Raw genomic sequence first — 57,671 nt, 5'->3', positions numbered from 1 at the left:
GCTTGCGGTAGCAGATGATGTCCACCACGATGTCCTTGGAGAATTCCATACGGAAGTCCAAAGCCATCTGCATGGCCAGTGCCACCGCTTCGGGATCGTCACCGTTGACGTGCAGCACGGGCGAATCGATCATCTTGACGATGTCCGTGCAATACGTGGTCGAGCGCAGATCGCGAGGATCGGAGGTCGTGAAACCAATCTGGTTGTTGATGATGATGTGCACCGTGCCGCCCGTGGTGTAGCCACGGGTTTCGGACAGCGCCAGCGTTTCCTGGTTCACGCCCTGGCCGGCAAAGGCCGCGTCACCGTGCACCAGCACCGGCAGCACTTGCTTGCCCTGCGGGTCGTTGCGGCGGTCCATGCGCGAGCGCACCGAGCCTTCAACCACGGGGTTGACGATTTCCAGGTGCGAGGGATTGAAGGCCAGCGACAGGTGCACCGGGCCGCCAGTGGTCGACACATCGGAGCTAAAGCCCTGGTGGTACTTCACGTCACCGGCGGTCAGCTCTTCAGGGGCGGTGTGGTCGAACTCGGCAAACAGGTCCTTGGGCATCTTGCCGAGGGTGTTGACCAGCACGTTCAGACGGCCACGGTGGGCCATGCCGATCACGATTTCCTGCACGCCGGTCACGCCAGCGGCATTGATCAGCTGGTCCATCGCGACGATAAAGGACTCGCCGCCTTCGAGCGAGAAGCGCTTCTGACCCACATACTTGGTGTGCAGGAAACGCTCCAGGCCTTCGGCCGCGGTCAGGCGGTCAAGAATGCGCTTTTTCTGGTCGGCGTTGAAGGCGGGCTTGCTGCGAATGCTCTCGAGCTTTTGCTGCCACCAACGCTTCTGGTTTTGCTCGGCGGTGTACATGTACTCCGCGCCCAACGTGCCGCAATAGGTCTCGCGCAGTGCATTGAGCAGCTCGCGCAAGGTCATCGATTCCTTGCCGAAGAACGTGTTGCTGATGTTGAACACGGTTTCCTGGTCCGCATCGGTAAAGCCGTAGAAGGCTGGATCGAGCTCAGGAATTTCGGGGCGTTCTTGGCGCTTCAGCGGGTCCAGATCGGCCCAGCGTGCGCCCACATTGCGGTAAGCGGCAATCAGCTGCTGCACGGCAGTGCGCTTGCGGCCCAGTTCCGAATCAGCACCAGACGCTACCACCACCTTGGTCACGCCTTGTTTGGCGCGCTCGGCAAAGGCGTTGACGACGGGAAGATGAGGGACGTCCTTGGCGTTGCTGCCGTCCAATGCGGGGACGTTTTGCAGTGCATCAAAGTAAGCGCGCCAGGTGTCTGGTACGCTGCCTGGGTTATCCAGATAGTTCTCATACATCTCTTCGACATACGGGGCATTGCCGCCGAAGAGATAGGTGTTGCCTTGGTAGGCTTGATACACAGAATTCGTATCGCTCATTTTCTCCGCTGACCTCCGCTTTCCTCTGGAAAGCATTAGCTGGTGCATATAAACAACCTTCCGCGACACGGCTGAACCGATTGGCGGATGCGACTGTGGCTGGGAAGGGCCGAACAACGGGTATTGTGCCACTTCCGCCTGGGCTTGTCCTTCGATGGCCTTGGCCCCAGCAGATGGGTGCCCGAAATAGCGTAGGTTTATGCCGGAAGCAGATACATTTGCGCTATCCATTCACACCGATGCGCTTGATGTTCAACAACCACTCTCTTCACGACAAAGCATTCATCTTGCTGCTAATAGGCGTCACCATTGCCTTTTTTGCCGTGCTTTTCCCCTTTCAGGGGGCCGTTTTCTGGGCCGTGATCCTCGCTGTTGTGTTTACGCCTCTACACAAAAAAATCCTGGTCCGCCTCCCCAAATACCCGACTATTGCGGCCCTGATTACGCTGGTGCTGTGCCTGGTGCTGGTGATCCTGCCGCTGATCCTGCTGTCGATCTCGCTGGCCAAGGAGGCGGCCACCATCTACGAGAGCGTGCACTCGGGCGAGATGAATTTCGGCCAGTACTTCCAGCAGATCTACAACGCCATGCCCCAGTGGGTGCTGGACCTGCTGACCCGCTTCAACCTGAACGACCCCAAGGTGATCCAGGAGAAGATCTCCGGCATCTCGGTGCAGGCGAGCCAGTATGTGGCGACCAAGGTGCTGACCATCGGCCAGAACACCATGGGCTTTTTGGTGAGCTTTTGCATCATGCTCTACCTGCTGTTCTTCTTCCTGCGCGACGGCAAGACCTTGATCCGCAAGATCCTGGCCGCCACGCCGCTCGATGACGCGCACAAGAAAAAGCTGGGCGCCAAGTTCATCACCGTGGTGCGCGCCACGGTCAAGGGAAACCTGGCCGTGGCTGCCACCCAGGGCGCGCTGGGCGGCATCATCTTCTGGATTCTGGGCATCGAGGCCTCGCTGCTGTGGGGCGTGGTGATGGCCTTTTTGTCGCTGTTGCCGGCCGTGGGTGCAGCCATTGTCTGGGCGCCAGTTGCTATTTATTACATTGCCACCGGCTCCACCACCGAAGGCATTGTGCTGGCCGCCTATGGCGCCGCCATCATGGGCATGGTCGACAACGTGCTGCGCCCGCTCCTGGTGGGCAAGGACACCAAGATGCCCGACTACCTGATCCTCATCTCCACCCTGGGCGGGCTGTCGCTGTTCGGGCTTACCGGCTTTGTCATCGGGCCACTGATTGCCGCGCTGTTCATCGCGGTCTGGGATCTTTTTGCACCCCAGGCCCACATCAGCGACACCACAGAGGTAGACAATAGCGCCAAGTAACTTCTTCTTTTGGCGGGCGCGTGGCGCCTGCCCCTTCTTTGCTGCCCTGCCCCATGCCCGCTCGCGATTTTGAATCCCGCAAACAGGAATTCCTGGATTTCTACGCCGCCCAGTTGCCCACCCTTAAGGCTGCGGCGGCCTCGTTCAATGCGCTGATCCACGCCATCTTGAGCAACCTCGAGGGCGTCAACATCGCCAAGTTCGAGTGCCGGGTGAAGACCGCTGACGAATGCGTGCGCAAGTTCAAGCGCAAGTACCGCAACTTTGTCGAGGACCAGTCCGAGGACTATGCCATCGAGGACTACATCACCGACCTGATCGGCGTGCGCGTGGTCTGCCTCTATGAGGACGAGCCACCGGCCATCATGTCCCGGGTGCGCGAATATTTCGATGTGATCGAGATCACCGACAAGACCTCACCGATGGAAGACTCGGAGTCCGAGTTTGGCTACAAGGGCATCCATATGGACCTGCGGCTCAACCAGCAGCAGGCACAGCTGACCGAGCACCAGGCCTATGCCGACCAGGCCTTCGAGCTGCAGATCCGCACCATCATCCAGGACTCCTGGAGCGAGCTGGACCACAAGATCAAGTACAAGAAGTCCATCCCGACCAACCTCAAGCGCCGCATCAACATTCTGTCGGCGCTGTTTGAACTGGCCGACCGCGAGTTCTTGCAGATCCGCAATGAGACCAGCCAGGCGCTGGCGCTCTCGCGTGCCGAGGACGAGGTCGACGGCCCCCTGGGCGATGGCCTGGGCGACCACAACGAGCCGCTCGATGCCTTCAGCTTTGTCGCCTTTGGCTACAAGCACTTCCCCGGCTATGAGTTTGACCCGCAGAAGGTGGAGTTCTTCCTGGACGAGTTGCTGCATGACTTTGCCGTGCGCCACGCCGGCTGGCTGTTTGCCGTGGTGCAAAAGCATGTCACCACCGTGCGCCACTACAAAGCCGATTTCCAGCACCGCTACCCGTCCAGCAGCTTCAACCCCTTCACGGTGATGCGCCACTGCCTTTACCTGGAAGACAAGCAGCGCTTTCGCAAAACGCTGCGCAACTCCGCGCGTGAGGCCTTTGAGGAATGGTTGCAGCGCCAGCCCGCCAACAGCACCAGCGAAGACTGAGCGGCCAGAGCGTCCTGCCCTGATCTACAGGCCCTGTCTACCCAGGGCAAGCCCGGGCATGGGGCCAGAGCAATAGCCTAGCAAGACCCTCAGTCATTAGTTAAAATCAATCTTTGTAACTACGCCCATCCGAGTGGCTGCATTGCAGCGGCCATGCGGGTGGCAGGCCGGTGTAGCACACAGTGGGCAGCGGCGCAGAACCCAGCGCCAGCACCCTCCCCGTGTTTACGAGCATGGCTGGCCATGCTTTCTGACGCGCGCTGCTGCTATATTGCGATGCAACAATCACGGAGTTTTGATGCTGTACCAACTGTATGAAACCCAGCGGGCCCTGATGGAGCCCTTTGCAGAATACGCCCACGCCACCTCGAAGATGCTGAGCAATCCGCTGTGGCCGATCAGCCAGACGAACACCGCCCAGCGCGCCTCGGCGGGCTTTGATCTGTTCTACCGGCTGGGCAAGGACTATGAAAAGCCCGCCTTTGGCATCACCACCATCGAGGCCAACGGCCATGAGATCGCGATCCACGAGCGCGTGGAGCTGACCAAGCCTTTTTGCGAGCTGCGCCGCTTCAAGCGCTTCTCGGACGACCAGACCAGCCTGGCGGCGATGAAGCAGCAGCCCGTGGTGCTGGTGGTGGCGCCGCTCTCGGGCCACTACGCCACCCTGCTGCGCGAGACGGTGCGCACGATGCTGGCCGACCACAAGGTCTACATCACCGACTGGACCAATGCGCGCCTGGTGCCGCAGACCGAGGGCATCTTCCACCTCGATGACTATGTCAACTATGTGCAGGAGTTCATCCGCCACATCCAGGGCATCTACGGCAACTGCCATGTGGTGAGTGTCTGCCAGCCCACGGTGCCGGTGCTCGCCGCCGTCTCGCTGATGGCCAGCCGCGGCGAGAAGACCCCGCTGTCGATGACCATGATGGGTGGCCCCATCGATGCGCGCAAATCGCCCACCACGGTGAACAACCTGGCCACCACGCACGATCTGCAGTGGTTCGAGTCGAACGTGATCCATCCGGTGCCCGGCAACTTTCCCGGTGCCGGCCGCCTGGTCTACCCCGGCTTTTTGCAGCACATGGGCTTTGTCAGCATGAACCCTGACCGCCATGCGATGAGCCATTACGACTACTTCAAGGACCTGCTCAAGGGCAACGAAGACAGCGCCGAACACCACCGCAAGTTCTACGACGAGTACAACGCCGTGCTCGACATGGATGCGGCCTACTACCTGGAAACCATCAAGACCGTGTTCCAGGACTTTGCGCTGGTCAAGGGCACCTGGGAGGTGCGCTCGCCCGAAGGCAATCTGGAGCTGGTCAAGCCCCAGGACATCCGCCACAGCGCGCTGCTGACGGTCGAGGGCGAGCTTGATGACATCTCTGGCTCGGGCCAGACCCAGGCCGCGCATGACCTGTGCACCGGCCTCAAGGCGGTCGACACCCGGCACTTTGAAGTCAAGGGCGCGGGGCACTACGGCATCTTCAGCGGCAAGCGCTGGCGCACCATGGTCTACCCGATGCTCAAGGACTTCATCCTCGCCAACAACCGCATCGAGGATCGCCCTGCAGGCAGCGTAAAATCGGCCACTTCCAAGCAGAATACTTTGCACACGGTGTGATCGATATCCCCAAAACCAGCGACCAGCCAGCCTCAGCGCTGGCTGTTTTCATTGGCGCCATTGATGCGGCCCTGCCGCAGACCCAATGCACGCGCTGCGGCTACCCCGACTGCCGCCACTATGCCCAGGCCATTGCCCAGGGCGAGGCCGCGATCAACCAATGCCCGCCCGGCGGCCAGGAAGGCGTGGCGCGGCTGGCGGCCATCACCGGCCAGCCTGCGCTGCCGCTGAACCCGGACAACGGCCTCGAAGCCGTGCGCGTTGTCGCCCGCATCGATGAGAACTGGTGCATCGGCTGCACCTTGTGCATCAAGGCCTGCCCGACCGATGCCATCCTGGGCGCGAACAAGCGCATGCACACCGTCATTGCCGAGGCCTGCACCGGCTGCGAGCTGTGCCTGCCGGTCTGCCCGGTCGATTGCATTGAACTGGACAACGCCAGCGGCGAGGCCACCGGCTGGGCCGCCTGGAGCCCGGCGCAAGCCGATGAGGCCCGGGTGCGCTACCACAGGCACCAGCAGCGCCTGCACGGCACCAACCGCACGCAGGTGCCCAGTCCAACTGCCAGCCCAGCGGGCACGCCGCACGCTGCCCCCGCAGCCCTCAGCGCTCAGGCGGCCCAGGCTGCTGCCGTCAGCGCAGCAGCATCGCAAAATACCGCGGCCAGCAAGGCCAACCTGGCCGCGCCGGCCGCTGCCGACAAAAAGGCAATCCTGGCCGCCATTTTGGCCAAAGCCAAGCAGCAACAAGGCGGCAACCACTCGTCTTAATGGCTGCGCGGCGCTGGGTAGCCGACAAAGGCCGCCAAGCCCCTACCGGGCATGACAGAACGGCGCAAAAAAACAAGCGCCGCTGCACCATAATGGCTGGCTTATGAACCCCTTGCTCCAGAAACTGCAGCCCTACCCGTTTGAGCGCCTGCGCCAGTTGTTTGCCGGTGTCACGCCGCCCGCAGACCAGTCGCCCATCAGCCTGGGTATCGGTGAGCCCCGCCACCCCACGCCCGCCTTCATCGAGCAGGCGCTCTCGGACAACCTGGCCGGCCTGTCGGTCTACCCGGCCACCGCTGGCACGCCTGCACTGCGCGAAGCCTTTGCTGCCTGGCTGTCCACGCGCTACGGCCTGCAGGTGGATGGACACAAGCACACCTTGCCCGTCAATGGCAGCCGCGAGGCACTGTTTGCGTTCACGCAGACGGTGGTCGACAGCAGCAAGCCAGGCCCGGTCGTGCTCTGCCCCAACCCCTTCTACCAGATCTACGAAGGCGCGGCCCTGCTCGCGGGCGCCACGCCCTACTACGTGCCCAGCATCGCCAGCAAGAACTTTGCCGTCGACTGGGCCAGCGTGCCCGAGGACATCTGGCAGCGCACCCAGCTGATCTTTGTCTGCTCGCCGGGCAACCCCACCGGCGCCGTGATGCCGCTTGACGAGTGGAAAAAGCTGTTTGAGCTGTCCGACCGCTATGGCTTTGTCATTGCGTCTGACGAGTGTTACAGCGAAATCTACTTCCGCGACGAGCCACCACTGGGCGGCATGCAGGCAGCAGCGCAACTGGGCCGCAGCGATTTCCGCCGCCTGGTCTCGTTCACCAGCCTGTCCAAGCGCAGCAATGTGCCGGGCCTGCGCAGCGGTTTTGTCGCGGGCGACGCCGAGCTGATCAAGGCCTTCACGCTCTACCGCACCTACCAGGGCGGCGCGATGAGCCCGCCGGTGCAGGCGGCCAGCATTGCGGCCTGGGGTGATGAGCGCCATGTCGAAGACAACCGCGAGCAATACCGCCGCAAGTTTGCCGAAGTCACGCCCGTGCTGTCGGCCGTGATGGACGTGCAGTTGCCCGATGCCAGCTTCTACCTCTGGGCCGGCGTGCCCCCAGAGATGGGCTTGTCCGACACCGAGTTCGCACGCGAACTCTATGCCCAATACAATGTCACGGTTCTGCCAGGCAGCTATCTGGCCCGTGACTTCAACGGCAGCAACCCAGGCGCCGGCCGCATCCGCATGGCCCTGGTGGCCCAGACGGCCGAATGCCTGGAAGCCGCTCAGCGCATTGCCCAATTCATTCAATCCTGGAAAAAAGCCTAAACCATGACGCAACAACTGCAAACCATCATCGAATCCGCCTGGGAAGCCCGCACGACGCTCTCGCCTGCCTCGGCTCCCAAAGAAATCGTCGATGCGGTCGACCATGTGATCAACGCCCTGGACCAGGGCGAGCTGCGCGTGGCCACCCGTGAAGGCGTGGGCCAGTGGACCGTGCACCAGTGGATCAAGAAGGCCGTGTTGCTGTCGTTCCGCTTGAAGGACAACGCGCTGGTGCAAGCCGGCGACCTGAACTTCTACGACAAAGTGCCCACCAAGTACGCGGGCATGTCCGAAGCCGATATCGCCGCCACCGGCGTGCGCGTGGTGCCGCCCGCTGTGGCCCGCCGCGGCAGCTATGTGGCCAAGGGCGCCATCCTGATGCCTTCCTACGTGAACATTGGCGCCTATGTGGGCGAAGGCACCATGGTTGACACCTGGGCCACCGTGGGCTCCTGCGCACAAGTGGGCAAGAACGTCCACCTCTCGGGCGGCGTGGGCCTGGGCGGCGTGCTCGAACCGCTGCAAGCCAACCCCACCATCATTGAAGACAACTGCTTCATCGGCGCCCGCTCCGAAATCGTCGAAGGCGTGATCGTCGAAGAAAACTCGGTCATCTCGATGGGCGTGTACATCAGCCAGTCCACGAAGATCTATAACCGCATGACCGGCGAAGTCACTTATGGCCGCGTGCCTTCGGGTTCGGTGGTGGTCAGCGGCTCCATGCCTGCCAAGGACGGCAGCCACAGCCTGTACTGCGCGGTGATCGTCAAGCAAGTGACGCCCGAGACCCGCGCCAAGACCAGCATCAACGACCTGCTGCGCGACTGATCTGCCGCCCAGGGATTCTCTGTATAACCCTCGCCAGGCAACCCATCAGCCCTGCAAGCTTTGCGCTGCAGGGCTTTTTTGTGGCCGTTTGGCTTGCGGTTGGGTTGCAGCGCGGGCGCAACATCGTTTATTGACTGCGTAGCTAAGCCTACAATCTCTGCACAAATTACTGGAGGGAACGGACATGGGAACCATGGAGCGAATCTTGCGCCTGATGGCAGACAACAAGGCCTCGGATGTCTATCTGTCAGCCAATGCGCCTGCGCTGGTCAAGATCCAGGGCGAATGCATCCCCCTCAACAACCAGACCTTGACACCGGATGCGCCGCGTACCCTGCTCGCCGAGATCGTGCCGCCCGAGCGCATCGAAGAGCTGGACGAAACCGGGGAGCTCAACATTGGCGTGCCGCTCGAAGGCGTGGGCCGTTTCCGCGTCAGCGCCATGCACCAGCGCGGCAGCTGCGCCGTGGTCATCCGCTATGTGCCCCAGGACATCCCCAGCCTGGAGCAGCTGGAGCTGCCCGAGATCTTCCAGGACCTCATCATGGCCCGGCGCGGCCTGGTGCTGTTTGTCGGCGCCACCGGCTCGGGCAAGAGCACGTCGCTCGCCGCAATGATCGACCACCGCAACGGCCAGCAAAGCGGCCATATCCTGACGGTGGAAGACCCGATCGAGTACCAGTTTTCCAACCGGCGCTCGATCATCAACCAGCGCGAGGTGGGCAGCGACACCGCCTCACTGCAGACCGCGCTGAAGAACGCGCTGCGCCAGGCGCCCGATGTGATCATGATTGGCGAAATCCGCGACCGCGAGACCATGTCGGCGGCCATTGCCTACGCGCAATCCGGCCACCTGTGCCTGGCCACCTTGCACGGCAACAACAGCTACCACGCGCTCAACCGGATCCTGAGCTTCTACCCGGTCGAGGTGCGCCCCACGATGCTGGGCGACCTGTCATCGGCGCTGCGCGCCGTGGTCTCGCAGCGCCTGGTCAAGACGGTCTCGGGCAAACGCACCGCTGCCATCGAGGTGATGCTCAACACCAAGCTGGTGGGCGAGATGATCGAGCAAGGCAACTTCTCGGCCGTGCGCGAAGCGATGGAAAAGTCGATGGCCGAAGGCTCGGTGACCTTTGAAGGCGCACTGGCCGCACTCATCCACAGCGGCAAGATCAGCCGCGAAGAAGGCCTGGCCAACTCCGACTCGCCAACCAACCTGATGTGGCGGCTGCAGAACGACTTCCAGATGGCAGCGAATGCCGCCAAGGCCCAGGTCGCTGCCAAGCCCGAGCTCGACGACGCGGCCTCGTTCACCGAAATCGTGCTCGACGTGAACCAAGAGTAAGATAGCGGCCGTTGCCCCTAGGGATGCTCTGCAAAACCCTCGCCAAGCGGGATGGACGTGGATCGGGATGAGCCGCAAGGCGTCTTTTGCAGTCAATAGCCGTAGCTATTGACAAGGAAGACAACGCAGCGGATCGCCCGAGCCCGCGTTCAGACCACGGCAGGGAGTTTTGCAGAGGTCCCTAGGGCAGCGCGCCACGACGCCGTGGCCATATGCCCTGAATGCGGCCTGCGGGCCGCATTGTTGTTGACCTCCCCGCCCACTTTCTTTGACGCCATGTCCCGCACCCTGCAACTGACCGAGCAACTGATCGCCCGTCCCTCCGTGACGCCCAACGACGAAGGCTGTCTGGAAATGATTTCCGACCTGCTCCAGCCGCTGGGTTTTGCCTGCGAGCGCATGGACAGCGGCCCCGACAGCTTTCGGGTGAGCAACCTCTGGGCGCTGCGCCGCAGCGGCGTGGCGGGCGCCAAGACCGTGGTCTTTGTCGGCCACACCGATGTGGTGCCCACCGGCCCGCTGGAGCAGTGGAACTCGCACCCCTTCACCCCCTCGCACCGCGATGGCAAGCTGTATGGCCGTGGCGCCAGTGACATGAAGACCTCGATCGCCGCCTTTGTCGTGGCCGCCGAGGAGTTTGTCGCCCAGAACGCTGCAGCGCCGCTGGATATCGCGCTCTTGCTGACCAGTGACGAAGAAGGCCCGAGCGTGGACGGCACCGCGGTCGTCGTCGAGCAGCTGCGCCAGCGCGGCCAGGTGCTGGACTACTGCCTGGTGGGCGAACCCACCGCCGTGCAAAAGCTCGGCGACATGGTCAAGAACGGCCGGCGCGGCAGCCTGACGGGCAAGCTCACCATCCATGGTGTGCAAGGCCATATCGCCTACCCGCAGCTGGCCCGCAACCCCATCCACCAGGGGCTGGGCGCGCTGGGTGAACTGGCCAGCACAGTGTGGGACGAGGGCAATGCCTTCTTCCCGCCCACCAGCTTCCAGATGAGCAATATCCATGCGGGCACGGGCGCGGGCAATGTGATCCCGGGCCAGATGGTGGTGGACTTCAACTTCCGCTTCAGCACCGAATCGACGGCCGAGAACCTCAAGGCCCGCGTCAAATCCACCCTGGAGCGCCATGCGCTCGAGTACGACCTGAAGTGGACCCTGGGCGGCAAGCCCTTCCTGACCACACCCGGCGTGCTGGTGACGGCCGTGCAGCAGGCGATCCGCGATGAAGTGGGGCTGGAGACCACCTTGTCGACCACTGGCGGCACCAGCGACGGCCGTTTTGTCGCCGATATCTGCCCGGAAGTCATCGAGATCGGGCCATCGAACGCCACCATCCACAAGATCGACGAGTGCGTGGCCGTGGCCGATATCGAGCCGCTGAAAAACATCTACCGCCGCATTCTGGAAAACCTGGCGCGCTAAGAACCTGTTCAAAGCCAGTACCCAGATAGCCCTGGCGCCAGCCTTGCCTGGTGCCACGCAGCTGTCATCAAGCCTACAATGGCGGTCTTTGATTTTTGCCTGAGTTGAGCCATGACCACCATCCGCACCCTGATTGATGACAGCGCAGCAGCGCTCAGCGCTGCCGGTGTGCATTTTGGCCATGGAACGACCAATGCGCAGGACGAAGCGAGCTGGCTGGTGCTGTGGTCACTGGGCCTGCCGGTGGACAGCGACACCAGCCCGGATGGCGCAGACTCAGTCGCAAGCCAATCGGTGAGTGACGTGCAGCGCAGCAAACTCGAGCAACTGATCGCCGAGCGCATCCGCAGCCGCAAGCCAGCCGCTTATCTGACCCAGCAGGCCTGGCTGCAAGGTGTCCCCTTCTACATCGACGAGCGCTCCATCGTGCCGCGCAGCCTGATTGCCGAGCTGCTGGCCGATGGCAGCATTGACGACTGGCTGAGCGACAAGACGCGCCAGGTGCTGGACCTGTGTACCGGCAACGGCAGCCTCGCATGCCTGGCCGCCATGGCCTACCCCGATGTGCAGGTCACCGGCGCCGATCTGTCTGCCGATGCGCTGGCCGTGGCCCGCATCAATGTGGACCAGCATGGCCTGCAAGAGCGCGTGCAGCTGGTTCAATCAGACGGCATGGCCAACGCCCGCGGCCCCTGGGACCTGATTCTCTGCAATCCGCCCTATGTCAACGCCCAGAGCATGGCCAGCCTGCCGCTGGAATACCAGGCCGAGCCGGTGCTGGCGCTGGCTGGTGGCCAGGACGGCATGGACTTTGTGCGCGGCCTGATTCTGGAGCTGCCCCAGCGCCTGAGCGAAGACGGTGTGCTGGTGCTGGAGATTGGCAACGAGCGCGCCTACTTTGAAGCCGCCTTCCCTGGCCTGCCGGTGTTCTGGATGGACACCAGCGCCGGCGACGACCAGGTGCTGCTGCTGACCCGCGAAGCGCTGATGCACTGGACGCAGGAACTGCCCACGCAGCTCTGAAGGCCCAGCTCGGCTTGCATCAGTAGGCCAGCATTTTGCAGGCCAGCCGGCTGATCGGCCGATGCAGACAGGACTCCAGCCTGGGCGGCAGCAGCATGGGCTTGAGCAGCATCTGCACTGCCAGTTGGGCCGGCAATCCGGTGCTGATCAGGTGGTAGATGCGCTGGGCGACATCGTCAAAGCTGCGCTGCCGGTCGGCAAACAGATCGCCCTTGTTGGCGAACACATGGCGCAGCGCCACATCGGAATCACTCTCGCGCAATTCTTTCAAGCGGCTGTACAGCGCCTTCGCAATGCGCAGCCGGCCAACGGGCTCCTGGGCCTGCAGGCTTTTGAAGTAGCTCAAGAAATGCTTGAAGTGGCCGACCTCGTCATTGCGGATATGGCCCAGCAGCTCGGTCAGCACCGGCTCCTGGCTGAGCGCGCGCAAGGTGTGGTAGTAGGCCGTGGTGCCCGTCTCCACCACGCAGCGCGCCACCATCTCCAGGCGCGGGTCTTCCAGTAAAGCCTCTTGCGTGCACAGCAGCGAATACTCGGCAAAAAAGCTGTCATAGGCCTTTTGCCAGTCAAAACTGGGCCAGACCGCCTCCACATAGCGCCGCAGCGATTCGCCGTGCTGCAGCTCCTCATGCTCCCAGCGCTCTTGCAGCCAATGCTGGATGTCCGGGTAGCGGGCATAGTGCGCGCCCAGGTTGGCGGCATAGGTGTCCGAGCCGGTCTCGACAAAGGAGGCGCTCATCAGCAGGTAGAACATGTCCTCGTCGTGGGCCACCGCGCCATGGTCGATCTGCGCATACGGAATGTCGGCCAGCTGCCAGTGGGACCGCGCCGCTGCAGCCGCGCCCAGGCTGTGTGCTGGCTGGCGGTCACCGGCAGTCCGTCCATGCATTTCAGAGGCTGTTGTCATAGCAATGTCCTTGTGATTGCCATCACTGAAATATGGCGTTTGCACACTGCAGTATGGCCCTGTGGCCGGGGCTTGGGTAGGCCCAGGCCGGTGTCAGCGCCCAACACCTGCCGCCTCCTACAAGGGCATGCGGCATTGGCCTACCTGGGCTTGCAGCAGGCGCCTGGGCGAACGCCAATGGCGCAAGCCGTGCGGCCAACCCCTGCCCGCTATGCCCCGCATAGCGCTGGGCCAAGCCCAGGGCGGCGATAATCGAGGCCATTCATGATTACGCTGAAAAATATCACCCTGCGCCGCGGCACCAAAGTGCTGCTTGACGGCGTCACCACCACCATCAACCCAGGCGAATCGGTGGGCCTGGTTGGCCGCAATGGCGCTGGCAAGTCCACGCTGTTTGCGCTGCTCAACGGCTCGCTGACGGAAGACGGTGGCGATTTCCACATCCCCGCCCAGTGGCGCATGGGCCAGGTGGCCCAGCACATGCCCGAAACCGAGGAATCGGCCACCCAGTTCGTGCTGGAGGGCGACACCCGCCTGGTTGAAGTACAGGCCCAGCTCGAGGCTGCCGAGGCGTCTGGCGACGGCATGGCCCTCGCCCAGGCCTATGCCGACCTGGCCGATGCCGGCGCCCACGATGCCGTGCCGCGCGCGCAGGCGCTGATCCTGGGCCTGGGCTTCAAGGTGCAGGAGCTGGAACACCCGGTCAACAGCTTCTCGGGCGGCTGGCGCATGCGCCTGCAGCTGGCCCGCGCGCTGATGTGCCCCAGCGATCTGCTGCTGCTTGACGAACCCACCAACCACTTGGATCTGGACGCGCTGGTCTGGCTCGAAGCCTGGCTCAAACGCTACCCCGGCACCCTGATCACCATCAGCCATGACCGGGAATTTCTCGACGCGATCACCAATGTGACCCTGCAGATCCAGGGCGGGCAGCTGACACGCTACGGCGGCAATTACAGCCGCTTCGAAGAGCTGCGTGCCCAGCAGCTGGAACTGCAGCAGGCCAGCTTTGCCAAGCAGCAAGAGAAGATGGCGCATCTGCAAAAGTTCATTGACCGCTTCAAGGCCAAGGCCAGCAAGGCCAAGCAGGCGCAAAGCCGGGTCAAGCAGCTCGACCGCATGGAGAAGATTGCGCCCGTGCTGGCCGAGGCCGAGTTCACCTTCGAGTTCAAGGAGCCGGCCAACCTGCCCAATCCAATGCTGGCGATCACCGATGCCGCCTTTGGCTATGAGGACGAAGACGGCAAGCAGACCACGATCTTGCAAGGCGTCCACCGCTCGGTGCTGGCAGGCCAGCGCATCGGCATTCTGGGCGCCAATGGCCAGGGTAAATCGACCCTGGTCAAGACCATTGCCCGCGAGATGAAGGCCCTGGCCGGCACCGTGACCGAGGGCAAGGGCCTCAATATCGGCTACTTTGCCCAGCAGGAGCTGGATGTTTTGCGCCCCAGCGAAAACCCGCTCGAGCACATGATCCGCCTGGCCAAGGAAATAGGCAGCGAAGGCAACAGCGCGCGTGAGCAGGACCTGCGCAACTTCCTGGGCACCTTCAACTTCAGCGGCGACATGGTCAAGCAGGCCGTGGGCAGCATGAGCGGTGGCGAGAAAGCCCGCCTGGTGCTGGCGATGATCGTCTGGCAGCGCCCCAACCTGCTGCTGCTCGATGAGCCAACCAACCACCTGGACCTGGCAACCCGCGAAGCGCTGGCGATGGCGCTCAACGACTTTGACGGCACCGTCATGCTGGTCAGCCATGACCGCCATTTGCTGCGCGCCGTCTGTGAGGACTTCTGGATGGTCGGTCGCGGCCAGGTCGGCCCCTTCGATGGCGACCTGGACGACTACCAGCGCTACCTGCTGGACGAATCCAAGCGCCTGCGCGAGGAAGCGCGCCAGGCCGATATGCAATCGCGCAACAAGGATGCATCGCCCGCGCCAGCATCTGTTGCCGCGCCAGTCGCGGCACCGGTGGCTGCGCCCGTGCCTGCACCAGCCCCTGCCAAGGCCGAGCCCCTGGGCGACCCCAAGGAAGCCCGCCGCCTGGCCGCCGCCGCCCGCCAGCAACTGGCCGACAAGACCAAGCCCTTCAAAAAAGAGCTCGAACAGATCGACAAGAAGCTGCCCCAGCTCAACGCGCAGCGCGATACGCTGGAGACCAAGCTCGCGACCCCGGGTCTGTCGGGTGCCGATATCGTCGAGGCCGGCAAGCAGCTGAGCGCCGTCAATGGCGAGATTGAGCAGCTCGAAGAGCGCTGGCTGGAGCTGTCCGAGCAGATCGAGGCCATCAGCCAGGAGTTGAACGCGACCGCTTAAACGGCCGACGTACAGACACACCATGCAACGCATCATCCGCAGCCAGGACTTCACCGCCGAGCGCCCCTGGGGCGCCCAGGACATTGCCCAGATGAACGGCACCAGCGTCCGTTTGCACTGGACGGACCAGCCCTATATCTGGCATGTCAACGACGGCGAGGAAGTCTTTGCGGTGATGCAGGGCCTGGTGGTGATGCACTGGCGCGAGGCGGGCGAAGAAAAGCAAACCCTGCTGCAGGCCGGCGATATCTTCCACGCCGGCGTAGGCTGCGAGCATGTGGCCCACCCGCAGGGTGAAGCGCGGATTTTGGTGATTGAAAAGGCTGGAAGCGTGTAGCCTGCACCCTACATCAGGCCGGGCAGAGACCGCAGCGCCCACCTACACTGGCTGGCTCACCACGAGCCTCAGAACGCCATGCATGAAGACCCACCCCGCGACAGCGGCGAGCGCAATGTTCGCCTCTTTTTTGGAATCTTGCTAGGGCTGTTTGTCGCGGGCGTAATCGGCTTTAAAACCTACCCAAGCTGGACGACTTGGGCCATCCTCTGCGTTGTCTGCCCGGTGGTTTGTGGCTGGTTAGCGGTGCAGTATGGCGACGGGTTTTGGTTCAAGATGCTGCGCCTCATGCGCTGGTGGTAGTGCATCCCTCCCCGCCTATGCGCCTGCAGGCATCCCACGGCACCTTTACTCCTTTTCCTGCAGCAAGCGCCACATCACCTTGCCGCTGCCACTCTTGGGCAGCTGATCTACCAACTGCACCAGGCGCGGCGCCTTGTACACCGCCATGTGTCCACGGCACCAGTCGATGATGTCCTGCGCGCTGACAAGGCCCTGCTGGCCTTGGCGCAACACCACCACAGCCTTGACGGTCTCGCCCCGGTATTCATCGCGGGCCGCGATCACGCAGGCCTCCAGGATGGCAGGGTGGCGGTACATGAGGCTCTCGACCTCGGCCGGCCAGACCTTGTAGCCGCTGGCATTGATCATGCGTTTCAAGCGATCGGTCAAAAAGAAATACCCGTCGGCATCGCGGTAACCCAAGTCCCCGGTGCGGAAAAAGCGCTGCCCGCCCACCTCAACGAAGCTGGCGGCGGTGGCAGCGGGCTGCTTCCAGTAGCCCTGCAGCACCTGCGGGCCTCGCACCACAATCTCGCCCACCTCACCATCGGCCATGGGCTGCAAGGTTTCGGGGTCGATCACCAGCGACTGCATGCCGATGTGCGGCAGCCCCAGGCACTGCTGCTTGGGATGCTCGTAGGGATTGGCGTGCGAGGCGCCGCAGGTCTCGGTCATGCCATAGCCCTCGATATAGTCCAGGCCCCAGACCTCCTTGACCCTTTGCGCCACCGACTGCGGCATCGCCGCGCCCCCGCCGCCCATGTAGACCAGGCTGCGGGTGTCCATCTGCGCCAGGTGCGGGCTGGCCAGCAGATCGACCACCATCGTCGGGATATTGGCCCAGTGCGTCACCCGGTAGCGCGCCATCAGCGCGGCCGCCAGCTGCCGGTCCCAGCGCGGCATGATCACCAAGGTGGCCCCGGCGCAAATCAGCACATGCATGATCGACACCATGCCGGTGATATGGAACATCGGCGCCACGACGAGGTTCACGCTCTCGGTGCTTTGCCGGCCCCAAAGCACACCCGCCATGGCCGCATGCTGCACATGGCTGTGCGCATGGATACAGCCCTTGGGCAGGCCGGTGGTGCCGCTGGTGTAGGGCAGGATCGCCATATCGCTGGCCGCTACCTCCACGGCGGGGGGCTCGGCACGGCACTGGACGGCATCGAGCCACCGGCTGACCGTGGTGGCACCCAGCAGATCGGCACCCGGCAAAGGCTGGTTGCCCAGCAGCCAAGGCTGCCAGGCAGGTGGAAAATCCGGCTGCGCCGCCGCATCGGCGGGCATGGTGTCCGACAAATGGCTGATGACCAGGTGCGCCAGCTGCTGCTCGGGCGGCAGGCTGCTGCTGGCCTGGCACAGCGCAGGGGCCAGATCGGCGGTGGTGATCGCTACGCGCGCATCGGCATCGCTGATGTAGTGGGCCAGCTCGGCAGCGGTATTCATCGGGTTGACGGGCACCACCACCGCATTGGCGCGCAGGATCGCGTAATGGGCCAGCACCAGCTGCGGGCAGTTTTGCATCAGCAAGATGACCCGGTCGCCCTTGCGCACGCCTTGCTGGTACAGATGGGCGGCCAGCCGCTCGGTCTGTTCGCACATCTGGCCATAGCTGATGGCCTGGTCAAAAAACACCAGTGCGGCATGGTCCGGATAGCGCCGGGCATTGACGGCCAGGTTGTCCCAGACCGAGGTGGCCGGCATGGTCAGCTGCCGGGGCACACGCCCGGGCCAATAGGCGGATATCGGGGCAGATACCGGGACAGAGGTTGAAGTGGAGGCAGGCAGGTCTGCAGCAGCGGTCATGGCGGGTCCCGAACATTCAAAGCGAGTTGCGGTCCAGTATGCCCAGCGGCCCAGGCACAAGGCCGTCGCTTAGGGGACCGGCAAGCCCCGGTGTGACGCACCCTGTTGTTGCACCCAGTGCAGTACCGCATGCCAGCGCTGGGCAGCGGCTGCCAGCCGCTCCCGTTCCGCACCGGGCCCGGCCTGGCGCCAGGCGATATCGGCCATCACCGCGTCTTGCCACATCTGCGCCTGCTGCTCGACCTGGGCCTGCTGGAACTGGGCGAGCAGCTCCACCGGCGATGCACTGGGCGTATAGGCATAGGGGTTGATTCCATGGCACCAAAAGCGCCACTGCAGGCCCAATGCCTGCCGGGTTACCGCCCTGCCCTGCAGCCGCTGCCAGTGGTGAAAGGCCTCGTGTGCGAGCCACCCTGCGACCAATGGATCGCCAAGGCGCAGGCACTGGCGCGGGTCTGATGCTGCAAAACAGAGGGCTGGCATCGACACAAAGCCGCCGTTGAACGACAGCGCACGCCGCGTATCGCCCAACCGGCGCAGGTACAGGCGCATGCGCGACCAGCCCGGGTGCTGCGGCTGGCCAAAATAACGCGCCAGTAGCGCCCATTCGTCGCCCGTCAGTGGCCGAGACCAGAACAGCGCGCGCCGCAGACTGTGGATCCATGGGTTCGCGATTCGCCGCGGCATCAACGCGGGCCCCTGAAACGGCTGTCTCGGGCGACCCTAAAACTTCGCCCTACACCCAATAGGGGTGCCCAGTCCTGATGGTTAACACCGATCCTCGGCGCGCACGATAAATTGGATACTGAATACATAACAAGACATTGCCTTGGCAAATTCAGCATTTATTTCGGCATTGTTCTTGCATGAAGCTGTTTTTAGTCATCCGTCACTATTTTCTGTATACAAGGAGTGGGTATGAAGAACATGTTTCGCCGCCGTGCGGCTGTTATTGCTTCCATGCTGGCGGCGCTGCTGCCGCTGTCGGCAGCCCAGGCGCAGACAGCGCACAAGATACGGTACGAGGAGGTGGTGCGCTCGGTGCTCTATGTTCCCATGTATGTGGGCATCCAAAAGGGGATGTTCAAGGACGCGGGCATCGAGATGAGCATGAAAACCTCGCAGGGCACCGACAAGGGCATGGCCGCCCTGCTCTCGGGCAGCGCCGATATTGTGCTGATTGGCCCCGAAGCATCGATCTATGTCGCCAACAGCGAGTCGCCGGTCAAACCCATTGTGTTTGCCGGACTGACTGCCACTGACGGCTTTTTGCTGATGGGCCGCAAACCCGATGCGAATTTTGACTGGAGCAAGCTCAAGGGCAGCAAGATCATGTCCTTCCGCCCGGGCTCCAACCCCGATATCTTTCTGGAGGCGGCCCTGCGCAAAAAGGGGCTTGATCCGAAGAAAGACGTTACGCTGGTCAGCAATATCGGCCCGGCCGCGCGCACTGGCGCCTGGCTGGCGGGGCAAAACGACTACGCGACCTTTCTGGAGCCCGAGGCCAGCAGCTTGGAAAAACAAGGCAAGGCCTTCCCGCTGGGCGCAGTGGGCAAAGAGGTGGGCATGGTCGACTACACCGTGTTCACCACCACCGACGCCTACCTGAAGAAAAACCGCGCCGCCGTGCAGGCCTGGACCCAAGCGGTGGCGAAAGCCCAGCAGTACACCGCAGCTGCGCCCGCAGGCGAGCTGGCCGATCTGGTGGGCAGCTATTTCACGGGCCTGAGCAAGGCCGAGCTGGTCAGCGCCATTGAGCGCTACCAGCAGCTGCAGCTGTGGAAGAAGACGCCGATGGTCGAGAAGCAGGCCATGGACCAGCTGCAGGACATGCTGGTGCAAGGCCGCGTGCTGGAGGCCGGCAAAAAGGTCGACTACGCCCGCTTTGTCGACATGGGCCTGGTGCAGAGCCTGGCGCAAAAATAAGGAGTTGCGATGACCCACCCCTACCGCGTCCATGTCGACAACGTCTCCTTGCGCTATTTCACACCCCAGGGCGAAACCCAGGCGCTGCAGAACATCAACCTCTCGGTCAAGGCAGGCGAATTCATCAGCCTGATTGGCCAGTCGGGCTGCGGCAAGAGCACCTTGCTGTCGATCCTGGCGGGCATTTTGCCGCCGTCCAGCGGCACGGTGCTGGTCGATGGCCAGACCATCGTCGGCCCCAACCCGCGCATAGGCTACATGCTGCAGCAGGACTACCTCTTCGAGTGGCGCACCATTTTGGAGAACACCTTGCTGGGCGCCCAGATCCAGAACAAGGACCTGGCCGCTGCCGAAAAGCGCGCCACGCAGCTGCTGCACAAATGCGGCATGGGCGACTACCTGCACCACTACCCACGCCAGCTCTCGGGGGGCATGCGCCAGCGCGTGGCCCTGGCCCGCACCCTGGTCACCAACCCGGACGTGGTACTGCTCGACGAGCCGTTCTCGGCGCTCGACTCGCAAACCCGCTTGTCGATTGCCGATGAGGTGGTCGATGTGCTGCGCGACGAAGGCAAGTCGGTGATCCTGGTCACGCACGACATCGGCGAGGCCATTGCGATGACCGACCGCGTCATCGTGCTCTCTCGCCGGCCTGGCCGCATCAAATCGGTGCACCACATGGACTTTCCCTCGCAGGGGGGCAAACGGCCCACGCCTTTTGAGGCCCGAGGCTGCCCGGAATTCAACGATTACTTCAATGTGCTGTGGGACGAGATCGACGCCCACGTGGAAGGCTAAGCATGAGCACCGTCATGAACACCACCAACACGGCGGCCCCGGCCCAGGCCGATACCCGCAGCCCCGAATACCGCCAGTGGCTGGCCCAGATCCAGCGCCGCAAGCGCCTGGTGGCACTGAGCCGCGCAGGGCTCTTGCTGGCCTTTTTGCTGATTTGGGAACTGCTCGCGCGCAGCCACATCCTCAACCCCATGCTCACCAGCTACCCGTCTGCCGTGCTGCCTACCTTGGTCGATCTGGCCCGCAACGGCGACCTGCTGGGCCACACCTGGATCACCTTCAAGGCCACAGTGATCGGCTTTGTCGTCAGCATGCTGCTGGGCATCGGCATGGCTGCCATGCTGTGGTGGAGCAGCTTTTTGAAAAAGGTGCTCGATCCTTTCCTCGTGATCGCCAATGCCATGCCCAAGATTGCCTTTGTGCCGATCTTCTACATCTGGCTGGGCTCGGAATACTCGGTTTACGGCATGGCCGTCGCCATCTCGCTGTTCATCACGATCATGGTCGTCTATGAAGGCTTTCTGGCCATCGACCCCAACAAGATCAAGCTGGCCACCACCTTGGGCGCCAGCAAGGCCCAGGTGATGAAGTATGTGGTCTTCCCCGGCAGCGTGCCCGCGGTGATTGCTGCGATCAAGATGAACATTGGTCTGTCCTTGATCGGCGTGATCGTCGGCGAGTTCCAGTCCTCCAGCGCCGGCCTGGGCTTTTTGATCGTCAATGGCAGCCAGGTGTTCAAGCTCAATGTGGTGATGGCCTCGATCGTCGTGCTGGCGCTGCTGTCGGCCGTGATGTACATGGCCGTCACCCGCCTGGAAAAAAGCGTGCAGCACCGCTACGCCTGAGCTGTTTCCCATCTACACCAGAAAAGATATTCCCCATGCAGTTTGAGCCCTGGATTGAAGAGCGCGTGCTGGCCCGCCAGGGGGTGCTCCACCCCTATGACCAGCTGGACGCCGCGACCACCGCCTTTGTCGTCGTGGACTTGCAGAACTACTACACCCAGCCTGGCTACCAGGGCGAATGCGCGCCGGCGCGTGCGATCTTTGCCAAGGTCAACCAGCTGGCGGCCGCCCTGCGCGCCAAGGGCGGCACCGTCGTGTGGATCAAGACCAGCGCCGATGGCGCCGACCAGTTCTGGTCGCACCACCACCGCCATATGCTCACGCCCGAGCGCAGCGCGCGCCGGCTGCTGGAGCTGGGCAGCGGCCACGCCGGTTTTGCGATGCCGCCTGCGCTCGATGTACAGCCAGGCGACCTCACGGTCGTCAAGCGCTGCTACAGCGCGCTGGCCCCCGGCGCCTCCGAGCTCGACGCCGTCCTCAAGGCGCAGGGCGTGCGCACCGTCTTGATCGGCGGCACCGTCACCAATGTCTGCTGCGAATCCACCGCGCGCGACGCGATGATGCTGGACTACGCCACCATCATGGTCGACGACGCGCTGGCCGCCGTGACGCCCTATGAGCATGTCCACAGCCTCAACAACTGGATGCTGTTCTTTGGCGATGTACTGACGGTGGACGAGGTGGTGGAACGCCTGGTGTGACAAAGAAAAACCGGCCATGTTGCGCAAGGCAGCATAGCCGGGTATCCCTAAGTCCTTACTGCTGCAACTGCTGCCAGACCTTGTCCAGCCGCTTGCTGCTGACCGGGTACGGCGTGCGCAGCTCCTGGGCAAAAAAGCTCACCCGCAGCTCTTCGAGCATCCAGCGGTACTCCTGCATGCGCGCATCGACCTGGCCCTTGCGCTCTGCCACCAGGCGCCAGTAGCGCTGCTCCAATGGCTGCAGCTCCTTCAACTTGGCGCTATCGCGCGCGGGGTCAGCCCGGTACTTATCGAGGCGTGCGGTGATCGCCTTCAGGTAACGGGCATAGTGGCCCAGCTGGGCCCAGGGCGCAATCGCGATAAAGTTCTTGGGCACCAACTTTTGCAGCTGCTGCTGGGCGTCGGCCGTGGCCTCAGGCGCGTTCTTGGTGTCCTTGATCTTGCGCACCGCCGCCATGTACTCCTGCAGCACCGCGCCTGCCATGCGCGCCACCTCGTTGGCGATCAGGGTCAGGCGCCCGCGCCCCTCCTGCACCCGCTGCTTGAACTGCTCGGCGTCGGCGGGCAGCGGCTCTTGCAAAAAGGCGCGGTCAATCGCCACATTGATGATCTGCTCGCGCAGCTCTTCCTGCGTGCCCAGCGGCATATAGCCCACCGCCATCTTCTGCAGATCGGGGATGTTCTTTTCCAGGTACTTGAGCGCATCGCGGATCTGCAGCGCAAACAGGCGCCGCAGGCCCAGCGCATGGCGGCTGGCTGCCACCTCGGGCTCGTCAAACACCTCGATGCCGACGCCGTTGCCGTGGTCGATCAGTGCCGGGAAACCAATCAGCGTCTGGTTGCCCTTTTTGATCTCCATGAGCTCGGGCAAGGCGCCAAAGCTCCAATCTGTCCAGAGCTTGTCGGCGGCAAGCACGGGCCCCTGGGCCTTGCTGTGCGCCGCAGCGCTGGCTGCAGGTGCCGCCAACTTGCCACCTTGCTTGGCAGCGGCGGCAGGCGCTTGCGCCGGCGCCGGGGCTGCCGCGCCATCGGCCTTCGGCGCGATCTTGAGCTCGGCCAGCGCCTGGAAGGCACCGCGCGCCTTGGCGCCCCACTGGGCCTTCAAGGCGCCCAGGTTGCGGCCCTGGCCCAACTGGCGGCCATGCTCGTCGCTGATACGGAAGTTCATGAACAGATGCGGGCTGAGCATGTCGAGTTTGAAGTCTGCCCGCTTGATGTCCAGCGAGGTCTCGTCGCGCGCCTGCTTGAGCAGCACCTCAACCAGGCTGCCCGCACCAAAGCGCTCGGCGCTGCCCAGCAGCTCGGCCAGGCGCTGGGCGTTTTCGGCCAGTGGCACAAAGCGGCTGCGCGGGCGCTGAGGCAGGCTTTTGAGCAAGGCCTGGATCTTGTCCTTGAGCATGCCCGGCACCAGCCATTCGGCGCGCTCCTCGCTCACCTGGTTGAGCACAAAGAGCGGCACCGTCACCGTGACGCCATCGCGCGCATCCCCGGGCTGGTGCAGGTAGCTGGCCGTGCAATCGACCCCACCCATCTTGATGGTCTTGGGGAAGGCGGCCGTGGTGATGCCGGCGGCCTCATGGCGCATCAGCTCGTCGCGCGAGAGGCGCAGCAGATCAGGGTTGCGCGCGCTCTCGTCCTTGACCCAGCGCTCGAGCGCCCGGCCCGTGCAGATATCTTGCGGAATCTGCTGGTCGTAGAACGCATAGATGAGCGCATCGTCCACCAGCACGTCCTGGCGGCGGCTCTTGTGCTCCAGCTCCTCGACCTTGGCAATCAGCTTCTGGTTGGCCTGCAAGAACGGCAGGCGCGTCTCCCAGTCGCCTTCGACCAACGCCTGGCGGATAAAGATATCGCGCGCGCCTTGCGGGTCGATCTTTCCGTAGCTGATGCGGCGCTGGCTGTAGACCACGAGGCCATACAGCGTGGCGCGCTCATAGGCAGCCACCTCGCCCTGCTTTTTCTCCCAATGCGGGTCCAGCAACTGCTTGCGCAGCAGATGCGCGCCCACCTGCTCGAGCCACTGGGGCTCGATGGCGGCAATGCCGCGCCCGTAGAGGCGCGAGGTCTCGACCAGCTCGGCCGCCACAATCCAGCGGCCCGGCTTTTTGGACAGGTGCGCGCCGGGGTGCGGGTGGAAGCGGATGCCGCGTGCGCCCAGGTAGCCATCGCCCTCCTCGGTCTTGAAACCGATATTGCCCAAGAGGCCCGAGAGCATCGACAGGTGCACGGCCTCGTAGCCAGCGGCCTCCTCGTTCATCGGCCAGCGCTGCTCCTTGACCACCGTCAGCAGCTGCGAATGGATGTCGCGCCACTCGCGCACGCGGCGGATATTGATGAAGTTCTGGCGCAACAGCTGCTCCCACTGGCGGTTGCTGAGCTTGTGGCTGGCCTCGTCGGCCACCACGCTGTCCTGCGGCGTGAAAGCGGCCAGCGGCGCGGCGGACTCCACCGATGCAGTCGCACCGGTGCTGCGCTGGGCCACCGGCAAAAAGGCGGTATTGCGCCCTATCGCCTGGCCCTTGGCGGGGGCTGCTTGCTGGGCCATGTCCTTGCGGCTCTTGGCCACCACCTTGCCGCCACGCGCATCCTGCAGCCATTTCCACAGCCGCAGGTAGCCGCTGAACTCGCTTTTTTCATCGTCAAACTTGGCATGCTGCTGGTCGGCTTGCTGCTGGGCTTCGAGCGGGCGGTCGCGCACATCCTGCACGCTCAGCGCCGAGGCAATCACCAGCACCTCTGCCAGTGCGCCACGCTCGCGCGCCTCCACAATCATGCGCGCCACGCGCGGGTCCAGCGGCAGGCGCGACAAGGCCTGGCCCATCGGCAGCAGCTCGCCTTGCTCATCGACCGCGCCCAGCTCGGCGAGCAGCTGGTAGCCGTCGGCAATCGCGCGGCCCGACGGTGCTTCGAGAAACGGAAAATTCACCACATCGCCCAGGCGCAAGGCCTTCATGCGCAGGATGACGCCGGCCAAGGACGAACGCAGAATTTCCGGATCGGTAAAGGGGCTGCGCGACTGGAAATCGGCCTCGTCATAGAGACGTATGCAGATGCCGTTGGCCACGCGGCCGCAGCGGCCAGCACGCTGGTTGGCCGCCGCCTGGCTGACGGGCTCGATCAGCAGCTGCTCGACCTTGCTGCGGAAGGAATAGCGCTTGACCCGGGCCGTGCCGGCATCGATCACATAGCGGATGCCGGGCACCGTGAGCGAGGTCTCGGCCACATTGGTGGCCAGCACAATGCGCCGGCCGGTATGGCCTTCAAAGATGCGGTCCTGCTCGGCCTGCGACAGGCGCGAGAAGAGCGGCAGCACCTCGGCATTGCGCAGCACCGGTGAGTGCTGCAGGTGCTTGCGCAGATGGTCGGCGGCCTCGCGGATCTCGCGCTCACCGGGCAGAAAAATCAGGATATCGCCGCCGGCCCCGCCGGTCCACAGCTCATCGACGCCATCGGCAATCGCATCGTTGAGGTCGTAGTCCTTGGCATCTTCAAAGGGGCGGTAGCGCATCTCCACCGGAAAGGTGCGGCCCGAGACCATGATCACCGGCGCCGGGCCCTGCGGGCCGGCGAAATGCTTGGCAAAGCGGTCGGCATCGATGGTGGCCGAGGTCACCACCACTTTCAGATCGGGGCGCTTGGGCAGGAGCTGGCGCAGGTAGCCGAGCAAAAAGTCGATATTGAGGCTGCGCTCATGGGCCTCGTCGATGATGAGCGTGTCGTATTGCTTGAGGAGCGGGTCGGTCTGCGTCTCGGCCAGCAAGATACCGTCGGTCATCAGCTTGACCGAGGCGTCCTTGGACAAGCGGTCCTGGAAACGCACCTTGTAGCCCACCACATCGCCCAGCGGCGTCTGCAGCTCTTCGGCAATGCGCTTGGCCACGCTGCTGGCCGCAATGCGGCGGGGCTGCGTGTGGCCGATCAAATGGCCGCGCACCTCCCCCTTGTCATTGGGGGCGGCATTGACCTTGCCGCGGCCCAGGGCCAGCGCAATCTTGGGCAACTGGGTGGTTTTGCCCGATCCGGTCTCCCCGCAGACGATGATGACCTGGTGGCGGTCCATGGCCTCCATGATTTCATCACGGCGGGCGGAGACTGGCAGGGATTCGGGAAACGTAATCTTGAGCGACATAGGGGCAGCATTATCCCCGCAGCAGCCGCCCACCGGTTGCGAAGCCGCAACAACGCCTTGGGCCCACGCAGGCTTTGCCGCTCAATCGCTGCTGCCGCCCCCGCAACTGCTGCCGCCGCAACTGCTGCCACTGCAGCTGGACGCGCCGCCATCGCTGTCCGCGCCGCTGCTGGTGCTCGCCACATCGGCGCTATCTCCAGCGCTGCCGCTGTCGTCACGGTGGTCGCTGCCCGAGACCCCGCTGGATGTGTTGTCGGTGCTGTTGCTCGCCGCCGCTGCTGCCTGCGCAAATGCCGCAGCCCATTGGCCCAGCAAATCCGGCGGGTACAGCCAGCCGTCGTCTATCGCGGCAGCGGCATCTAGCGCAAACAACAGCGGTATGCCACCCAGCAGCGCACCCACCATATAACGCCGAGTCTGCATGGCTGCATTCCAGCTTGGCTGCATAGCTGCTGCCTGGTTCTGCGAAGCCCCAGCGCTGGCTGGCTGCGCCGGCAGATGGTGGAACATATGGCCAAAGGCCTGCTGGCAAAACTGCTGATAGCGCCGGGTGTCCAGGATAAAGGCATGCCACAGCGCATCGGCCAGGCGCGAGGGCATCTGCAGCTGCGCGCGGGGCGACAGCCAGTGCATGATGAAAAACTGGCGCAGCGCCTCTTCGGCTTGCGCCAGGCTCGCGTCATTCAGATGCGGGTAGTCACGCCAGAGCGCCTTGCGGTAGGCAGCATCAAAGCGGTATTGCTGCAAAAAGCGCAGTTGCCGACGTTTGCGCAGGCTGCGCCAACCCAGCACGGCCAACAGCGCGGCAACGAGGGCGGCAAAGATCAGAAACATCAGGCCCACCCAGCGCCAAAGCTGGCGCGGATGCAGCCAGGCGCGCGATCACGCCTTGGGCACGGGCACATCAATCGCCTCCCCAATCGCATAGAAATGGCCACCCGCGACATAGTGCAAAGTGCGCAGGTCTTGCGGCGCTGTCTCGAAATGCCAGTGGCCCTCCCGGAACACACGGTCATCGGCCCAGGCCCCGGTCACCTCGCCAATGAACAGGTCATAGCTGTGCTGGTTGTGGGGCTCGGGCACCAGGCGGCACTCCAGCCAGGCGGCGCAACCCGCCACCAAGGGCGTTTGCTGGCCGGGCGCCTCAAACAGCTGCACACCCGACTGGGCGAGTTTGTCCGGCTGCTGCAGCGCGCTGATGGTGCCCAACTCCACGGTCAAGGCGGCGATAGGCACGGTGGGCAGTTGCAGCGCAAAACGGCCGCTGGCCTCGACCAGCGCGCGGGTGCGCGTGGCCTTGTCCAGCACCACGGTCACCTTGGGCGGTGTGAAGTCCAGCGCGCAGGCCCAGGCGGCGGCCATCACATTGCGCTCGCCGGCATGGGCGGCGGACACCAGCACCGTGGGGCCGTGGTTGAGCAGGCGGTAGGCTTTTTCCAGCGCCACCGGTTGGAAATGGGGGTCGGCGCTGCCAGAGATCAGGTCCATAGAGGCGGTCTGCAAGTACAAGATGCCTCCATTGTGCATGCCTGCACCATGCAGTGCATCAACCCGCGCAGCCTCCCGCTCAATCGATACGGATCTGCGCGGCCTTGACCACCCGCGCCCATTTGTCGATCTCGGACTGCAGGCGCTGCGCCATCTCCTCGGGCGTGCCGGGGTCGGCTTCGGCGCCCGCCACATAGAGGCGCTGGCGCACTTCCTGGGCGCGCATCACCTGGTTGAAATCGGCATTGATCTTGGCAACGATCTCCTTGGGCGTGCCTGCCGGCGCAAACAGCGCCGCCCAGGAATAGGCCTCGTAACCGGGCAGGCCCTGCTCGGCAATGGTGGGCACCTCGGGCATCAGCGCCGAGCGCTTGGGGCTGGCAACGCCCAGCACGCGCACCTTGCCGCTCTTGATATGGCCGATGGCGGTGGGCGCATCGCTGAACATCATCGCCACCTGCCCGCCCAGCACATCGGTCATCGCCGGGGCGCTGCCCTTGTAGGGGATGTGCAAGAGCTTGGTGCCCGCATGCATGTTGAACAGCTCCCCGGCCAGGTGCGTGCCGCCACCATTGCCCGATGAGGCAAAGGCCAGGTTGCTACCCGGCTTTTTCGCCAGCGCGATCAGCTCTTGCACGTTCTTGGCTGGCACGCTGGGGTTGACCACCAGGAACACCGGGAACATCGCCGCAAAGCTCACCGGCACAAAGTCCTTCTGGATGTCATAGCTCAGCTTGGGATGCAGTGAGGGGTTGACCGAATGGTGGATTGCGCCGACAAACAGGCTGTAGCCGTCGGCCGGTTGGCGGGCCGCCGTCTCCGCGCCAATGATGCCGCCGCCGCCAGCGCGGTTGTCGATAAAGGTGCCCTGGCCCCACAGCTGGCCCAGCGGCGGCACAAAGGCACGCGCGGTCGTATCGACCGGGCCGCCCGGCGGGAAGGGAACGATGAACTTCACCTGCTTGCTCGGGTAGTCGGCCGCATGCGCAGCCCCCGCATGCAGCAAAGGCAGGCCGGCGGCCAGAGGCGCTGCGCCCAGCGCCAGCAGCTGGCGGCGGTTCATGGTGGTGGTCATGCTTGTCTCCTGACTATTTTTTGCAAAACCGCCATCATCGGCCCGGCGCGCCGGTTTGCCCACACCTGCGCCGTTTGTGATTGCGAAACCTCCACTTTGCGCCAGCCAAAATGGACAGGGCGGCGCCGATGGATTTTTCCCATGACCGCAGGCCCGATTCCATAGCGAACTGCATGCAGACGCGTGATGTTTGTATAACAATAGCGGCAGCCGCAAACCGCCGATCTGGCGTGCTTCTAGGAAATACCCCCACCCCACCCCCATGTCCGCTGTATTCAATTTCACCTTTGTGCCCTGGTTCCGCTCGGTGGCGCCTTATATCCATAAGTTTCGCAACCAGACTTTTGTAGTGGGCGTGACAGGTGAGGCGATTGCAGCGGGCAAGCTGCAATCGATTGCCCAGGATCTGGCCCTGATCCAGGCGCTGGGTGTCAAGATCGTGCTGGTCCATGGTTTTAGGCCCCAGGTCAATGAGCAGCTGGCGGCCAAGGGCCATGCGCCGCGCTACTCGCATGGCATCCGGGTGACCGATTCGGTGGCGCTCGACTGCGCCCAGGAGGCCGCAGGCCAGCTGCGCTTCGAGATTGAAGCGGCCTTCAGCCAGGGCCTGCCCAATACACCGATGGCCGGCGCCACCGTGCGCGTGATCTCGGGCAACTTTGTCACCGCGCGCCCGGTCGGCATTGTCGATGGCGTCGATTTCATGCATTCGGGCCTGGTGCGCAAGGTTGATGTCGGCGGCATCCACCGCACCCTGGACATGGGCGCGATGGTGCTGGTCTCGCCGTTTGGTTTCTCGCCCACGGGCGAGGCTTTCAACCTCAGCATGGAAGAAGTGGCCACGCGCGTGGCCATTGAGCTCAAAGCCGACAAGCTGATGTTCCTGACCGAAGTGGCCGGCATTCGCCTGAACCCGCTGGAGCCCGAAGGAGAAGACAACCCGGTCGACACCGAGCTGCCGCTGGATGTGGCACAAAAGCTGCTTGCCCAGTTGCCACCCGCCACCTTGCCCACCGATGTGGGCTTTTACCTGCAGCATTGTGTGAAGGCCTGCAAGGAAGGCGTGGAGCGCAGCCACATCCTGCCCTTTGCGACCGATGGCGCGCTGCTGCTGGAAATCTATGTGCACGATGGCATTGGCACCATGGTGATCGATGAGCGCCTCGAAGAGCTGCGTGAGGCCAAGCCCGATGATGTCGGCGGCATTTTGCAGCTGATCGAGCCTTTCGAGAAGGACGGCACGCTGGTCAAACGCAGCCGCACCGAGATCGAGCGCGATATCTCCGCCTACACCATCATCGAGCACGATGGCGTGATCTTCGGCTGTGCGGCACTCTACCCCTACCCGGAAGCGGGCACCGCCGAAATGGCCGCTGTCACCGTCTCGCCCCAGAGCCAGGGCACGGGCGATGGCGAAAAACTGCTCAAGCGCATCGAGCAGCGCGCCCGCGCCACTGGCCTCAAGAGCATTTTTGTGCTCACCACCCGCACGATGCACTGGTTCCTCAAGCGCGGCTTCCAGCCGGTGGACCCGGACTGGCTGCCCGAGCAGCGCAAGGCCAAGTACAACTGGAGCCGCAAGAGCCAGGTGCTGGTGAAGTACCTGTGATCGCCTGGCGTTAATGCGCCAAGGGGCCCTGCCTGCACCAGCAGCGCCCCTCACCAAAACTGCCCCTGGCAAGGGGCAGTTTGGTTTGAATCGAGGCGATCAGCGCCCGATCCATCCCCCATTCAATCCCCAATCAGCCCCAAAGCTTGACCAGCTCGGCGGCCACCCGCGCCAGTGCCGCATCGCGCGCCTTGGGCTCGGCCTTGCATTCGGTCAAGTAGGTGGTCACCAGAATCGGCGTCGCAGCGCCGGGCGCCCACAGCAGGCCAATGTCATTGCGGGTGTTAGGTCCGGACCCGGTCTTGTCCGCCACCTTCCAGCCCGGGGCGCCTGCGCGCAGGCAGTGGTCGCCCGTCGTATTGGCTTCCATCCAACCCACCAGCCGTTCGCGGCTGGCGGGGCTCAAGGCCGTACCCAGGGTCAGCGCGCGCATGCTGCTCAGCATCGCCTGTGGGCTGGTCGTATCGCGCACATCGCCGGGTTTGGATTCACTCATCGCAGGCTCGATGCGGTCCAGCCGGGTGACCGGGTCAGTCAAGCTGCGCATGTAGGCGGTAAAGCTCGCCGGGCCACCCACGCGCTCCAGCAGCAGGTTCGCAGCGCCATTGTCGCTGACCGTCATGATGGCGTCGCACAGCGCATCGACCGTCATCGGAGCCTTGCCAGCAAATTTTTCGGTCACCGGCGAATGCTCCACCAGGACCGACCGGTCAAACGTCAGCGCAGCGTCCAGCCGGTCCTGGCCCGCATCGACGCGCGAGAGCACCTGGGCGGCCAGCAGCATCTTGAAGGTGCTGCACATCGCAAAGCGCTCATTCTGGCGCCAGCCCAGCGCCGCACCCGTCACGGTGTTGAGCGCAGACACGCCCAGGCGCCCGCCCACCGAGCGCTCCAGATCCTGCATGGCCTGGGCAAACTGGCGCGCTGCCGCCTTGTCTGCCGATGGCGCAGCAGCCCAGGCGCGCGCGGAGGTGGCGATCAAGCTGGCCGCACCCATAGTCAAGAAAAACTTTCTTCTATACATGATTTTCAATCCTTAAAATTCGTTGTTATCCAGCGGACAGGCGTAAATTTACCGATATCCCGCGCGCTTGACCAACGATGAAAACCAAGAAAACCCACAAGAAAAACTTATAGCTTATGCACCTGCCTTTGAATGCCCTGCGCGCTTTTGATGCCGCCGCGCGCCACCTCAATCTGACGCGTGCGGCGCTGGAGCTGCATGTGACCCAGGCCGCCATCAGTCAGCACATTCGCCAGCTAGAAGACCAATTGGGCAAGCCGCTGTTTCGCCGCCTGCCGCGCGGCCTGGCACTGACCGATGAAGGCATGGCCCTGGTGCCGGCGGTGGCCCAGGCCTTTGGCAGCCTGTCGCGTGCCTTGGCGCAGGTGCAGGACCGGCGGCCGCATGAGGTGCTCTCGGTCGGCGTGGTGGGCACTTTTGCGGTGGGCTGGCTGCTGCCCAGGCTGCGTGCTTTTCAGGAGGCCCATGCCTTTGTCGACCTGCGCCTGTTCACCCACAACAACCGGGTGGACCTGGCCGGCGAAGGCTGGGACTGTGCGATCCGCTTTGGCGACGGCGCCTGGCATGGCACGTCGGCCCGGCAGCTGCTGCAGGCGCCCCTGACCCCCATGTGCGCGCCCGCGATCGCCGCACGCCTGCAGCAGCCGGCCGACCTGGCGCGCGAGACCTTGCTGCGCACCTACCGCGCAGGCGAGTGGGAGCAGTGGTTCGCCCAGAACAAGCTCGCCTGCCCCAGCCTGCGCGGCACGGTGTTCGATTCATCCCTCACGCTGGCCGAGGCGGCAGCGCAGGGCCTGGGCGTCGCGCTGCTGCCCTTGCGCCTGTTTTCGCGTGATCTGCAGGCGGGGCGCCTGGTCGCGCCGCTTGCGCAGACCTTGGATACCGGCAGCTACTGGCTCACCCAGCTGAAATCGCGCAGCCCTTCGTTGGCGATGCAGACCTTCGAGCGCTGGCTATTGGAGCAATGTGGCCAAGATCAGCACCCCGAAGAGCGTACAAAACCGCTGCCGTAAGCACGCGCCGGGTGCTCTCCTACACGCGGCCCGGCCCTTGTCAGACAATGTGCGGGCAGCGCCCCGCCTAGGATATAAAGTAACAACGCGTTCCTGTACAAAAACACGCTGCAGCGATGCTGCATGACAACCACCGAGAGGACATCCATGCTTTCTACCCGTTACCTCGCCTCCCTGTCCGCCGTTGCCGCCGCCTTGCTGGCAGCCGGTTGCGCCTCCACCGGCGACATCGAAGACCTGCCCCGCCCCAAGTCAGGCCACTGGCAGATCAGCTCCACAGACCAGGATGGCCAGACCGTCCAGTTCCAGGACTGCATGGACAAGGACACCTTTTACAAGACCCGTGAGCTGCAAAAGGCCAAGTACGATGTGCAGCAATGCAAGACGGCGAGTTTGAAAGACAGCAATGGCTGGCAATTCACGTCCAACTGCAAGGTGGGCCAGACCGAGCAGCGCATCGAGAGCAGCCGCAAGATCACCGGCGACTTCCAGCACAACTTCCATGTACTGTCGGTCACCAAGCAGCAGATGCCCGATGGCAGCACCGTGGAGACCACCCGCAACATCAAGGGCGAGTACCTGGGCGCCTGCCCTGCCGGCATCAACCCTGGCGACCGCGTCTTTGACGGTGGCGGCAAGATCAACTTCTACGACATCACAGGCCTGAGCCCCAAGTAATCAGCAAGCGCGCAACTGCTGCAAAACCCGCCCGGCCCTGCCGGGCTTTTTTACGCCTGCACGCTGGGCCATTTTGCTGATCCAGGTCTAGAAATGGGCGATTCAGATACAGTACGATGTTCAGCCGTTGGACTGTGGCCCGCCCGCCACGGGACGCCGGCGCTGGCCCACTTGCCCGCCAGCCCATGCGGCCGCCGCAACACGGTGGATCGAGGGACGCTCCTCCAGTCCACCTGGCTTTTCCTATGCAATACCCCGAAAAATACGGCCACAGGGGCGCGTATTTTTCGCAGATTTTCTCCATGTCCCAGCAATACCTCACCGCCGCGCTTTACCAGTTCATCGACCTGCCCGAGTTTGCCCAGTGGCAGCAGCCCTTGCAGGCGCTGTGTGACCAGCACCAGGTCAAGGGCCTGCTGCTGCTGGCCCATGAAGGTATCAACGGCACAATTGCCGGGCTGCCTGCCGATGTGCAAGCGGTGCTGGACTGGCTCAAGCGTGACCCGCGCCTGGCCCACCTGGTACACAAGGAGGCCTATGCCGACAGCAATCCCTTCTACCGCATGCGCGTGCGCCTCAAGCAGGAGATTGTGACCCTGGGCGTGCCCGAGTTGAACACCGCGCGCAATGCCGGCCAGTATGTCAAGCCCGAGGACTGGAATGCGCTGATCAGCCAGCCCGATGTGGTGCTGGTCGATACGCGCAATGACTACGAGGTGGGCATTGGCAGTTTTGAGGGCGCGATCAACCCGCACACCAAGAGCTTTACCGAGTTTCCGCAATGGGTGGCAGAGCAGTCCCAGCCCGGCGGCGCGCTGCATGGCAAGCAAAAGGTGGCAATGTTCTGCACCGGGGGTATCCGCTGCGAAAAATCCACCGCCTACATGAAGACCCAGGGTTTTGAGGAGGTGTACCACCTCGAAGGCGGCATCCTCAAGTACCTGGAAACGGTGGCCGAGGACGAATCGATGTGGTGGGGCGACTGCTTTGTGTTTGACGAGCGCGTCTCCGTCGGCCACGGCCTGGTGCGCGGCCCGCACCAGCTGTGCCGCAGTTGCCGCATGCCGCTGGGCGCGGCCGAGCTGGCCCATGCCCACTATGTGCGCGGCGTCAGCTGCCCCTACTGCCACGGCAGCCGCACGCCTGAGCAGCTGAAGTCGCTGGCCGAGCGCCAGCGGCAGATGGACTTGGCGCAGGAGCGCGGTGACACCCATCTGGGCCACACCCAGGCCAGCTCGCAGCAATCGCGCCAGCAAAAGATCGCCGCGCAGCAGCAGGCCTTGCAAGGCCTGCCGGTGCTGTACTCGTTCCGCCGCTGCCCCTATGCGATGCGGGCCCGCCTGGCGCTGGCCTATGCCGGCATTGCCTGCCAGCTGCGCGAGGTCGTCCTCAAGGACAAGCCCCAGGCGCTGCTGGATGCATCGCCCAAGGCCACCGTGCCGGTGCTGGTGCTCGCCGACGGCACGGTGCTCGAAGAGAGCCTGGAGATCATGCTCTGGGCGCTGCGCCAGAATGACCCCGACCAGTGGCTCAGCCCCACTGCCGGTAGCCTGGGCGAGATGCAGGCGCTGATCGCCCGCCATGACAGCGAATTCAAACCCGCACTGGACCGCTGCAAATACCCCAGCCGCTACCCGCAAGCAGACGCCGCTGCCGCAGCGGCCACCGCCCAGGCCTTTTTGGGTGCGCTCAACCAGCAGCTGGCGGCGACCGGCTACCTGTTTGGCCGCGACCCGAGCCTGGCCGACATGGCCATCCGCCCCTTTGTGCGCCAGTTTGCCGGCATCGATGAGGCGGCATGGCAGAATCACCCCTGGCCCCATCTGCAAGCCTGGCTGCTGCGTCTGACCGACTCGGCGCTGTTCGAGCAGGTGATGGAAAAATACCCTGCCTGGCACCCGGACGAAGCGGGCGTGCTGTTCCGCTGAGCGGACACCGCCCCTGACGGCACGCAAGTGACAAGCACTGCCAGCGGATGCGCATCCCAGCGCCCGCTGCAGCGCTTGCCCGGCATTGACCGCCTGCGCCCACCCCCGTGCCATGATCCAGTCCATCCAGATTCTGCGTTTTGCTGCCGCCCTGTGGGTGGCGCTCTACCATGCGCGGACCTACAGCTTCTTCCCCGAGCTTCCTGGCTGGCTGCGCGCCATTGCCGAGGGCGGCTTTGTCGGTGTCGACATCTTCTTTGTCATCAGCGGCGTCATCATGGCGCTGGCCACCAGCAACACGCCCACCGGCCTGCGTCCTTCCGCCCAGTTTGTCGCCACCCGCTTTGCCCGCATCTACACCGGCTGGTGGCCGGCGATGCTGCTCTATGTGGTGGGCTTGCAAGCGCTGGGCGCCATGCCGCCGGATGTGAACCTGCTGTCGTCGGCGCTGCTCTATCCGGCCAATTTCAGCCTGCATATCAATGCGGTGATCTGGACCCTGGTCTACGAGCTATATTTCTATCTCGTCATCGGCGCCAGTTTGCTGCTGCCCAAGCTCTGGCGTGACCGCGCGCTGGCGGGATGGGCCATGGTCATCGTTGCGCTGGTGCTGTATTACGCCGCTACGGGTCGCTACCGCCCGGATATGTTTTCGCAAGCCACGCCACTCGTCTGGTTCTATGCGGCGCCGCTGGTGCTGGAGTTCTTTGCCGGCTACTTCATGTACCGCTTTCTGCAGCGCCACCCGCAGCAGCGCTGGTACGCCTGGCTGCTGGCCAGCGCGCTGCTGGGCGCCACAGCGGTGTACTACAGCCACAGCGCCACCTTGTACGCACCTGGCATCGTCGGTTTTTTCCACTGGGCGGACCGCGCGCTGCTGGTGGGGGCTGCCGCCACCGCACTGGTAGGGGCAGCTTTGCTGCTGCCAACGCCCCAGCACCGGGCATGGCAGCTGCTCGCCAGGCTCGGGGACTATTCCTTTGCGATCTATTTGCTGCACCTGCTGCTCTTCCAGGTCGTGCAACGCGCCACCACGTCGTTGGCGCTCGAGATTCCCCACCGCTCGCTCAGCTTGCTGCTGGTGCTGGCAGTCCTGGTCGCGCTGTCGGCCCTGTATTACCACGCGATCGAACACCCCCTCTACCAGGCCTGCCGGCGCGCCATTGCGCGTTGGGTGGCCCGCACGCCATGACCCCAGCCCGCATCCATCTGATCTTTGCCCGCGCCCGCAATGGCGTGATTGGCCGCGACAACCAGCTGCCCTGGCACCTGCCCGAGGACATGGCCTTTTTCAAGCAAAAGACCGCTGGGGGGACCGTCGTCATGGGCCGCAAGACCTGGGATTCCCTGCCGCCGCGCTTTCGCCCGCTGCCGGGCCGTGACAATGTGGTCGTCACGCGTCAGAGCGGCTGGCAGCCCAGCCCGGCCAGTGAACGTGTCCACGTCGCCGCCGATCTGGAGCAGGCACTGGCCACGGCCCAGGCGCTGGGCCAGCCCGTCTGGGTGATTGGCGGGGCGCAGATCTATGCCCAGTCGCTGGCCCTGGCCGACGAAGTCTGGGTGACCGAGATCGACCAGGATTTTGACGGCGATGCCCATGCGCCGGTGCTCGGCAGCCAGTGGCAGGAGGTCTCGCGGGAGCGCCACACCAGCAGCAATGGCCTGCCCTTTGCGTTTGTCTGCTACCAGCGCCAGCCCGCCTGAGAGACGCGCTCACCGATGGCACCACGCTGGTGCGGCGCAGCAAATTCATGCAAAATGGATTTCATCGAATAGCAATCTGCGGCGCGCCGGGCCCCAAGCACCGGGCGCTGCAACAAGACGGAACACTGTGACGATGAGCCTGGTACAAGCGTTGCCCGCCGGCCCGTTGGATGTGATCGGCGATGTGCACGGCGAGCGCCAGGCACTGGAGTCGCTGGTTCGGCATCTGGGCTATGACGAAGATGGTGGCCACCCGGCAGGCCGCACGCTGGTCTTTGTCGGCGATTTCTGCGACCGGGGCCCGGACAGCCCCGGCGTACTGGCGCTGGTGCGCCGCTGGGTAGACAACGGCCATGCCTGCGCGGTGCTCGGCAACCATGAAATCAACCTGCTGCGCGAAGATGCCAAGGACGGCTCGGGCTGGTACTTTGACGAGCGCATCGAGGCTGACAATCGCAAGTACGCGCCCTATGTGCGCGCGGACCAGGCTTTTGATGAAGAAATGCTGCCGTTTTTGCGCCAGCTGCCGCTGGCTCTGGAGCGCGCGGACCTGCGCATCGTTCATGCCGCCTGGATCGACGACAAGATCAACCAGGCCCGCGCACTGCGGCCCGGCCATGTCGCCCAGGACTATGACCGCCTGGAGCAAGAAGCCTACCTGCACGCCAAGACCTTGGGCATTCCAGCCCGGCTGAAGGCCGAAAACCAGGCCTGGCCCTACCACCTGGAAGATGGCGCCCATTGCCCCCCGTTCATGCCCGCGCATGCCGACAGCGAGCTGAACAAATCCCAGTACAACCCCTTGAAGGTGCTCAGCTGCGGTGTGGAGCGCCGCGGCAGCGAGCCCTTCTATGCCGGCGGCAAATGGCGCTTTGTCGAGCGTGTGGCCTGGTGGGATACCTATACCGACAGCACGCCCGTCATCGTCGGCCACTACTGGCGCCGCATCCATGAGCTCGACCGCTCGGTGCTGGGCAAGGGTGACCAGGATTTGTTCGCCGACATCAACCCGCATGCCTGGCATGGCCTGCGCGGCAATGTCTTTTGCGTGGACTTCTCCGTGGGCGCGCGCTGGACGGCCCGGCTCGCGGGCCAGCCACCCGAGCAGGACTTCAAGCTCGCCGCCCTGCGCTGGCCCGAGCGGGTGCTGATGCTCGACGATGGCAGTGCGGAGCCCACCACGCACTTTCTGCAGGCGCCCGCACCTGCGCTGGTTTGACGCCCCAGCTACACATTCAGACGCGAAAAAGCGGCCAGTGGCCGCTTCGTCGTTGATGGGCCGGAGCCCTTTGCACCTTGGCAAGGCGCAAGGGCTATGCCTTACAGCCCCAGGGCTGCAATACCCGCCTTGGCGATCTGTGCATCTTCAGGTGCCTTGACACCGCTGACGCCCACGGCGCCCAGGCATTCACCATCCTTGATGATCGGCACGCCGCCTTCGAGCATGCCGTCGATCAGCGGAGCGCTCAGGAAAGCGGTGCGGCCACCATTGATCATGTCCTCAAAACCCTTGCTCTCGCGGCGGCCCAGCGCCGAGGTGCGGGCCTTGGCCACGCAGATGTGGGCGGACACGGGAGCTGCGCCATCGCGGCGGATCATGCCCAGCAGGTTGCCGCCGTCGTCCACCACCGCAATGCTGACGATCCATTGGTTCTTGACCGCTTCGGCCTCGGCCGCATTCAACACCGCCTTGACATCGGCCAACTCCAGCACTGCTTTGGTTTTCATGGTAACTCCTTGGAAAATATTCGGGAAACCCGGTTGTTCAGCCTGCCAGCTTAACGGTATTTCACCGCCCTAATCAAGCACAGGCATCACAGCATTTGTGCCTAAAACGGGGGTAATACCCTGTCGTCATCAGGCTGCTGCGTTTTCTGGCGCAGCGCTCGGCTCGCCAGCATCGGCCGTATCCACGGCGCCCGTATCCACGTCGGTCGCATCTGCCTCGGTCTTGACCGACGGCGCATGGCCATCCCATTCGAACACGGCCATGCTCTCGACGTGGGCGGTATGCGGGAACATGTTGACCACGCCTGCGGCCACACAGCGGTAGCCGGCCTGGTGCACCAGCAGCCCGGCATCGCGCGCCAGCGTCGCGGGGTTGCAGCTCACATAGACGATGCGCTGGGGCGGTGTCCAGCCCTTGGCGCTGTCAGGCAGCGGCGCGGTATCAGGCACTTGGTGGCGCGCCTTGTGGATGTCGGCCAGCGCCTTGGACAGCGCAAACGCGCCTTCACGCGGAGGGTCGACCAGCCACTTGTCGGCCTGGCCGTCGGCGATCAGCATCTCGGGCGTCATCTCGAACAGATTGCGCGCCACAAAGCGCGTGGGCGCCAGCGCGCTGCCTTCGGGGCGCGTCGCATTGTTGGCGGCATAGTTCTCGTGCGAGCGCTGCACCAGGGTCTCGGAGCCCTCGATGCCCAGCACCTCGCCGGCCATCGTGCCGATCGGCAACGTGAAGTTGCCCAGGCCGCAGAACCAGTCGATCACGCGCTCGGTCTTCTTGGCATCCAGCAGGCGCAGCGAGCGCGTCACCAGCACCTGGTTGATGTGGGGGTTGACCTGGGTGAAGTCGGTGGGCTTGAACGGCATCGTGATGCCGAAATCGGGCAGCGCATAGGACAGCTGTTCGCCGATGCCATCCATCAGGTGCACGGTGTCCGGCCCCTTGGGTTGCAGCCACCATTGCACCTTGTGGGCTGCGGCGAAATCGCGCAGGCGCTGCAGATCGGCCTCGCTCAGGGGCTCCAGGTGGCGCAGCACCAACGCGGTGACCTGGTCGCCACAGGCGACCTCGATCTGCGGGCAGGTCTCGCGGGCATCGAGGCTGCCGATCAGCGCGCGCATGGGCATCAGCAAGGCGTCGACATGCGGCGGCAAGATCTTGCAGGTTTCCATGTCGGCGATGTAGCGGCTCTTGCGCTCATGGAAGCCCACCAGCACCTTGCCCTTCTTGGCGACATAGCGCACCGACAGGCGCGAGCGGAAGCGGTAACCCCAGCTGGGCCCCTCGATGGGGCGCATCACCGTCTCAGCCACCACCTTGCCCAGGTGCCAGAGGTTGTCTTCGAGCACGCGCTGCTTGGTGGCAATTTGCGCGCCCACATGCAGATGCTGCATCTTGCAGCCGCCGCAGGCGCCGGCATGCAGGCCAAAGTTGGGGCAGCCGGGCCGCACGCGCTGCGACGACTCGCGGTGGATCTGCAGCAGATCGGCCTGCTCCCAGTTGTTTTTCTTGCGCCGCGTCTTGGCGCTCACCCATTCGGTAGGCAGCGCGCCATCGACAAAGACAACCTTGCCATCGGCGCGGCGTGCCACGCCCTGGGCATCCATGTCCATGGACACGATCTTCAACGCATCTGCGGGGAACTGCGCCGCTTCGGCGGCATCGGGGGATTCGGGAATATTCTGTGGGGTCTGCGCTTGGCTCATCCCGGTATTTTCGCAGGCTGGGCAATGGCCTGCGGCCAACCTCTGGCAATTTGGCGCAGGCAGACGCAAAAAAGGCAGCCTGCGAGCTGCCTGCCATGCATGGACGCCACGGTGTGCCGCCACCGCTGCCTATTTACTGCGCCGTGATCATGCTGCCCAGGCTCAGCTGGTCAGTGACCATGTTGGCGCTGCTCGAGGTGAGCTTCTTGCCGCCTGGCAGTGCATGCACCTCGGTGACGCATACGGCATGGTTGGGCGTAAAGACAACACGGCTGCCGCTGGGCAGCTCGCTTGCCGTCTGGTGCAGCGGCTTGGACATGTCCACCGGTGGCTCAGCGCTGCGATAGATCACTTCATTCTTGCTGTCATAGACCGTGTAGCAGGCAGCCTGCGCCCAGGCCGATGCCGTGAGCGCCAGCATCGCAAGCGCTGTGGATTTGAAGCTGTAACTGGAACCGGACATGGTTGGAACTCCCGCAATATTTTTTATCGATACGGCGAAGTTACCAAATTTTCCTAAACGCTGCATCCCCATTTCCAGAGGAAAGGTCAAGAAAAATCAACCAAAAACAAAAACTTACACAAATCCAGCAAGCGAGCAGCATTTATCAATGCCAGTATTGATAATTATTCTCATTCAGTGTTATTATTCGCCCATCGCCGCTGTCAGGGGCCTTGTGCATGCACACATGCCCAACGCCCTCGCAACGGTGATTGTTTCATCGTGGGGCGACTCTTGGGGCCCGTTCAGCTCCAGGGTCGTTTTGGCCAGCCAACGATCTTTTCGCACAGCCACGCATTTTTTCGATGAAACCCGCGCAGCCGATGCGCACTCGCCTATCGCAACCGCTGCGACGCTCTTTGCTCCAAACGGCCCTGCTCTGCTGCACTGGCCTGCGACCTCGACAACGCCCCCCAAGCTCTGGCACCGACGGCTACAACTCGCCTTGTCGCAATCCGCTCGAGCGCCTGACCTGGCGCTCCGTCGCCTCTTCCAGCACCGCGAAATTGCTGCTGCCGCCAGCCACGACCGTCAGCCAGCGCTTGGCCCGGGTTATGCCGGTGTAGACCAGCTCGCGGGTCATGATCGGCGACAGGCTGGGCGGCAATACGACGGCCGCATGGTTGAACTCCGAGCCCTGTGATTTGTGGATGGTCATCGCATACACCGTCTCGACCGCCTGCAGCCGGCTGGGCAGCACCCAGCGCAGGCCCTCGCTGGTGGCAAACACTACGCGCAGCGCGCCCTGCGCTACCGCGGCGCCACTTGCCCCGCCAGCGTCAAGCCCCTGGCCCGCCGGCATCTGCACCGTGATGCCGATATCGCCATTCATCAGCTTGAGGCTGTAGTCATTGCGGGTCACCAACACCGGGCGGCCGGCATACCAGCCGCTGCTTTGCGCAATCAGCTCGCGGTGGGCCAGCAGCTGGGCAATGCGCTCATTGAGCCCTTCCACACCCCAGGGGCCGCTGCGCAGCGCGCAGAGCACCTGAAACTCGCCATGTGCCCGCAACAGGCGCAGCGCCCATTGGTTCAAGGCCTCCGGGATGGGGTTGGCCGGCATCTCGCGCAGCACCTGCAGGTAGTGGCCATAGCCCACCGGCCCCGCATCGCGCTTGGCCGCACTGTCGACAAAGCGTTTGCCGCCGCCATCCAGCACCAGCTGGGCCAGCGACGAATGCGTCAGATCCGGCACCGCATACGCGGCCAGATCGGGGTAGCCCGCTTTCAGCAGCGGCTTGATCGCCTTGCGCCGCCCGGTATTGACGACGCCGGCTAGCCGGCCGATGCCGCTGTCGGCATGAAAGCGGTGGCTGACCCGCAGCATGGCCACCGCCTGGTCCAGCGGCTTGCCTGCTATGTCCTGCAGCTCGGCGGGCACCTGCTGGCCAGTCACCTGCTGCAGCCACTGCGCCGTTTCGTGCCAATAAAGGCCCCGCTCGGACTGGGCGCAGAGCTCGCCCAGCACCGCGCCGGCCTCCACCGATGCGAGCTGGTCCTTGTCGCCCAGCAGTACCAGCCTGGCCTGCGGCGGCAGGGCCGACAGCAAGGCCGCCATCATCTCCAGATCGACCATCGAGGCCTCATCGACCACCAGCACATCGAGCGCCAGCGGGTGCTGGGCATCATGGCGAAAATGCCGACTGTCGGGCCGGCTGCCCAGCAGCCGGTGCAGGGTTTGGGCCTCCGTAGGGATCAGCGGTTTGAGGCTGCGCGCCTCACCACTGCCCGGCGCTGGCGGCACCGCAGGAAGCTGCGCATCCCCCAGGCGCTGCAATGCCTGCACGATCGATTCGGAAAGGCGCGCTGCCGCCTTGCCGGTGGGCGCAGCCAGACAGATGCGCAGCGGCCGCCTGTCCTGCTGCAGCGCCATGCTCTGCAGCAGCGCCAGCAGCTTGACCACCGTGGTGGTCTTGCCGGTGCCGGGGCCGCCGGTGATGATGGAAAAGGCGCTGGAGGCCGCCAAGGCGCAGGCCATTTTCTGCCAGTCCGGCGCATCGGAAATCGGATTACCCGCCGGTGGAAACAGCTGGTCCAGCGCCTGGCGCAGCATCGCGTCTTGCGCGGCGCTGCGGCCCTGGCGCAGATGCTGGCTGGCAGTGATGCGCTGGCCAATCGCCTGCGCCACATCCTGCTCGTACTGCCAGTAGCGGCGCAGATAGAGGCGATCACCTTGCAGCACCAGCGGCGTGCCGCCCTGGCTGGGTTTGCCAGGTGCGGCCACCAGTGCGCTCGCCTGCAAGGCCGATTGCCACTGCAGCAGGTTGACCTGGGCCAGCAGCTCGCTGGGCAGCGGCAAGGGCGTGGGCTCGGTGGCGCCGCTGCCCTGCGCCACGGTATCGGGCGGCAGCGACAGCGCAAAACGGCTGTTGTCCAGGGTAGCCTGCAGATCCAGGCAGACATGGCCCCGGCCCAGTTGGTGGCTGGCCAGCGCGGCGGCCAGCAGCACCAGCGGTGATGCGGCGGGATCGAGTTCGTGCAGAAAAAGCACCAGCGCCTGGTCCAGGCTGCGCAGCCAGCCATGGGCGGTCCAGCGCTCTACCGTGTGCAGCAGGCTGGCGGTGGCGCCGTCGGGCACGGCCAGCGTGCGGGCAGCCGATCGCTGGGTGGGCAGGCCATCTTGAGCCTGGCCGTTCTCGGGCATACCGTCCTGGGGTTCTGTCGTCATTGCATTCATCATCATTGCGCAAACAGCGCATCGAGCGCATCCATCAGTGCACGCGGGGGCTTGTCATGGTAGAGGCCCTGGTGGTCCGCACCGACGCCCCGCAAAAACCAATACTGCACGCCGCCCACATCGCGCTCGTAGTCATAGCCGGGCAGGCGCTGCTGCAGCAGGCGGTGCAGCGCGTAGGTGTACAGAACATACTGCAGGTCATAGCGGTGCTGCAGCACGGCAGCGGCCATGGCTTCTGCCGTGTAGGCCGCACTGTCCGCACCGAGCCAGTTGGATTTGTAGTCCATCACATAGTAGCGGCCGCCCTGCTCGAACACCAGGTCCATATAGCCCTTGAGCATGCCGTGCAGCTGGTTGGCCAGCAGCGCGGGCCGGGGATGGCCGGGCAGCACATGCTGCTGCACCAGCGCATCGAGCTGGCCGGTCGAGGCCCGGTGGATCGACAGCCAGAACTCCATCTCGACCTGGTAGTCGCCCAGCGACTGCAGTGCGACCGGGCTGTCGACCGGCGTGTCGACCTGCCTGTCAGTGGGCGCACCCTGCAGCCGCAGCGGCGTTTGCAGCCATTGCCGCACAAAGCCTTGCAGCGGCTCGGCCCAATCGGCCCAGCCGCGCACCTGGCAGCGGTAGGCGATGATGCCATCCAATGCCGCAGGCCTGCTGAGCACCGTGGCAAAACCCTCTTGCGCGCACCATTCCAGCAGCCCGTGCAGAAAGTTGCCGGCGTCAGGCCCCTTGGGAAAGGCATGCAGGCTACCGGGCTCCGGCTGGCCGGGCGTGGCCGCATCGGGTGCGGGCTCTTGCGGCTCCAGGTACTGGTCCTGCTGCGCCGTTTCGGGTTCAGCGGCTGTCAGCGCGTCTTCGATCCAGAGGCTCGGCGAAGGGGCGGCATAGCCCAGCCGCTCGGTCAGCGCCGAGAAGCTGGCGATCCACCAGTGCTCATCGGCCTGCCGGCGCGTTTGGCGCGCCGCAAAGGCGGCGGGCGGGCGCTCAGGTTGGTAGCGCTGCAGGCTGACCTCGGGCACGGGCTGCACGGCCATCTGCGGACAGCCGCTGGCAAAGTCCTGCAGATAGGCATGCAGTTCTAGGTCAGGCAATTTTTGCCCGCCGGCCAGCAGGTAGCCGACGGCGCTTTTCTCCAGGCTGCCCGCGCGGCTCATGCCCTTGGCCAGCGGCGCCACGCCCAGCCACAGTGCGTACTGGGCGCGGGTCAGCGCCACATAGAGCAGGCGCATGTCTTCGCTCAGGCGCTCGTCGTTATTGGCGCTGACGGCGTCCTGGTGCTTGTTGTTCAGCTCCACCACCAGGCCGCCCGATGCGGCATCGTGGTACTGCGCATAGCCCCGGCTCTTGCCATCAAAATCGCGCCAGCTGCTGATGAAGGGCAGCAGCACCAGCGGGTACTCCAGCCCCTTGGACTTGTGGATGGTGACCACCTTGATCAGATCGGCATCGCTTTCCAGGCGCAGGATTTCTTCCTCGCCCTCGGGGCTGTCCATCTGCTCGGCCAGGCGGCGGATCAGCGCCTGCGCGCCCTCCACCTCGGTCGATGCGCGCTGCAGCCATTCGGCCAGGTGCAGCACATTGGTCAGGCGCCGCTCGCCGCCCGGCTGGGCCAGCCAGCGCGCGGGCAGGTCAAAATCAAGCAGCCACTGGCGCAGCATCGGCAACACACCCTTTTTCTGCCACAGCTGCTGCAACACGCGGGTGCGCAGCGCCAGTTGCTCCCAATGCTGCTCATCGTGGTTGAGCCGCTCCAGGTCCTGCCAGGACCAGTCCATCGACGCGGTGGCCAGCGCCACGCGCAGCAGGCCGTCATGGCCCGGCGCATTGACGGCGCGCAGCCAGCGCAGCATGTCGGCGGCCTCAGCGGTCTGGAACACCGAGTCGCGGTCCGACAGGTAGACACTGGCCAGCCCCCGGTCCTTGAGCGCATTGCGCACCAGCTCTGCCTCGGCGCGGCCCCGCACCAGGATGGCGATATCGGCTGGGCGCAGCGGCCGGGCCAGCGCATCCGCAGATGGGCCAAAACCGGCTTGGCCCGCCCGGGCGGCATTGAGCCAGGTGGTGATCTGGCTGGCTGCCGACTGCGCCATGCGCTGGCGGTAGGCCGATTCGGCCACGCCGGTGCGCGCGCTCTTGCCAGTGGCTGCGGCATCGCCCTGCTCGTCGGCGGCATCGGCCAGCGCTGGCGTGCCGGCATCCAGGGTCCACAAGGTCATCGCCGGCGTAGCCTCGCCCTGCAAAAAGAGTGCGTCACGCCGGCCGTTTGCATCGACGGCCACAAAGGGCAGGGGATTGTGCTGCGCGTCCTGCCGGAAGCGAAAGGCCGCGCGGGGATGGCCCTCGGCATGCACAAAGCAGTGGTTGATGGCCTGCACCACCGCCTGGGTGGAGCGGTAGTTGGTGCCCAGCGAGTAATGGCGCCCTTGGGTGGCAGCGCGGGCGCGCAGGTAGGTGTAGATATCGGCACCGCGAAACGCGTAAATGGCCTGCTTGGGGTCGCCAATCATGAACAGGCCCTGCGCGGGGTCGTTGTCAGCGATGCGGTAGATGCACTCAAAAATGCGGTACTGCAGCGGGTCCGTATCCTGGAACTCGTCGATCATCGCCACCGGAAACTGGCTGCGGATGCGCTGCGCCAGCGCCTCACCGCCAGGCGCATGCAAGGCGCTATCGAGGCGCTGCAGCAGGTCGTCAAAGCCCAGCTCGGCGCGGCGCTGCTTTTCCGCCTCAAGCGCGCGCTGCACATGGGCAATCGCATGGCGCAGCAGCAGCGGTTTGAGTGGCGTGGCGGACTCTGCGTCTTGCACTACGGCCTCCAGCCAGGCATCGATGGCGGCAAAGGCCGCATGCGCGGGCACGGTCACGCCTTTTTTGGCCTTGATACCCGATTGGCTGAAGGCTCGAATCTTGGCGGGGGCCGGCTCGCCATCGCTCCAGGCCGCCATGGCGGCGAGCCAGGCCTCGAACACGCCCGGCTCGTCCTTTTTGGGATAGGTCGTGCCGTTGAGACCCGGCAGCAGCGCGATGAGCAGCTGCTCCAGCTCGGCCCGGTGCTGCTGCCACAGCAGGCGTGCGCTGTTCTCCAGCGCGGTGTGGCGTGCGGCTGCCTCGCTGGCCTGGGCCAGCAATGCGGCCAGATCGACCTGGTCGGCAGGCGCCAGTGCCGCGCCGTCGTAGCGCCAGTCGGCATCCTGGCGGCTGAGCATGGGCTGGATGGCCTCTTGCAAGGCCTGCGGCGTGGCCACCACCTGGAGCAAGCTGCGCAGTGAGCTGGCGGGCAGATCATAGAACTGGCGGCGCCAGTAGTCCTGCACCACCTGGGTCAGGAGCTCGCTCTGGTCGGTGATGAGGCTCTGCTGGAACAGGCTGCCGCTGTCAAACGCATGCTCACGCAGCATGCGGTAGCACCAGCTGTGGATGGTGGAGACCGCCGCCTCGTCCATCCAGTTCGCGGCCTCGTGCAGCAAACGGGCGCAGGCGGGCCAGCGGCTGGCGGGGTAGTCGGCGCGCAGCGCCAGCAGCAAGGGGTCCACTGCCGCTTCGCTATCCGGCTCTTGCGGGTTCTGCGCAAACAGCTGGGCGGCTTCTGACAGGCGCTGGCGAATGCGGTCGCGCAGCTCTTGCGTCGCCGCATCGGTGAAGGTCACCACCAGGATATCGGGGGGCGCCAGCGGCCGGCCAAAGGCCTGCTCGCCGCCATGCTGCAGCACCAGCCGCAGGTAGAGCGCGGCGATCGTATAGGTCTTGCCGGTGCCGGCACTGGCCTCGATCAAGCGACTGCCCCACAGCGGAAAGCGCAGCGGCTCGAGTGGCAGAGTGGTATCGCTTGGCATCGCGCTCATTGCGGCCCCTCCCCATCACCCGCGTCGCCCGCATCACCCTCCGCAAAGCGCGCTAGCGCCTGCGGATGCTGGCCATTGACCAATTGCACGTGGTTCAGCATGTCGCCATAGAGCTGCTGGGCCACATCCAGCAAACCAGCGGCCAGCAGCGCATCAAAATCCGGAAACACCCGGGCCAGCTCGGCCGAGCGCTGCAGCTCACCGGTGCCCCGGTAGCTGTCGTCATAGAGCGCCGCGAGCTGGCCGGCAGATGCCGTGGGCGCCAGGCTGGCGATGGAGGTACGCACAGCGGCCGGCAAGGGCGCGCGCATGCCTTGCTGCCACAGCGCCAGCAACTGGCGCCAGGCCGCTTGCGCAGCGCCAGCGGCCAGCGAGGGAAACACCGCAATGCCCGATTCGGTACAAACCACCGTCGTCAGCGCCTGGCCCGCGTTGTGCCAGGCCAGGTGCTCGACCCAGGCGCGCACCAGGCGGTCATAGCGCAGCTGCTCGCCGGCATGCAAGCGGCCGGCAGACAGGCTGATCTTGGCGGCTTGCTGCTGGCCGGCTGCATCGGCCCAGCGCAGGCCGCGCAACCAGTCGGCCACGGCCGGGCCCTCTGCGCCATCGCTGTAGCGCAGCTCCAGTGCTGCGCTGCTCGCCTGCGGCCAGTAGCGCAGTGCCGCCGCATAGACCTGCAGCGCACGCTGGGCGGCATCGCAAGCGGGCTCCAGCGCGCAATCGGCAAAGGCGCGCAGCGGCAGGCGCCCCTCCAGCCGCAAACGCTGGGCAGCGGCATCGAGCTGCGCGCGCAGGCGGGGCGCATCGGCCGCCGCCTGGGGGTTGTCGCGCACCCAGGGCTCCAAGGCGCTCAACAAGCTGACCTGCAAGGCCCAGGCCTGCAGGCCATCGGGGGCAAACATTTCCTCGTCCTGGCCGGTTAGGTCCTCGTCCTCAAAATACACACGCAGGCGCTGGCGAAAGAAAGCAGCCACCGGCTTTTGTGCAAAGTCCTGCAGTTGGCGCAGGTTCAGCGCGGCCTCCAGCCCCATCTCGGGCAAGGCCTCCAGCGCGTCTTCGGCCGCCTCGGTCTGCAGGCCATCGCCGTGCACACCATGCCATTCCTGTGCATAGGTGTAGAGGCCATCGCTGCCCGCATGCGAGGGCGGCTGCGCGAAGTAACGTGGGCTGAAAGGCTGCAGCGGGTGCTCTTGCGTGAGCGCGCTCAGCAGCGCCTCGCCAGCGGCAGGGCCAGACAGTGCTGCGGGGGTGCCCGCCAGTTGCCAGCCCTGGGCCAGATGGTCACGCAGCTGACCGATCAGCACCGAAGGCGGCCGGGCAGTGCTGTCGCGGATGCTGCGCCCCACCCAGCTGATATAGAGCTGCTCGCGGGCGGACAGCACCGCCTCCAGCAGCAAGTAGCGGTCATCATCGCGGCGCGAGCGGTCGCCGGGCCGGTACTGCTGGCGCATCAGGTCAAAATCCAGCACCGATACCGGGCGCGGATAGGCGCCGTCATTCATGCCCAAGAGGCAGACCATCCGAAACGGAATGGCGCGCATGGGCATCAGGCTGCAAAAGCTCACCGACCCGGCCATAAAGCGCTGGTTCAGGCTGCTGGCATCCATGCCGGCCAGCCAGGCCTCGCGCGCCACCGACAGCGGCAAGGCCTCGTCAAACGCTGCCGCTTCGCACTGGCCCAGCCAGCGCTCCAGGCCTTGGATGAGTTGCATCTGCAGCAGTTTTTCATGTTCTTGCTGGGGGTCAAACAGCAAGACCAGCACCTCGCGGGCGCGCTCCACCCAGGTGCTGGGCGGCAGGTCCTGGGCCAGCAGATCGCAGGCCTGCTCCAATGCGCGCAGCAAAGCGGCCAGACCGCCCAACGCTGCAGCATCGAGGCCACCAATCTCGTCGTAGGGCTGGATGTCTCCGAGCGCCTCGCCACGGCCTACCGCAAAGCCCAGCATCATGCGGCGCAGGCCAAAGCGCCAGCTGTTGGTCTCTCCCGCCTGCGCCAGACCAATGCGGGCGCGCTGGGCGGCATCCAGACCCCAGCGCACACCGGCGCCCTCGATCCAGCGGTGCAGCAACGCGACGTCATCCGGGTCAATGCCAAAGCGCTGGCGCAGGGCATCGACAGCGAGCAGATCGAGCACTTCGCTCACCGCAAAGCGGCTCTCGGGCATCGCGAGCACATGCTCCAACGCCACCAGCATGGGCTCGCGCCCGCGCTGGCTCTGGTCGGCCAGCGAATAGGGGATGTAACGCGCATCGCTGCGGGCGATGCGGCCAAACACCGCATCGATATGCGGCGCATAGACCTGGATATCGGGCACCATGACGATGATGTCGCGCGGCCGCAGGCTAGGATCGGCGCCCAGGCGGGCGAGCAGCTGGTCGTGCAGCACCTCCACCTCGCGCTGCGGGCTGTGCGCGGTCTGAAAGCGGATGGAGGCGTCCTGCGCCGGGTCCACCGCCGGCCACAGCGCGCGGCTTTCGGCCAGCGGCCGCAGGTCCAGGATGTCGTCCTGCAACTGGGCCAGCATATGGCTGGGCTCGGCCTCACCAAACAGGTCAATGCGCCCGCCATTGACGGGCCCCAGCAGCGACGCGTACTGGTCCGGCTGGTCGAACTCGTCAATCAGGTGGATGTAGTCGCGCCCCTGCTTGCCCCAGGCGGCCAGCAGCGGATGGGCATGCTGGTGCAGGTCGTCGTCGTGGATAAGCCCGTGCATGCTGCCCTTGCGCTGTTGGCGCCGGTACTGGTGGCGCAGCAAATCCTTGTCGGCGACGATGTCCGACCAGTGGTGGCGGCAGGGGTTGTGCACGCACAGCAGCACCTGGCAGCTGCGCGAGATGGCAGCGAGCGCCTGCAAGGTCTGCGCCGGCATCGACGAGATGCCAAACACCACCACGCGGCGCGGCAGGCGGGGGACATGCGCCTGCGGCGCTTGCGGCGACTGCAGGTACTGCACAAAGCGCTGGTGCACGGCGGCGCGGCTGGTCTCCATGCCGGCGGCGCCCACATCGTCCAGCAGCGCGCGCCATAGCTGCGCCTGCCAACGCTGCTCTTCATCGAGCGGCTGGATATCGCCGCGTGCGCTGCGTAGCTGGTCGCGGCCCTCGGCCCAGTCGCGCAGCCAGTCGGCGCGGTAGACCTGGTACTGGTCAAACAGATCGGCAATGCGCTCGGCCAGTTGGTAGCGCCGGCGCTGGTCATGGTCCTCGGCCAAAAAGCGCTGCAGCGCGGCAAACGCGGGCTGGGCCAGCAGATCGGGCAAGAGGCGCATCAGCCGCCAGGTGAGCGGCTGCTTGTCCAAAGGCGATATCTCGGGCACCTCGTGCTTGCCCAGCACCGCCCGGTAGGCCTGCCACAGAAACTGCGCGGGCAGCTGCACATCGACAGCCGCGGTGATGCCGCAGCCGCCCTCTGCCACCGGCTGGGCCATCGACAGCTTGAGCCACTGCGCAATGCCATTGCTTTGCACCAGAATCGTCTCGCTCTCCAGGGGGCGGAGTGGGTAGCGCTGCATCCAGGCCACGACCAGGTCCCGCAAAGCCTCCGGATGGTTGCTGTGTATCACCATCAGGCCGGGGGTCATCGCATGGACGGGGGAGGATTGCATCAGAGGAGGAAGATCAGTCAGGATGTGCCAGTTGGGAACTTTAACGCAGGCCACCGCCTGCTGGCGTCGCCCAGGCCGGCGCAGGCCAGAAAAAAGGCAGCCTAAGCTGCCTGTGCGGATGGGAAAGGGGCGCGCCTCAGTCCACCGTCGCGCCCGAGGACTTGACCACCGGTGCCCAAGCCGCCACTTCGGACTTGATGAAGGCGCCAAACTGCTCGGGCGTGTTCTTCTCGGCCACAGCGCCGAGCTTTTCATAGGCTTCCTTGACCTGGGGCTTGTCAAAGGCGCGGTTCATCGCGGCATTGAGCTTTGCCACCACTTCAGGCGGGGTGCCTGCCGGCGCAATCAGACCAAACCAGGACGAGACATCAAAAGGCTTGATGCCGCTCTCTTCCATCGTCGGCAGATCGGGCGCGGTGGGCGAGCGCTTGGTGGTGGTCACGGCCAGCGCCTTGAGCTTGCCGGCCTTCACATGCGGCCAGGCCGACGGCATGTTGTCGAACATGAACTGCACCTGGCCGGCCATCAGGTCGGTGAGCGCAGGCGCGCTGCCCTTATAGGGAATGTGCTGGGTCTTGAGGCCCGTGCGCAGCTTGAACAGCTCCCCTGCCATGTGGATCGAGGTGCCACTGCCCGAGGACGCGTAGGAGACCTTGTCGGGGTTGGCCTTGGCAAAGGCGATCAGCTCTTGCACGTTATTGGCGGGCACACTGGGGTTCACCACCAGCACATTGGGCACCTTGGCGCCCAGCGCGACGGGTGCAAAGTCCTTTTCCAGGTCAAAGCGCACCTTGGGGTAGAGCGTCTGGTTGATCGCGCTGGTGACCGCAACGAACAGCAGGGTGTAGCCATCGTTCTCGGCGCGGGCCACCTGCTCGGTGGCGATGTTGCTGCCAGCGCCTGGCTTGTTGTCCACGACAAAGGACTGGCCCAGCTCGGCCGTCAGCTCCTTGGCCATAATGCGCGCGACCACATCGGTGGTGCCGCCAGCAGAAAAGCCCACCACGACACGCACGGTGCGCTCGGGGTACTTCTTGGGATCGGCGGCCTGCGAGGCCAGGGGCAGCAGGGCTGCGGCGCCCAGCAAGGTGGCAGCCAGCAGGTTGCGGCGCGAGGGCAGGCATGCGGCCGCAATGCGGCTGCGCGAGAATGGGCTCATGGTGTCTCCTTGGCACCTGGACGCTGAGCACATCCAGGCGATTGGCTTATTGGCTGATGGTGGCTGCAGCCTGGTGTGGCTGCATGCCACTGGGGCTTGGTGCCCCGAAAGCGGAGATTGTGCCACGGCCAAAAGGCCTGAAACCCAGATGCCCTTTAGGCGATGAGCGGTTGGCGACTAGGCAGTTGCGACCTCTGCCCGCCAGCACTCAAACCGGCCGTACCGCCCGCTCCTGCGCCAGCTTCTCGAGCATGCGGCGCGTGATCGATTGGCTCGCGCCGCCGCTGGCGACAAACAGGAACATGGTCGAGCGCGCATTGGTCCAGCTCAGCTGCTTGGGCACCCAGCCACCACCTTGGCCCAGGAACTCCAGCCAGACCCCGGCCTCCAGGCGCTTGCCGCCAATCCACAGCCCCACGCTGTCGGGCTTGGGGGCATCGAGCATCGAGCCCGTCACGATGATGGCGGGCTCATCCTCACCCATGGCGTCCACGGCCTCGGGCAGCTGAGCCCAGGCCGATGGGGTTGGCGCAGGCGACAACGCAATGGCCCCCGCAGAAGCGGGCAATGGCGCGGCCACGGCCGGCACCGCATGGCGCCCCTCTTCCTGCACCATTTGCAGCTCCACCAGCGCGCTGGGCGCCATCTGCGCGACGGCGGTGAGCACCGGTGCAATGCGCTCGGGCATCCAGCCGATGCTGGTCAGGCCGGCCTTCAGGCGCGTGAGAAGCGAGGGGATCAGCATGTCTGCATCGCTGTGCATGCTGGCACTGGCATGGGCCCCTGCCAGGGCCAACACGTCGTCCACCGCCTCTTGGTAGGCGCGGTAATGCGATGAATCCTGGCCTGAGCGCTCGGCCGCCTGCAGCAGCACCTTGGGCCAGGCGCCCGTCAAGGCTGCCAGCAGCGCCGGGTCCACATCAAAGCTGTGCAAGCTGGTGGCCAGGCGCAGCATCACCTCGGCCTCGATCTGCTCCAGGTTGGCAGACGCTCCAGGGCCTGGCGTGGCGGCGCTGGCCGCCAGCGGCGCTGGGGCTGGCTGTAGCGCAGGCTCGGGCTGATGTCCGGCTTTGGGTGCGGGCTGCGCCATCACCTCGCGCTCTGCCTGCATCTGGGCCAGTTGCGCCCAGTCGGATTCAGGGCTGATGCTGATGAGGCCCGACGCGCCCCACTGGCTCTCCAGCAGCATGCTGCTGGAGTAGCCCGAATCATTGACATCCTGCAGCGCCGACGACAGCCGGGGCTTGAGCCGCACGCCAAAGCGGCTGAGCGCCTGGGCGAAATCTGCCGCACTGGGCTGGGCCAGGGCCGACAGCGTCTCGACCGTCTCGGTCACCAGCTGCGGGAACTGCGGATCGGACAGCGCGCGGCCCTCTTCCTTGAGCACCGTGGCCTTGTCGACAATGGTTTGCACCAGCACGCGGGCGGGGTGGTCGGCATCGGTCCAGAACGAGCTGTCCTGGGCGGCCATGCGCTCCATCACCGGGATCAAGGTTTTATAGGCCCGGACGGCGCCCACGGGGCAATGCGCCGGGATGTCGAACAGGCTCTTGGTCCGCTGCACAAAGCTGCGGGTATTGTCTTTGGCGGCGCGGCGCTTGAGCTCGGCCTTGGCCAGCAGCTCGGCATAGCTGTTCATCGCCAAGGTCATGATGCGCTGGTAGCTGGTCTGCAGGTGGTCGGCCATGACGCCCACCATGTCGGGCAGAAACAGCGCGGTTGCGTCGGCAGAAATTTCCACATCGCTCAACGTGGCCTGCAGGCTGTCGAGGTATACGGTGTGGTGCAAAGGGTTACCGTTGCGCCAGTAGCGGGTGATCTTGCGCAATGGGCGGTAGACGCGCTCCAGGCCCGTCAGGCTTTGCTCGGTCTGCTGCAGCAGGTTGATCTGCATGCGGCCCCATTCGATCTGGGCGCGCAGCGCGTTGCGGTCTTCCTGCAAGCCATCGGCCTGGCCCTGGCCGCTCATCTGCGCGTGGTAGTCCTCGCGCTTGCCCTCCGCAATCGCAAAGACGGCCTGGCGCAGACGCAGCGCATACGCGAGCGGCAGTTGCGCCTTTTTGCTGGCCAGCTGGGATTGCGCGTACAGCAACAATTGTTGATCTTGTACGTTGCTGTAAGACGACAACTGCGCAGCCAAAGACGCCAAAGCCGCATTGCCCATGGCAGCCATCAAAGGCTCGGCCTCATGCAATGCCTGCTCCAGACAGGTGTCAAATACCGATACGGCCCGTTGCTCCACGCTTCACCTCTCCCAGTTGAAACGCCCGGCGCTTGGCAAAAGCGACGGGCGTACGGTGTGGGTTACTTCAGGGCTTTGTAGCGCATCCGCTTGGGCGCTGCCCCTTCTTCTCCCAACCGCTTCTTCTTATCTGCCTCGTATTCTTGATAGTTTCCATCAAAAAATACCCATTGGCTATCCCCTTCCGCCGCCAGAATGTGGGTCGCAATGCGATCGAGGAACCAGCGGTCGTGGGAAATGACCAATACTGTACCCGCATATTCCAGCAAGGCGTCTTCGAGTGCACGCAGGGTTTCCACGTCCAGGTCGTTCGAGGGCTCGTCCAGCAGCAGCACGTTGCCGCCCTGGATCAGTGTCTTGGCCAGGTGCAGGCGACCGCGCTCACCACCGGAGAGGTTGCCCACCTTCTTTTGCTGGTCCTGGCCGTTGAAGTTGAAGCGACCCGCATAGGCGCGCGAGGCCATCTGGAACTTGCCCACGTTGATGATGTCCAGGCCGCCGGAGATGTCCTCCCACACGGTCTTTTCATTGGCCAACGCATCGCGGTGCTGGTCCACAAAGGCCATCTTCACCGTCTGGCCGATTTCGACCTCGCCCGAATCGGGTTGCTCCTTGCCGGCGATCAGCTTGAACAGCGTGGATTTACCCGCGCCGTTGGGGCCGATGATGCCGACGATGGCGCCCGCCGGAATGTTCATGCTCAGGTTGTCGATCAGCAGACGGTCACCAAACGCCTTGGAGACATTCTTGAACTCGATCACGCGGCTGCCCAGACGCTCGGCCACAGGAATGAAGATTTCCTGGGTTTCGTTACGTTGCTGGTATTCGTAATCGCTCAGCTCTTCAAAGCGGGCAATACGGGCCTTGGACTTGGCCTGGCGGCCCTTGGCGTTCTGGCGCACCCATTCGAGCTCCTTCTTCAGGGCCTTGGCACGGGCTTCCTCGCCCTTTTGCTCCTGCTCCAGGCGGTTGCCCTTTTGCAGCAGCCAGTCGGAGTAGTTGCCCTTGTAGGGGATGCCATGGCCTCGGTCCAGTTCCAGAATCCATTCGGCCGCGTTGTCCAGGAAGTAGCGATCGTGGGTGATGGCCACCACGGTGCCGGTAAAGCGGTGCAGGAACTGCTCGAGCCAGTCCACCGATTCGGCGTCCAAGTGGTTGGTCGGCTCGTCAAGCAGCAGCATGTCGGGCTTGGACAACAGCAGCTTGCACAGCGCCACACGGCGCTTCTCACCACCGGAGAGTTGGCCGACGATGGCATCCCAGGCGGGCAGGCGCAGCGCGTCGGCCGCGATTTCGAGCTGGTGCTCGGAGTCGGTGCCCGCAGCGGCGATCACCGCCTCCAGCTGGCCTTGCTCGGCAGCGAGCGCATCGAAGTCGGCGTCTTCTTCCGCATAGGCGGCATAGACCTCTTCGAGGCGTGCCTTGGCATTGTTGACTTCGGCCATCGCCTCTTCAACCGCCTGGCGCACGGTGTGCTCGGGGTTGAGCTGAGGCTCTTGCGGCAGGTAGCCAATCGACAGTCCCGCCATCGGGATGGCTTCGCCTTCGAACTCCTTGTCGACGCCCGCCATGATCTTGAGCAAGCTGGACTTTCCCGAACCGTTCAGACCCAGCACACCGATCTTGGCGCCCGGGAAAAAGCTCAGAGAAATACCCTTCAGAATCTGTCGCTTCGGAGGAACCGTCTTGGTGACGTTGTTCATCGAAAAAACGTATTGAGCCATGTGTTCTTTTGGTAAATCAGTAAAAAAATATGCGATTTTTGATCGCGGCCACCCTGGGATTATCGGTGCATGCGACAATACCCGCAGTCAAAGGCTCCAGTTGCCTAGGACTTCAGCGCTAATGCTGGGGACGATGGACACAGTTCCGGGCTCCCTCTTTGAACCCATCTGCCTACCTGACTGGCTGCAATTATTCCAAAAAATTGCTTAGACGAGGCCGATACCCAGCGTCCAGGTTGGACGCATCTGATCCAATGAACTTTGAAGAACTGAATCTGGCACCTGCCATTGTGCAGGCTGTGCGCGAACAAGGCTACGACACGCCTACCCCTATCCAAGCCCAGGCTATCCCGCTCGTGCTACAAGGCTGCGATTTGCTGGCCGGCGCACAGACGGGCACCGGCAAGACGGCCGCTTTCACGCTGCCCATGCTCCAGCGCCTGACCCAATCTGAAGGCAGCCGCAACAAATGGGGCAACAAGGCCATCCGCGCACTGATTCTGGCCCCCACCCGCGAGCTGGCCGCCCAGGTCGAAGAAAACGTGCGCCTCTACGCCACGCACCTGGACATCAAGTCCACCGTCATCTTTGGTGGCGTGGGCATGAACCCACAAATCGACCGCATCAAAAAGGGCGTCGATGTGCTGGTGGCCACTCCCGGCCGTCTGCTCGATCTGCAGCAGCAAGGCTTTCTGGACCTGTCTACGGTCGAGATCCTGGTGCTCGACGAAGCTGACCGCATGCTGGACATGGGTTTCATCCACGACGTGAAAAAAGTGCTGGCGATGGTGCCCAAGGACAAGCAAAGCCTGCTGTTCTCGGCCACGTTCAGCGATGAAATCCGCGAGCTGGCCAGTGGCCTGCTGAAGAACCCGCAGTCCATCCAGGTGACGCCGCGCAACACCACGGTGCAGCGCATCAAGCAAGTGATCCACCCTGTCGGCCGCGGCAAGAAAAAGCAGGTGCTGCTGCACATCGTGCAGGAAAACAACTGGAGCCAGGTGCTGGTCTTCACCCGCACCAAGTTTGGCGCCAACAATGTGGCCGAATACCTCAGCAAGAATGGCGTCTCGGCCATGGCGCTGCACGGCAACAAGAGCCAAAGCGCCCGCACCCAGGCCCTCGAAGGCTTCAAGTCCGGCGATCTGCGCGCGCTGGTCGCCACCGATATTGCAGCACGCGGTATCGACATTGATGAATTGCCCAACGTGGTCAACTACGAGATCCCCAATGTCTCGGAAGACTACGTGCACCGCATCGGCCGCACCGGCCGCGCTGGCCGCGAAGGCAATGCCGTGAGCCTGGTGTGCATGGATGAAGAAGGCTTCATGATGGACATCGAGCGCTTCACCAAGCAGGACATTCCTGTGCAGGTGCTCGAAGGCTTTGGTCCGGAAGAAGGTGAAAAGGCCGAACCCATCGCCATGGGCCGCCAGACCATCTGGGGCGGCGCAGGCAAGGCCCCCGGCCGTGATGTGATGCAGGCAGCGGCCAAGGCTGCCCGCCAGGAAATGATGGAACGCGTGCGCACCAACAAGGTCGCTCGCGGCCCTGGTGGCAATGCAGGCGGCGGCCAGCGCGGCGGCAATGCCAAGCGCAGCCCCGGCCCACGCGCTGAACGCGCCGAAGGCGGTGCAGAGTTTGGCGGCGAAGGCCTGGACCAGGCACGCCGCGAGCAGCGCCCACCACGCCGCGACGGCCGCCAAGGCCCACGCCACCC

42 protein-coding genes and 1 pseudogene (1 of these 43 running past the window's edge) are annotated in these 57,671 nt (G+C 64.4%); 25 read left to right on the top strand and 18 right to left on the bottom strand.

Annotated features, from left to right (window positions below; translation table 11 throughout):
- A protein-coding gene (locus tag DCO45_RS09195) for a 2-oxoglutarate dehydrogenase E1 component (protein WP_116925568.1) crosses the window boundary here: on the bottom strand, window positions 1-1,405 show its beginning. It extends 1,475 nt beyond the left edge of the window; 1,405 of the gene's 2,880 nt are visible here — the first part of the coding sequence; its start codon is at window positions 1,403-1,405; its stop codon lies off the left edge, out of view.
- Between the two features lie 248 nt (window positions 1,406-1,653).
- On the opposite strand from DCO45_RS09195, the gene DCO45_RS09190 reads away from it, so the two are divergent.
- The 9 genes from DCO45_RS09190 to prmB all read left to right on the top strand — a co-directional run bounded on the left by DCO45_RS09190 (window position 1,654) and on the right by prmB (window position 12,196).
- Complete coding sequence (locus DCO45_RS09190) at window positions 1,654-2,739, top strand: AI-2E family transporter (protein ID WP_116925754.1); 1,086 nt, start codon at window positions 1,654-1,656, stop codon at window positions 2,737-2,739.
- Between the two features lie 53 nt (window positions 2,740-2,792).
- Window positions 2,793-3,863: a (p)ppGpp synthetase gene (locus DCO45_RS09185; RefSeq protein ID WP_116925753.1), complete on the top strand. Its 1,071-nt coding sequence runs from the start codon at window positions 2,793-2,795 to the stop codon at window positions 3,861-3,863.
- A 298-nt stretch (window positions 3,864-4,161) separates the two neighbouring features.
- On the top strand, window positions 4,162-5,493 hold the full coding sequence (gene phaZ, locus DCO45_RS09180; protein WP_116925567.1) for a polyhydroxyalkanoate depolymerase: 1,332 nt from the start codon (window positions 4,162-4,164) through the stop codon (window positions 5,491-5,493).
- Window positions 5,493-6,263 (top strand): RnfABCDGE type electron transport complex subunit B, encoded by a 771-nt coding sequence (locus tag DCO45_RS09175; protein ID WP_243419309.1) that lies wholly within the window; start codon window positions 5,493-5,495, stop codon window positions 6,261-6,263. Before phaZ ends, DCO45_RS09175 begins: the two co-directional genes overlap by 1 nt.
- A 103-nt stretch (window positions 6,264-6,366) precedes the next feature.
- Window positions 6,367-7,575, top strand: coding sequence for a succinyldiaminopimelate transaminase (gene dapC, locus DCO45_RS09170; protein WP_116925565.1), 1,209 nt, complete (start codon window positions 6,367-6,369; stop codon window positions 7,573-7,575).
- 3 nt (window positions 7,576-7,578) lie between these two features.
- Window positions 7,579-8,403, top strand: coding sequence for a 2,3,4,5-tetrahydropyridine-2,6-dicarboxylate N-succinyltransferase (dapD, locus tag DCO45_RS09165; protein ID WP_116925564.1), 825 nt, complete (start codon window positions 7,579-7,581; stop codon window positions 8,401-8,403).
- Window positions 8,404-8,587: 184 nt separating this feature from the next.
- Entirely contained in the window at window positions 8,588-9,748 is a 1,161-nt protein-coding gene (locus tag DCO45_RS09160) for a PilT/PilU family type 4a pilus ATPase (RefSeq protein WP_021028493.1), read from the top strand.
- Between the two features lie 276 nt (window positions 9,749-10,024).
- Window positions 10,025-11,173, top strand: coding sequence for a succinyl-diaminopimelate desuccinylase (gene dapE / locus DCO45_RS09155; RefSeq protein WP_116925563.1), 1,149 nt, complete (start codon window positions 10,025-10,027; stop codon window positions 11,171-11,173).
- 111 nt (window positions 11,174-11,284) lie between these two features.
- Window positions 11,285-12,196 (top strand): 50S ribosomal protein L3 N(5)-glutamine methyltransferase, encoded by a 912-nt coding sequence (prmB, locus tag DCO45_RS09150; protein ID WP_116925562.1) that lies wholly within the window; start codon window positions 11,285-11,287, stop codon window positions 12,194-12,196.
- A 19-nt stretch (window positions 12,197-12,215) separates the two neighbouring features.
- On the opposite strand, the gene DCO45_RS22935 is transcribed toward prmB, so the two are convergent.
- A complete protein-coding gene (locus tag DCO45_RS22935; RefSeq protein WP_243419299.1) occupies window positions 12,216-13,103 on the bottom strand; it encodes a ferritin-like domain-containing protein in 888 nt (295 codons plus the stop codon).
- A 264-nt stretch (window positions 13,104-13,367) separates the two neighbouring features.
- On the opposite strand from DCO45_RS22935, the gene DCO45_RS09140 reads away from it, so the two are divergent.
- From DCO45_RS09140 to DCO45_RS09130, 3 genes are all read left to right on the top strand, one after another.
- Window positions 13,368-15,416, top strand: coding sequence for an ATP-binding cassette domain-containing protein (locus tag DCO45_RS09140; protein WP_116925561.1), 2,049 nt, complete (start codon window positions 13,368-13,370; stop codon window positions 15,414-15,416).
- Window positions 15,417-15,438: 22 nt separating this feature from the next.
- Entirely contained in the window at window positions 15,439-15,753 is a 315-nt protein-coding gene (locus DCO45_RS09135; protein ID WP_116925560.1) for a cupin, read from the top strand.
- 78 nt (window positions 15,754-15,831) lie between these two features.
- Entirely contained in the window at window positions 15,832-16,056 is a 225-nt protein-coding gene (locus tag DCO45_RS09130; protein ID WP_116925559.1) for a hypothetical protein, read from the top strand.
- Between the two features lie 45 nt (window positions 16,057-16,101).
- Here DCO45_RS09130 and DCO45_RS09125 read toward each other — a convergent pair whose 3' ends face one another.
- Together DCO45_RS09125 and DCO45_RS09120 are read right to left on the bottom strand one after the other, a co-directional pair.
- A complete protein-coding gene (locus tag DCO45_RS09125) occupies window positions 16,102-17,784 on the bottom strand; it encodes a long-chain fatty acid--CoA ligase (RefSeq protein WP_279324809.1) in 1,683 nt (560 codons plus the stop codon).
- Window positions 17,785-17,913: 129 nt separating this feature from the next.
- Window positions 17,914-18,531, bottom strand: a complete 618-nt coding sequence (locus tag DCO45_RS09120; protein ID WP_133248115.1) for a hypothetical protein — start codon at window positions 18,529-18,531, stop codon at window positions 17,914-17,916.
- A 231-nt stretch (window positions 18,532-18,762) separates the two neighbouring features.
- Between DCO45_RS09120 and DCO45_RS09115 the strand changes: the two genes are divergently transcribed.
- The 4 genes from DCO45_RS09115 to DCO45_RS09100 are packed head-to-tail and all read left to right on the top strand — an operon-like array spanning window position 18,763 to window position 22,114.
- Complete coding sequence (locus DCO45_RS09115; protein WP_116925556.1) at window positions 18,763-19,770, top strand: ABC transporter substrate-binding protein; 1,008 nt, start codon at window positions 18,763-18,765, stop codon at window positions 19,768-19,770.
- Between the two features lie 9 nt (window positions 19,771-19,779).
- Window positions 19,780-20,568, top strand: coding sequence for an ABC transporter ATP-binding protein (locus DCO45_RS09110; RefSeq protein ID WP_021024935.1), 789 nt, complete (start codon window positions 19,780-19,782; stop codon window positions 20,566-20,568).
- Between the two features lie 2 nt (window positions 20,569-20,570).
- Window positions 20,571-21,413, top strand: coding sequence for an ABC transporter permease (locus tag DCO45_RS09105; RefSeq protein WP_243419297.1), 843 nt, complete (start codon window positions 20,571-20,573; stop codon window positions 21,411-21,413).
- 35 nt (window positions 21,414-21,448) lie between these two features.
- A complete protein-coding gene (locus DCO45_RS09100) occupies window positions 21,449-22,114 on the top strand; it encodes an isochorismatase family cysteine hydrolase (RefSeq protein WP_116925555.1) in 666 nt (221 codons plus the stop codon).
- 55 nt (window positions 22,115-22,169) lie between these two features.
- On the opposite strand, the gene hrpA is transcribed toward DCO45_RS09100, so the two are convergent.
- The 4 genes from hrpA to DCO45_RS09080 form a co-directional block, all read right to left on the bottom strand.
- Window positions 22,170-26,243 (bottom strand): ATP-dependent RNA helicase HrpA, encoded by a 4,074-nt coding sequence (gene hrpA / locus DCO45_RS09095; RefSeq protein WP_116925554.1) that lies wholly within the window; start codon window positions 26,241-26,243, stop codon window positions 22,170-22,172.
- Between the two features lie 81 nt (window positions 26,244-26,324).
- Window positions 26,325-27,077: a hypothetical protein gene (locus DCO45_RS09090; RefSeq protein ID WP_116925553.1), complete on the bottom strand. Its 753-nt coding sequence runs from the start codon at window positions 27,075-27,077 to the stop codon at window positions 26,325-26,327.
- A 48-nt stretch (window positions 27,078-27,125) separates the two neighbouring features.
- On the bottom strand, window positions 27,126-27,731 hold the full coding sequence (locus DCO45_RS09085) for a flavin reductase family protein (protein ID WP_116925751.1): 606 nt from the start codon (window positions 27,729-27,731) through the stop codon (window positions 27,126-27,128).
- A gap of 79 nt (window positions 27,732-27,810) precedes the next feature.
- Window positions 27,811-28,806: a tripartite tricarboxylate transporter substrate binding protein gene (locus tag DCO45_RS09080; protein ID WP_116925552.1), complete on the bottom strand. Its 996-nt coding sequence runs from the start codon at window positions 28,804-28,806 to the stop codon at window positions 27,811-27,813.
- Window positions 28,807-29,068: 262 nt separating this feature from the next.
- On the opposite strand from DCO45_RS09080, the gene argA reads away from it, so the two are divergent.
- Entirely contained in the window at window positions 29,069-30,415 is a 1,347-nt protein-coding gene (gene argA, locus DCO45_RS09075; RefSeq protein ID WP_116925551.1) for an amino-acid N-acetyltransferase, read from the top strand.
- Between the two features lie 133 nt (window positions 30,416-30,548).
- Here the strand turns inward: argA and bla are convergent, their stop codons facing one another.
- Window positions 30,549-31,439 carry a class A beta-lactamase gene (gene bla / locus DCO45_RS09070; RefSeq protein WP_116925550.1) on the bottom strand — a complete coding sequence of 297 codons (891 nt, stop codon included), beginning with the start codon at window positions 31,437-31,439 and terminating at the stop codon, window positions 30,549-30,551.
- A gap of 116 nt (window positions 31,440-31,555) precedes the next feature.
- Between bla and DCO45_RS09065 the strand changes: the two genes are divergently transcribed.
- The 7 genes and pseudogenes from DCO45_RS09065 to DCO45_RS09040 all read left to right on the top strand — a co-directional run bounded on the left by DCO45_RS09065 (window position 31,556) and on the right by DCO45_RS09040 (window position 37,981).
- A complete protein-coding gene (locus DCO45_RS09065; RefSeq protein ID WP_116925549.1) occupies window positions 31,556-32,452 on the top strand; it encodes a LysR substrate-binding domain-containing protein in 897 nt (298 codons plus the stop codon).
- Window positions 32,453-32,599: 147 nt separating this feature from the next.
- Window positions 32,600-33,130 (top strand): DUF3617 family protein, encoded by a 531-nt coding sequence (locus DCO45_RS09060; RefSeq protein ID WP_133248114.1) that lies wholly within the window; start codon window positions 32,600-32,602, stop codon window positions 33,128-33,130.
- A gap of 116 nt (window positions 33,131-33,246) precedes the next feature.
- Window positions 33,247-34,395, top strand: a pseudogene (locus tag DCO45_RS23190) (rhodanese-related sulfurtransferase); the annotation flags it as partial.
- 15 nt (window positions 34,396-34,410) lie between these two features.
- Window positions 34,411-35,058, top strand: a complete 648-nt coding sequence (locus DCO45_RS23185; RefSeq protein WP_255343168.1) for a glutathione S-transferase — start codon at window positions 34,411-34,413, stop codon at window positions 35,056-35,058.
- Between the two features lie 112 nt (window positions 35,059-35,170).
- A complete protein-coding gene (locus DCO45_RS09050) occupies window positions 35,171-36,250 on the top strand; it encodes an acyltransferase (RefSeq protein ID WP_116925547.1) in 1,080 nt (359 codons plus the stop codon).
- Window positions 36,247-36,762 carry a dihydrofolate reductase gene (locus tag DCO45_RS09045; protein ID WP_116925546.1) on the top strand — a complete coding sequence of 172 codons (516 nt, stop codon included), beginning with the start codon at window positions 36,247-36,249 and terminating at the stop codon, window positions 36,760-36,762. Before DCO45_RS09050 ends, DCO45_RS09045 begins: the two co-directional genes overlap by 4 nt.
- 133 nt (window positions 36,763-36,895) lie before the next feature.
- Window positions 36,896-37,981, top strand: coding sequence for a metallophosphoesterase (locus tag DCO45_RS09040; protein ID WP_116925545.1), 1,086 nt, complete (start codon window positions 36,896-36,898; stop codon window positions 37,979-37,981).
- Between the two features lie 101 nt (window positions 37,982-38,082).
- Here the strand turns inward: DCO45_RS09040 and DCO45_RS09035 are convergent, their stop codons facing one another.
- The 9 genes from DCO45_RS09035 to ettA all read right to left on the bottom strand — a co-directional run bounded on the left by DCO45_RS09035 (window position 38,083) and on the right by ettA (window position 55,951).
- Window positions 38,083-38,490, bottom strand: a complete 408-nt coding sequence (locus DCO45_RS09035; RefSeq protein ID WP_116925544.1) for a heme-binding protein — start codon at window positions 38,488-38,490, stop codon at window positions 38,083-38,085.
- A 129-nt stretch (window positions 38,491-38,619) separates the two neighbouring features.
- On the bottom strand, window positions 38,620-40,194 hold the full coding sequence (gene rlmD / locus DCO45_RS09030; RefSeq protein WP_116925543.1) for a 23S rRNA (uracil(1939)-C(5))-methyltransferase RlmD: 1,575 nt from the start codon (window positions 40,192-40,194) through the stop codon (window positions 38,620-38,622).
- 133 nt (window positions 40,195-40,327) lie between these two features.
- The gene (locus DCO45_RS09025; protein WP_133248113.1) at window positions 40,328-40,657 is read right to left on the bottom strand and encodes a hypothetical protein; all 330 of its coding nucleotides are present in this window, start codon (window positions 40,655-40,657) and stop codon (window positions 40,328-40,330) included.
- A 472-nt stretch (window positions 40,658-41,129) separates the two neighbouring features.
- Window positions 41,130-43,364 carry an exodeoxyribonuclease V subunit alpha gene (gene recD / locus DCO45_RS09020; RefSeq protein WP_243419296.1) on the bottom strand — a complete coding sequence of 745 codons (2,235 nt, stop codon included), beginning with the start codon at window positions 43,362-43,364 and terminating at the stop codon, window positions 41,130-41,132.
- Window positions 43,365-43,375: 11 nt separating this feature from the next.
- Window positions 43,376-47,212: an exodeoxyribonuclease V subunit beta gene (gene recB / locus DCO45_RS09015; RefSeq protein WP_116925749.1), complete on the bottom strand. Its 3,837-nt coding sequence runs from the start codon at window positions 47,210-47,212 to the stop codon at window positions 43,376-43,378.
- 5 nt (window positions 47,213-47,217) lie between these two features.
- On the bottom strand, window positions 47,218-50,826 hold the full coding sequence (recC, locus tag DCO45_RS09010; RefSeq protein ID WP_207788062.1) for an exodeoxyribonuclease V subunit gamma: 3,609 nt from the start codon (window positions 50,824-50,826) through the stop codon (window positions 47,218-47,220).
- A 136-nt stretch (window positions 50,827-50,962) separates the two neighbouring features.
- Window positions 50,963-51,985, bottom strand: a complete 1,023-nt coding sequence (locus DCO45_RS09005) for a tripartite tricarboxylate transporter substrate binding protein (RefSeq protein ID WP_116925540.1) — start codon at window positions 51,983-51,985, stop codon at window positions 50,963-50,965.
- Between the two features lie 208 nt (window positions 51,986-52,193).
- On the bottom strand, window positions 52,194-54,227 hold the full coding sequence (locus DCO45_RS09000) for a DUF1631 family protein (protein WP_133248112.1): 2,034 nt from the start codon (window positions 54,225-54,227) through the stop codon (window positions 52,194-52,196).
- 62 nt (window positions 54,228-54,289) lie between these two features.
- Window positions 54,290-55,951, bottom strand: a complete 1,662-nt coding sequence (gene ettA, locus DCO45_RS08995) for an energy-dependent translational throttle protein EttA (RefSeq protein ID WP_027010548.1) — start codon at window positions 55,949-55,951, stop codon at window positions 54,290-54,292.
- Between the two features lie 254 nt (window positions 55,952-56,205).
- Between ettA and DCO45_RS08990 the strand changes: the two genes are divergently transcribed.
- Window positions 56,206-57,671 (top strand): DEAD/DEAH box helicase (locus DCO45_RS08990; RefSeq protein WP_116925538.1); only part of this gene is annotated, 1,466 nt, incomplete at its 3' end.

The organism is Comamonas sp. JNW (assembly GCF_003105075.1).
Taxonomy (GTDB): domain Bacteria; phylum Pseudomonadota; class Gammaproteobacteria; order Burkholderiales; family Burkholderiaceae_C; genus Comamonas; species Comamonas squillarum.
This window is presented reverse-complemented; position numbering and strand designations above follow the sequence as displayed.

What these genes read in the sequence shown, in the direction of transcription:
- DCO45_RS09190 (WP_116925754.1), top strand. Translation starts at nt 1,654, where the DNA reads ATGTTCAACAACCACTCTCTTCACGACAAAGCATTCATCTTGCTGCTA.
- DCO45_RS09185 (WP_116925753.1), top strand. Translation starts at nt 2,793, where the DNA reads ATGCCCGCTCGCGATTTTGAATCCCGCAAACAGGAATTCCTGGATTTC.
- phaZ (WP_116925567.1), top strand. Translation starts at nt 4,162, where the DNA reads ATGCTGTACCAACTGTATGAAACCCAGCGGGCCCTGATGGAGCCCTTT.
- dapC (WP_116925565.1), top strand. Translation starts at nt 6,367, where the DNA reads ATGAACCCCTTGCTCCAGAAACTGCAGCCCTACCCGTTTGAGCGCCTG.
- dapD (WP_116925564.1), top strand. Translation starts at nt 7,579, where the DNA reads ATGACGCAACAACTGCAAACCATCATCGAATCCGCCTGGGAAGCCCGC.
- DCO45_RS09160 (WP_021028493.1), top strand. Translation starts at nt 8,588, where the DNA reads ATGGGAACCATGGAGCGAATCTTGCGCCTGATGGCAGACAACAAGGCC.
- dapE (WP_116925563.1), top strand. Translation starts at nt 10,025, where the DNA reads ATGTCCCGCACCCTGCAACTGACCGAGCAACTGATCGCCCGTCCCTCC.
- prmB (WP_116925562.1), top strand. Translation starts at nt 11,285, where the DNA reads ATGACCACCATCCGCACCCTGATTGATGACAGCGCAGCAGCGCTCAGC.
- DCO45_RS22935 (WP_243419299.1), bottom strand. Translation starts at nt 13,103, where the DNA reads ATGACAACAGCCTCTGAAATGCATGGACGGACTGCCGGTGACCGCCAG.
- DCO45_RS09140 (WP_116925561.1), top strand. Translation starts at nt 13,368, where the DNA reads ATGATTACGCTGAAAAATATCACCCTGCGCCGCGGCACCAAAGTGCTG.
- DCO45_RS09135 (WP_116925560.1), top strand. Translation starts at nt 15,439, where the DNA reads ATGCAACGCATCATCCGCAGCCAGGACTTCACCGCCGAGCGCCCCTGG.
- DCO45_RS09130 (WP_116925559.1), top strand. Translation starts at nt 15,832, where the DNA reads ATGCATGAAGACCCACCCCGCGACAGCGGCGAGCGCAATGTTCGCCTC.
- DCO45_RS09120 (WP_133248115.1), bottom strand. Translation starts at nt 18,531, where the DNA reads ATGCCGCGGCGAATCGCGAACCCATGGATCCACAGTCTGCGGCGCGCG.
- DCO45_RS09115 (WP_116925556.1), top strand. Translation starts at nt 18,763, where the DNA reads ATGAAGAACATGTTTCGCCGCCGTGCGGCTGTTATTGCTTCCATGCTG.
- DCO45_RS09110 (WP_021024935.1), top strand. Translation starts at nt 19,780, where the DNA reads ATGACCCACCCCTACCGCGTCCATGTCGACAACGTCTCCTTGCGCTAT.
- DCO45_RS09105 (WP_243419297.1), top strand. Translation starts at nt 20,571, where the DNA reads ATGAGCACCGTCATGAACACCACCAACACGGCGGCCCCGGCCCAGGCC.
- DCO45_RS09100 (WP_116925555.1), top strand. Translation starts at nt 21,449, where the DNA reads ATGCAGTTTGAGCCCTGGATTGAAGAGCGCGTGCTGGCCCGCCAGGGG.
- hrpA (WP_116925554.1), bottom strand. Translation starts at nt 26,243, where the DNA reads ATGTCGCTCAAGATTACGTTTCCCGAATCCCTGCCAGTCTCCGCCCGC.
- DCO45_RS09090 (WP_116925553.1), bottom strand. Translation starts at nt 27,077, where the DNA reads ATGTTTCTGATCTTTGCCGCCCTCGTTGCCGCGCTGTTGGCCGTGCTG.
- DCO45_RS09085 (WP_116925751.1), bottom strand. Translation starts at nt 27,731, where the DNA reads ATGGACCTGATCTCTGGCAGCGCCGACCCCCATTTCCAACCGGTGGCG.
- DCO45_RS09080 (WP_116925552.1), bottom strand. Translation starts at nt 28,806, where the DNA reads ATGACCACCACCATGAACCGCCGCCAGCTGCTGGCGCTGGGCGCAGCG.
- argA (WP_116925551.1), top strand. Translation starts at nt 29,069, where the DNA reads ATGTCCGCTGTATTCAATTTCACCTTTGTGCCCTGGTTCCGCTCGGTG.
- bla (WP_116925550.1), bottom strand. Translation starts at nt 31,439, where the DNA reads ATGTATAGAAGAAAGTTTTTCTTGACTATGGGTGCGGCCAGCTTGATC.
- DCO45_RS09065 (WP_116925549.1), top strand. Translation starts at nt 31,556, where the DNA reads ATGCACCTGCCTTTGAATGCCCTGCGCGCTTTTGATGCCGCCGCGCGC.
- DCO45_RS09060 (WP_133248114.1), top strand. Translation starts at nt 32,600, where the DNA reads ATGCTTTCTACCCGTTACCTCGCCTCCCTGTCCGCCGTTGCCGCCGCC.
- DCO45_RS09050 (WP_116925547.1), top strand. Translation starts at nt 35,171, where the DNA reads ATGATCCAGTCCATCCAGATTCTGCGTTTTGCTGCCGCCCTGTGGGTG.
- DCO45_RS09045 (WP_116925546.1), top strand. Translation starts at nt 36,247, where the DNA reads ATGACCCCAGCCCGCATCCATCTGATCTTTGCCCGCGCCCGCAATGGC.
- DCO45_RS09040 (WP_116925545.1), top strand. Translation starts at nt 36,896, where the DNA reads ATGAGCCTGGTACAAGCGTTGCCCGCCGGCCCGTTGGATGTGATCGGC.
- DCO45_RS09035 (WP_116925544.1), bottom strand. Translation starts at nt 38,490, where the DNA reads ATGAAAACCAAAGCAGTGCTGGAGTTGGCCGATGTCAAGGCGGTGTTG.
- rlmD (WP_116925543.1), bottom strand. Translation starts at nt 40,194, where the DNA reads ATGAGCCAAGCGCAGACCCCACAGAATATTCCCGAATCCCCCGATGCC.
- DCO45_RS09025 (WP_133248113.1), bottom strand. Translation starts at nt 40,657, where the DNA reads ATGTCCGGTTCCAGTTACAGCTTCAAATCCACAGCGCTTGCGATGCTG.
- recD (WP_243419296.1), bottom strand. Translation starts at nt 43,364, where the DNA reads ATGACGACAGAACCCCAGGACGGTATGCCCGAGAACGGCCAGGCTCAA.
- recB (WP_116925749.1), bottom strand. Translation starts at nt 47,212, where the DNA reads ATGCCAAGCGATACCACTCTGCCACTCGAGCCGCTGCGCTTTCCGCTG.
- recC (WP_207788062.1), bottom strand. Translation starts at nt 50,826, where the DNA reads ATGCAATCCTCCCCCGTCCATGCGATGACCCCCGGCCTGATGGTGATA.
- DCO45_RS09005 (WP_116925540.1), bottom strand. Translation starts at nt 51,985, where the DNA reads ATGAGCCCATTCTCGCGCAGCCGCATTGCGGCCGCATGCCTGCCCTCG.
- ettA (WP_027010548.1), bottom strand. Translation starts at nt 55,951, where the DNA reads ATGGCTCAATACGTTTTTTCGATGAACAACGTCACCAAGACGGTTCCT.